The following is a 41,741-nucleotide window of genomic DNA, read 5'->3' on the forward strand; positions in this document are numbered from 1 at the left end:
GGTGGGGGCAGGGCAGGCGACTCCGCGAGCGTGGCGAGGAGCCACGGCACGGCCGAGGTCAACGCGTCCGCCGTGAGGTCCTCGTGCCGCATCAGGCACAGCCCCGCGCACAGCCAGCGCTCCGTGTCCTGAGGGCTTCTCAGCTCCGTGCTCATCCGCGACTCACGAGAGGCCCAGCAGCCGGGGCACCTTCTCCTCCAGCAGGTCGATTTCTTCCCGCGTCTCGCCCAGATACGAGAGGAGCTGGAGGTCCTGCCGCTCCACCGCGCCGCCGTGGAAGATCCACGCCCGCGTCCGGAGCAGGCGGTAGAGCTTCACCAGCTTGCGGTCGCTGATGAACACGCCGTCCTCGCGCGTCAGCGTCTGCACCACGCGGCGGAACTCGCGCAGCAGGTCGTCGCGGAAGAACAGGTCGCGGTCGCGCAGCTCGCGGCCGTCCGGGCCCGTCTCGCGCTTGCCCATCATCAGCGTCAGGTATCGGTGGGCCTTGAGCACGTCGTCCAGCGTGGCGTGTCCTTCCGCCCAGGGCTTCTGGTTCATCTCCCGGTGCGTCTGCGAATCCAGGCCGGAGTCCAGCAGCTCCAGGAAGTAGCGGTCCTGCACCGGACGGCACGCGGCCTTGAGGCAGAAGCGGTCCTTGAGTGCGCCCAGCTCGGCGTGTTCGGGCAGCTCGTTGGTGGCGGCGAAGAGCACCTTCAGCTTCACCGGCTGCGGCGCGCCGTCCTGGTAGAACTTGCGCTCGTTGATGACGGTGAGCAACGCGTTGAGGATGGCGGAGCTGGCCTTGAAGACCTCGTCGAGGAAGACGAGCCGCGCCGTGGGCAGCTTGCCGCCCTCGCGCCGGATGTAGCGGCCCTGGCGCAGCAGGTTGATGTCGATGGGGCCCAGCACCTCCGACGGCTCGGTGAAGCGCGTCAGGAGGTACTCGAAGTAATCCTCATTGGGGATGCGCAGCGCGTCCCGGAACTTGAGGACGAGGTCCGACTTGGCCGTGCCGGGTGGGCCCACCAGCAGCAGCGGCTCCTGCGCCACCGCCGCCACCGTCATCAGGTCCACCAGCGTTTGCTTGCCCACGAAGTGACGGCCCAGCGCCAGGCGGAAGCGGTTGAGGCGCTCGCGAAGGCCGTGGGCCTCGCTCGAGAGCGCGTCGAACGTCAGCTCGGAGATGGCGGGAAGACTGCTCATGTGCGCTCCTCCAGCTCCCGATGGATGCGCCGTCGCACCAGGAATTCGTCTTCGTCGAGCCAGCTTCGTGCACGCTCTCCGGTGCCTTGCGCCACTTCCACGTGGCCCTGCACCAGTGCGTCCGCCAGTTCCACCACGGAGAGGCAGAAGTGGCTGTTGGTGTTGTAGCTGTCCGTGATGATCGGCAGCCCTTCCGAGATGCGCGCCAGCCCCGGAAGCGCCAGCTCCACGGGGGCATGTGCCAGTGCGCTCGCGAGGCTGCGCATCAGGGCCAGCCGCTCTGGGAGTCCGCCCTTCGCCGCGCCCAGTGACTCGAAGGCGGCGTCGAACACGTCGACGGCCTCGGCCGTGCGCCCCTGCATGGACAGGCCCGCCGCGACGCCGAGCCGCGCCGTCAGCGGTGTCTTGGGTCCCGTCAGGCGTTCTTGCGCCGCGTCCACCAGCTCGGCGGCTTCGCGAGACAGGCCGACTCGGCGCAGGCCGCGCAGGCTCACACCCAGGATGCCCTGACCCCATGCGGGCGACGTGGGAGCCAGCGCCGTGAGCACCTTGCGCAGCCGTGCCGCCAGCGTCATCGCGTGGTCCGCGCGGCCGAAGAGGGCCGCCAGCGTCAGGGCATCCCCGAGCATCACGGCCTGGCTTTCACCGGGAAGCGCCTCCATCGATGAGACGAGCCGGTTCAGGAGTGGAAGCGCACGCGCCGGAGCGACGCGGGGCAGCGTGTCCAGCAGTCCTCCGATGAGCCGCTGCCGTTCCTCGGCGGGCAGCGTCGCATCGGTGGCCCGGCCCGTCAGGGCCTCCACTTGCGCCGCCACCTGCGCCGGGTCCTTCAAGTCGCGGAGGGCGGCGAACTCCTCTCCGCGCAAGTCCCGCGCTCCGCGCCCGAAGGCCCTCGCGGGGTCGAGCCGCTCGCTGGGCTCCAACAGCGCCGAGGCCTGCCGCAGCCGATCCACCTTGTATCGTTGGAAGGTACTCAGGGCATTCAGTTCGGCGGCAATGTCGGAGGGCAGCGGTGTCTCGGGCGGCTGGCCCTCCAGGGCCTGGGCCACGCGCGCGCCGTACGCTCGGGAAAGGAAGCCGTGGATGGCTTCCTTCGCATCGACTGCCTCTGCCGCCGCGGACGCCAGGGTGCGGGCACGGTCCGCCTGCCCGAGCCGCGCGAGTCCCACGGCGAAGACATAGCGGACATAGGCCAGCGTGAGGGCGGGCGCCGCTTCGATGGACGAGCGGCGACGGGGCGTGTGCTCGAACCGCTCCAGCAGGGCCTCTAGCTGTGCCAGCACCCGGGGCGCATGGGCCGAATCGGTGCCACCTCGCAGGAAGCGCGGCACATCTCTCGCGAGGGAAAGGCCTCGCTGAAGCATCTCCAGCAGCCGGTCGCCCGCTCGCGCGAGTCCGAGCGCATCGCCACCCGCCAGCGTGTCGAGCGCCGTCCGCGTGAGCCAGAGCGCCCGGACGTCGAGCTCCGCGTCATGCCTGTCCAGCCACCGCTGCAGTGCCGCCACGTCGACAGGCGCGGGCGCACCTGGGACGCACACCGCGCGCACGAGGCTGCTGGCGACGCTGCGCACGTCATCGCCCGTGGGCGCGGGTGACGCCATCCGTTCGGCGGGGGTGGTGTCCTCGTCGGTTTCAGCATCGGACCAGCGCCGAGCAAGCTCGGTGGCCTCGGTGTCGGACGCGGACCACAGCGCGCGCGTCCAGCACAGGCTCGCGTCGCGCTTGCGGCCCAGCCGTCCGTTCAGCTCCGCCATGCGAGTCCAGAGCTCCTGCCGCTGCGGCGAATCGGCGGGCACCTCCAGGGCCAGGAACGACTTCTCGAGTGAACTCAGCTCCTCTTCCACCGCGCTGGATTGCGCGGGCGTGAGCGGCGCCAGGCGGACCCCGGTGGGCACGGGTTGGGCGACGCGGACCGCGACAATGGGGGGCGGGCTCGCGGGCGTCACGGGTGGCGCTGGCACTTCACGGCGGCTACGGCGCGTGCCTCGCGGGCCCCGGTCCTCCTCTTCGTCCGATTGCATCGCGCGGGCCGCGCTCTGCCACTCACCCTCCGCGGCCTCGAAGGCGGCGAAGTCGAAGCTTGCGCTCCGGACCCACGGCATGAGCGCGTCGGCGTTGGTATCCACGACGTAGTCCACCCACGTGTCGAGCGGCTGGAACGCGGATTCCGGCAGCCGTTCCGCGCGGAAGCCACCACCCCCGGTGGGGTGGAGCCACGTCACGGTATCGGCCTGGGGCACGAGCAGCGCGCGCAGGCGGTCCCTTCGCACGGGGGGCTCCAGCAGTCCGTCACACGGCAGGAAGAGGTCCGCGAGCTGAGGCAGCGGCGCGTACGCCATGCCCGACAGGCCCAGCTCCGGGGGCCGCTCCCGGCCCGCTCGGGCACGGAGCACGATGCACGGCGCCTCCGGTGGCCCCGTGACGGCGAAGCGAAGCTGCGCGAGCAGCGGCTCCGGCACCGTGTGGACCAGGGACTCCACCTGGGCGAGCGCATTCTCGCGCAGCACCCAGAGGCTCGCAGGTTCCGTGCGTGCGGCTCGCGTGAGGCGCAGCGGCACTGTCAGCCGGCCTGGGGCGGGCGCGGGCGTCCAGTCCTCGCCCGGGGCTGGGAGCCGCAGGTCGGTGTGCTGGTACAGGTCCGTCCACGGGCCGTCCGGCGCGGTCAGCCAGGGGCCTTCGCCGCGGACGAGCAGCAACGTCCCCGCGGGCGCTTGCAGCGTGCGCGCGAGTGGATGCGTGTAGCCCACCTCGACCCAGACGGAGTGTTGCCCTGGGACAGCGGGAACGAAGGCACGCAGCGGGCCCGAGGCGTCCAGCGCGCTGGTGAGGGTGAAGTAGGGCGGTGCCATCGCGCGCAGCAAGGCGCGCTGTCCGCTTCCCCCCGAGGCTTGGGCGAAGCACACCTCCTGCCGGTCGCACCCCAGGCGCAGCATCTCGCCCGCCAAGGGGAGGAGTGCATCGGCGCTCGGGGGCAGGAACAGCACCGGGCCGTTCGGTGCGCTCTCCAGCGGCACGCGCCGCGCCGTCACCAGCTCCGCCCAGCAGAGGACCGGCGTGGCCTCCTTCGCGCGGTTCCGCGTCACCTGCACGCCGAGGGACGCGAGATGCGCGAGCACATCCTTCGCGGGCATCACCTCCGGCAGGACGTGAAGCGCGCCGTCGGGCGTCCGATGATAGCGGGCGGGTGCGGCCTGGACTTCGGCGGGGACGAGTCCGGAGGTCAGCGCCAGGTGGAGCGCTTCCTCACTGGTGAAGACGAGCATGGACATCAGGCCTTCTGGCTGACCTTTTCGGAGGCGTCCTCGGCGGTGGAGGTGGGCTCGGCCGCCTTGCCCGACGGCGTGTCGCGCTGGACGATGACGCGGCCCAGTTCGGAGGCTTTCAGCGTGCCGCCCTGGATGAGCGAGTCCACGAGCCGCCGGTGCTCGTCCTCGTGCTCCATGGGCAGCGCGTCCGCGTCGCTCTCGTACTGGATGATGACGTCCTTGCGGCCCGTCGCCGGGTCCACCTGGAGGCGGAGGATGAGGCTAGCCAAGCGCGGGCTCCTTCTTCGGCGCCACGGGCGCGGGCACCAGATGGGTGAAGGCCTCGCGGTCCAACACCTTGCGTTCGATGAGCAAATCTCTCAGGGCCACGACCCGCTCCTTCTCGCGCTGGAGGATATCGCGGGCCCGGGCCCGTTGGACGGCCAGGACTTCCTGTATCGCGGCCTCCAGCGTGCTTCGCGTCGCGTCGGACAGGGCATGCCGGTCCGCCTGCCGTCCCGGTGCATCAAAGCGCCGCACGGGCACGCCGTCTCCGCCCATGCCCAGGTCCTCCACCAGCTCGCGCGCAATCTCCGTGGCGCGCTCCAGGTCGTGTGCGCTGCCCAGGGAGAGGTCATCCAGGAGCAGCGCCTCCGCCTCCCGGCCGCCGAAGAGCATGCAGATGCTGTCCAGCAGCTGGCCTCGCGTGACGACGTACCGGTGCGCCGGGTCCGCGTACTGCACGTGCCCCAGCGAGCCCGCCAGGTCACCCCGGATGCTGATGCGGTCGATGGCGGGCGCGTGCTCACAGAAGAGCGCGCACACCGCGTGCCCCGCCTCGTGTGTGGCCACGACGCGCTCCTCCATGGGCGTGAGCTCCGGCCGGTCCAGGAACTCCGTGAGGGCGCGCTCCACGTCCACCGCCTCGGTGGGGCCCTGGGCGCCTTCGCGCAACCGCCGACGTGCGAGTGCCCGGCACAGGGCCTGGATGTGGTCGCCGGAGAAGCGCGTGCCGGTGCCTTCCACGCGGTCCCCCGTACGCTTCACCGCGTAGTCCAGTGCGCGCTCCGTCATCTCCAGGCCCAGCTTCTGGTTGTAGATGGACAGGATGGCGCGCCGGTCCGCGCTGTTGGGGTAGGGGATGCAGAGCTGGAACTCGAAGCGGCCCGGGCGCAGCAGCGCGGGGTCCAGGGACTCCACGAAGTTGGTGGTGCCCACCACGAACACCAGCTCCTCCTTGCGGAAGCCGTCCATCTCCGTGAGGAGTTGGTTCACCATGGAGTGCTCCACGCCCGAGCCCGTGTACGTGCCACGCGCCGACGCGAAGGAGTCCAATTCGTCGAAGACGATGATGCTGGGCGCCGCCTGCCGTGCGCGGACGAAGATCTGCCGGAGGTTCTCCTCGCTCTCGCCCACCCAGCGGCTCTTGAGCTCGGGGCCGCTCACCACCTGGACTGCCGCGCCCAGCGATGAGGCCATGGCCTTGGCGAAGAGCGTCTTGCCGGTGCCGGGAGGGCCCCAGAAAATCATTCCGCGCGGCAGCAGCGCCTCCACGCGCTTCACCGCCTCCGGGTCGCTCAGCGTGTCCTTGTGCGCCAGGACGTCCAGAATCTCCTGTTGGAGCCGCTGCTTCACCTTGGCGTAGCCGCCGATGTCCGCGTGCAGCTCCAGCTCCGGCACGCTGAGCGAACCGGTGAGCGTGGCCGAGCGCAGCTGCGCATACGCGGGCTTCGGGTTGGCGGGGTAGTCCTCGCCGGTGATGGCGCCCAGCAGGCGACGCAGCCGCACGGCGTTGACGCCGGAGACGTGCTTGTAGAGCGCGTAGGGCTGCAGGCCCCTTCCGAACTTGCGGCACTCGCGCTGGGTGATGAGGTAGCGGAGCCGGTCGCGCCCTACGCCGAGGATGCTCTCCTTGTGGGGGAAGAGGTTCTCGATGACGCGCGGCACGGCGAAGGACGGGTCCTTGAAGCCGACCCAGACCATCTCCGGGTTTTCGTACAGCAGGGGGATGACCTCACGCGCCTCGCTGGTGAGCCCGCCGCTGCTGGTGGTGAGCAGGTCCAGGTGGGGCAGCACGACGATGCGCTCGCGCACCGCGCCACGCACCGCGTCCCGGAGCTGCGCGATGAGCGTGGCCATCATGCTGGGTGCGGGCATGCCCGGTGGGGGCTCCTGCGCGGTGCGGCCGTCCAGGTAGAGGAACTGCTTGCCGTCCTTCTTCAGCCTGTCCCGCAGGCACTTGTAGAAGTAGGGCGTCAGCTCCTTGTCCGCTTCCACCATGACGGGCAGCCCGCGCAGCAGCGCCTCGCAGACGCGGTTCAGCTCGGCGGGGTAGGCGGCCTCGACGGCGGCGAAGGGTGACAGCTCCGTGGGCAGTGACTCCTCGGGGATGCGCTGACTCATACGCGCACCTTGATGGTGAGTGAGCCCGTCGCCGCGTCCTCGTGGACCTCCTCGATGGTGCCGAGCTGCCCGGCGCGCACCTTGAGCGCTTCCGCCGTCACCTTGTTGGAGATGGAGTCCAGCTCCGACTTGAGGTCTTTCAGCCGGCCTTCGAGCTTCTGGGTGACCTGCTGTCGCAGCTTGTCCGTGGCGACGTCCGCCGCATCCTCCAACCGCGCGCGCGCCAGGTCCTGGGCCCGCAGCTTCGCCTGCTCCACCTCGTGAGGGCTCTCCACGGCCAGCTCGCCGCGCGCCTTCAGCTCCACCTCCTGCTCACCGCTGAGGGTGACGCTGACGTCGCCGGTGGTGACGTCGATGGCGATGCGGACACCATCCGCCTCGGTGCGCAGCGCCACGTCGCCCTCTTGCGTGAAGCCCCGGTTCGCCAGCTCGGCCGCGAGCAGCCCGGCCAGCTCCTCGCGCGACAGGAGGGGGAGCAGCTCCAGCTTGGAGCAGAGGCCGTCCTCGGCCTGGACCACGCGGTTGAGGGACTCGGAGACGGAGACTCGGTAGGCGCGGCTCATGAAGCGCTCCCGGCGGAGGAAGGTGGAGGTGTGGCGGAAGCGCCGCTGGCGCTGGTGAGGGCGGTGGCCAGCTGCCGGGCGTGGTCCTCGGCGCGGCGGAAGCCTGCTTCACCGAAGGCGTTCCATTCGGACAGCAGGTGCTGGGCGGCGTCGTAGTCGTCGTCGAAGAAGCGCACGGCGCGGTGCTCCGCGTCCCAGCGCGACAGCCGTCCCAGCGCGCGCAGGAAGGCGGCGGCGGCACGAGCCGCCGCGGCCCGCGATGACAACGTCGCCGAGGAAGACAGCCCCTCCACCCAGCGCGTGGCGGGCTGCTCCAGCAACGGGCGCGCCGCTTCGAGGAGGAAGCCCGCGAGGTCCCTTCGGCCCGCGCCATCCACCGCGTCGAGGAACGCGGCGAGCACGGCCTCCTGCGCGGTGCCCAGGGCCAGGGCCTCCTCGGGAGACGCGATGTGACGCTTGGACTCTTCCAACCCACGCCAACGCCGCACGAGCTCCAGCCGCAGCGCCTCCAGCAGCCACGCGCCGTCCGCCAGCAGTGGCGCGAAGGCGGTGGCGTCGAACTCCGGACGGTGCGTCCCGAACTGCTCCGGGAAACCCAGCCAGCAGAGGGCGGAGCGGCGGAAGAGGTGCTGTGCGCCCAGGGCCGGCGCGCAGGGGGTGTCCGCCACCAGACGGCAGCAGAGATAGAGGAAGAGTTCGTCGGCGAGCGTGGGTGTTCCGTCCACCTCCAGCGGCATGGCCCCGTGTTTCGTCAGGGGTTGTTCCAGAAGCCACTTCAGGACGTGGAAGGTGAGGGGGGAGAAACGCAGGGGGGGCGGAGCATGCCGCTCCCAGAGCCGGCCGGCGCGTGCCTGCCCGTCGCGCACCGTGAGCTGCTGGCGCCAGCCGCCGCATCGGGCGAGCGCCATCACACTGCCCTTGGCGAGCGTGTCCCGCAGGACCTGCATCGCGCCGGGACTGAACTTCGCTGGGACGGCGTGCCGGTTGCGGAGCAGGTCCTCCACGGGGGCGTACTGCCCCAGGCCGACGATGGCGCGGGCGAGCGTGAGCAGCTCGAGCTCGGACGGAGCGACGCGAATCATGGACGGAGCCGGTCGGCGAGCGCGGGCCAGCCGTTGATGACGAGCTTGCCGCCGACGAAGTGCACCTCCGCCGTGTTCGGGGCGGTGAAACACGCGTCGTGCTGAGCGTAGCGGCCGGTGAGGAAGTGCATCACCTGGTTGCGCGAGCCAATCCACCGCCGTCCCGTCTCCGGCTGGTCCTTCTCGAAGCGGCCGTCCACCAGCAGGTCCGCCGTCGCGAGGAGCCGGTCCACGTCGTCCCGCGCCTGGGCCCGCAGCTCCGCGAGCGTGTGGCCGGTGAAGAGCATGATGCTCAGCCCGGCGGCGCGGACGCGCTCGCACAGCGCCGCGGCGGGACCAGGCTGGGAGAAGGGCTCGCCGCCCAGCAGGGTGAGTCCTTCGATACCGGGCGTGGCCAGGATCTCCTGGGCAAGTGCCTCCACCGTCTCCTCGGTGCCGCGCTCGGTCGCGAACATCTCCGGGTTGCAGCACCCCGGGCAGCGCAGGGGGCAGCCCTGGACCCAGAGGGCGTAGCGCACACCGGGGCCCTCCGCTTCCGTGCGGGGGACTCGCTGGGCAATCCGGAGCGTCGGGCCGGAGCTGGAGGTGCCTGCTGCGATGGCCATGAAGACGGCTCCAGCATGCCAGCAGCGGCGGCGCAGGGGGAGCGCGAGGACGTGTCTCATGCCGCGAGACGGGCTTGTTTGCTTGTTGATACCTTCCGCCGCCCGGTCGTTCATGACCTGTACCTACATCCAGGTCGAGTGATGGCTGGTGAATCTTCTCGTGTCGCAAATTGTCAACGTCGCTTCATCCCTCAAGTAGAATGTGGTGGTCATGACGCGGCCTGTGTCCGCCTACGCCCCTCGAAGCGAACGCAAGCCGTTGTACGTGAAGGTGGTGACGCAGCCCGCGCTCCATGGGTGCTGGGCCGTCAACATCAGTGAGACGGGCATCGGGCTCATCGCCACGCCGCACACGCCGTCCGAAGGGCCGCGTGAGGGCGAGGACGTGGAGCTGTCGTTCTCCCTTCCGGACTCCGGTGAGCACATCCGCGTGCGCGGCGTGGTGCGCTGGCGTCACGACGCGTCCGGCGCGGTGGCGGCCATGGGCGTGAGCTTCCGCGCCTTCGAGGAAGCGGACGGCGTGAAGCTGGCGCGCTACCTCGCCTCGTCGCACCTCCAGGTGGTGGTGGCCTTCGCCACCGAGCAGGAGGCGCGCGCGGTGACGACCGCGCTGGAAGGGGTGGCCAAGCTCCACTTCGCCGCCAGCCCGTCGGACGCCCACGCGCTGGTGACGCGCGGGGACGCGGCGTGCTTGGTGGTGTGCGGTCAGGACGAGGAGCAGGCCCTGGCCCTGGTGGAGTCCCTGGCCTCCCGCCGCGCGGACGCGGACCCTTCCGGCGCGGGGCCGCCCAGTGACCTGGCATCGCGAATCGTCTACTGCGCGCCGGCCGCGCCGGAGCGGCTGGTGGCCCTCTTCAACGCCGGACGCATCTTCCGCGCGCTCGGGCCTTCACCCACGCGGGAGGCCCTGCACCAGGCGGTGCTTCAAGCGGGGCGCGAGCACGGCGTGCGCACCGAGCAGTGGCGCATGGCGCTGGAACTGGAGCGCAGCTTGCTGCGCGAGCGCGCCCTGTCGCAGAAGCTGCCGCCGGCCCCCGGTGGGCGCGGCGGGGATGAGGTGGGCTTCCGCAGCGCCGCCATGCAGCGGGTGATGGAGCTGGTGCGCCTGGTGGCGCCCCACCGCGTGGCCGTGCTGCTCCAGGGCGAGACGGGCACGGGCAAGGAGGTGCTGGCGCGCATCCTCCACCGGCTCAGTGGCCGGGGGGACGTGCCACTCGTGGTGCAGGACTGCGGCGCGCTGACGGAGACGCTGCTGGAGAGCGAGCTCTTCGGCCACGTGAAGGGCTCCTTCACGGGAGCGGTGGCGGACCACCCCGGGCTCTTCGTGCTCGCCAACGGCGGCACCATCTTCCTGGACGAAATCGAGAACACCACCGCCAACCTCCAGGCCAAGCTCCTCCGCGTGCTGGAGACGGGGGACGTGCGTCCGGTAGGCGGCACCCAGGTGCGCCACGTGGACGTGCGCGTGGTGGCCGCCAGCAACAAGGACCTGGGCGAGGAAGTGCGCGCCGGCCGCTTCCGCGCGGACCTCTTCTACCGGCTCAACAGCTTCACCGTGGACATCCCCCCGCTGCGGGACAGGCCGGAGGACGTTCCGGAGCTGGCGCTCTACTTCCTGGAGTTGTTCAACCGCACCTTGCGCCGCTCAGCCAGTGGCATCGCGCCGGACGCGGTGGACGCGCTGCGGGCCTACGCCTGGCCGGGCAACGTGCGCGAGCTGCGCAACGTCATGGAGCGCTCGGTGTTGCTCTCCCGCCCGGGCGAGGTGGTGTCGCGGCGGCTGCTGCCGCCGGTGCTGGGCTCCACCCTGGCCCTGCGCAACGAGCCGGGTGGGGATGGCTCGCTGCGCGCGCGGCTGGAGCGGGTGGAGCGGGAGTTCATCCGCGAGGCCCTGGAGCGCCACGGCGGGGTGCTGCGGCGCGCGGCCGTGGCGCTGGGGATGGACCCGGTGACGCTGGGCCGGCGAGTCCGGCGCCACGGCTTGTGGAAGGGAGACAGCTAGCCCTTGCGCCTTAGTGGGTGCGAATCCACTGGAGCATGGGCTTCCAGACGCGCACGCGCGCGTCGTCCGCCAGGAACAGGTCCGCGTGCCCGTAGTCCAGGGCGCGCGCGGTCTCCGGCAGCGTGCTGATGTTGAGCAGGGTGACGTCCCGGCTGCCCAGCAGCGTGACGCTGTGCTCGCCGTAGCGGCCCACGCCGCCCGCGGCGCCCACGTACAGAACCGGCACCTTCACGTCGCGCAGGCGGTCGCTGTAGGGCACGTGCTTCCCGCAGGCCCACGCCTCCGTCTCCACCACCTCGTTGATGCTCTGGTACGGGGCGGCGCGCTGGCCGAACTCGAAGAGGTAGCCCTCGCGGGTGAAGGACAGCTGCCCCGGCAGGCCCATGGCGTCCGGCACGCTGCCCATCAGGTGGTAGGCCGGGACAACCGGCTGCAGCGGCGCGAAGAGCACGCTCGTCGCGCCCGCCGCGACCAGGGCCAGCTTGCGGTTCGAGGGCCGGCCCGTGCCCGGCCCGAAGATGTCGTCCTGCACCAGCGGCGACGGCGCGGCCGGCTGCACCGCGGCGAGCTGGCCAATGGCCTGCAGCATGATGCCCGGCGCCGGCCCGAGCAGACCACCCTCCAGCTGGCCCTCCTGGCGGGCATTGCTCAGCGCATCGTAGCGCTCACACGCCCACGCCTGCTGCTGCGCGTCCCGCGGAGAAAAGCGCACGGCCATGTCCATGGGGATGAAGCCGTCCACCTGGCGCAGCGCGCGCGGCAGCCGGGCCTCGCGGTTGAGGTACGCGTAGCCCACCACCGCGCCCCGGCTCCAGCCCAGCAGGTGCATGGTGCCCAGGAAGTTGCCGCCCGCCAGCCGCAGCAGTTTCGCCACGCCCAGCGCCACGCCCACGTCGGCCGCGTGCGTTTCCAGCGTCCAGTTCTTCATGAAGCGAAAATCCTGCGTGTTCTGCGGCACGCCCGCCCACCGCAGGTCGATGCCCCACACGTCCACGCCCTCCTTCGCCAGGTACGCGGCGATGGACTGCTCCGGCGGCACGAACGCGGAGCCGATGCTGGAGAGGAACGCGGCCTCGAAACCCCACCCGTCGCCGTGCACCATGAACACCGCGCGCGTCGCACGCGCCGGCCGCCACGCCCAGTCCTCCCGCACCACCCGGTGCAGGGTGACGACGTCCTGCTGCGACGGCCCCACCTGCAGGCGGTAGCGGTAGTGGGCCACGTCGCCGAACAGCGCCACCCGCTCACTGCCTCCCAGATTGCTGGAGCCCAGGAGCGCGGCGCTGACCGGCGCGCCATCCGCCAGCGCCACGCCCTGGAGCGCCGCGGCCTGTGAGACAGCGTGTCGCATGTCATCAGAAGGGGCCGCTTCGGCGGTTCGAGCCAACGACAGACATGCCAACGAGACGCAGAGGAAGAACACGGAACGCATACAGACCTCGGATCGGCTGAAGAGGTTCGGGGGAGTCGAGTCACCGCCGGCCCATGACGCCCCTGACGTGTCGCCCCCCCGAGCAGAATTCACGCCAATCATTAAACCCCTGTAACTCCTGGAGTGTTATCCAGGCAGGGACTTCATGGGTGAATGCCACTGTGGATCGAACCTCTGACATCCCCTGCCAGGTGGGGTACTTCGGCGCGTGCTTCACCGCTGAAGCCCGCGCATCACCGGTGCGGCTTCCGGGGCGTCCCGAGGAACCCGGCGGGGATTGAGAGGCGTGGGTGACGAGCGCGCGCAAATGACCACAGGCGACCAGAACGGGCAAGAACCGATTAGCTCTCCAGTACGGGCGGACTGACGGGGTCCGAACGGCACCAGGTGACGTGGGAGGGCTGCTGAACACACGCGCCCGTGGGGCCCTCGCCACCCTCCTGGGTGGGGGGCACATGAAAGCCAGACTTCAACGTGAGGCGGCCCATGTTCGAGCAGCGGTTCCAGCGCAATCTGGGCGTGGTGGATGCGGAGACGCTGGACAAACTGTCACGCACGCATGTGTTGGTGGCGGGCGTGGGCGGCGCGGGAGGCCAGTGCGCGGTGGACCTGGCGCGGCTGGGGTTCGGCGGCGTGACGCTGGCGGACTTCGACGTCTACGAGCGCCACAACATGAACCGGCAGGTGGGCTGCTTCGAAAGCACGTTGGGCCGCTCCAAGGTGGAGGTGGTGGGGCGGATGTGCCGGGACATCCACCCGGCCCTGCGGCTGCGGGAAGTGCCGGAGGGCATCACCGAGGCCAACGTGGAGGACGTGCTTGGCGGGAGCGGTGTGCTGGGCCCGGTGGATTACGTGGTGGAGGTCATCGACATCGCGGGGGCGCATGAGAAGCAGGTGCTCCACCGCGCCTGCCGCCAGCGTGGCGTGCCGGTGATGACGGGGCTGATGTTGGGCTTCGGCGCGGCGCTGCACGTCTTCCAGCCGGACGCGCCGCTGTACGAAGCGCTCTACATCCTGCCGGATGGGCGCATCGACCTGCCGGCCATCATCCCCCACCTGGGAAGCTACATGCTCCGCGAGTACATGGACGCGTGCTACCAGGGCCGGGGCCACGCACCCACCTGCGTGGTGGGCGCGACGAGCGCGGCGGGGATGATGGTGACGGAGTTGACGCGCGCGGTGATGCGGGGCCCCCGGTCCATGGTGTCGTGGCCGGAGTACCTCTATGTGGACTTCTTCGACCACAGCTTCGTCCGGGGCACCGCCGCGCCGGCCCTGTCGCGGCGGGTGGACCTGGCGTCGCGGGCCGGAGGTACCCCGGCCGCAGGCTGACGTCGTTATACGGAAGGACGGGCCGCGCTCACACCACGCCGCGCGCCCGGGCCTCCTCGATGACCTTCACGCCGTCCACGCCCAGGCTCTTGCCCAGGTAGGGGGCGACGAGGTCGGCGTGCTTGTGCACGCGGTGGAAGGCCTCGTCGAAGGTGCGCGTCACCAGGTTGATGCCGGAGATGATGACCCGCTGCAGGTTGTATTGCAGGTCATTGCCTTCGACGATGGCGTGAATCTCCGTGAAGAGCGGGCGCGCGTCCGAATGGAAGGTGGACAGGTTGCGCCGCTGCTCCGAATTGGGCACGGAGGACTTCGGTGAAAGGCTGGCGACGAGGACGAGCGGGTGCTGAAGCTGCTCGTGCGCGCCCTTCATCTGCTGGAAGACGGTGTGGATTTCTTCCTGACTGGGTGGTGCCTCCCAGCGGAGGAAGAACACTCTGCCGATGATGGCGGTCTTGTAGACGGATGTGGCCATGATGTCCCCCTGCTGCTGCCGCGGTGATTCCACCGGGAAATCCCGGTACCCCTTCGCCAGGAACGAACGGCGGCGCCTGGCGGTCTGCGCACCCATTGGCGCGCGTCCCTGACGCAGACGGAATCAGACTGGAGGGCGGACATCCGCGGCCCGACGTTGCCCTGCCGGGCCGCGAGGTGTCCGGCCCCCGACGAATCGGGGGCCGGCGGGGACGTCAGTCGCCGGTGAGGGTGATCTGCTCGGCCGGCGCGGCGGCGATTTCCTCGGCGGTGAAGAGGATGGGCCGCCACTGCTTCTGGGAGAACAGCCGCGTCTGGTCCGCGTAGTACGGCGAGGCCGGGTTGCTGGACTCGCTGTAGGTCAGCAGGGCGCTGGCCTGCACGCCGGTGGGCGTGAACTCCATGGCCATGATGAAGCTGCTGCCGTTGTTGATGACGTAGCCGCCGTTGGCCAGGGCCGTGCGTCCGTTGACGACGGTCCGCGTGGCGCTGCCCACCTCGGCGTTGGGCGTGGTGGACTTCAGCGTGCCGAAGCTGACGATGTTCGCCGCGCCATCGTAGTTGCCGCCGCCGTGGATGGGGATGCGCTCGCCGCTCACGCGGGGGGTGAACTGCGCCTCGCCCAGCGGGAGGTCCAGCGCCAGGCCCGCGCGCGTCAGCGTGGTCACGGCCTGGGCCAGCTTGGTCAGGACGGGGTCGGTGCCCTGGGCGGGCGCGGGCGCCAGCGTGTGGGGCGTGGCGATGGGGTTGGCCGGGTCGAAGGGCGTGGCGTACAGCGACGGGCTCGCCTGCAGCTCGCTCATGGTGAACGTGCCCGCGAACTCGCGCCACACGATGGCGCCCACGCTGTCCACGTCATAGCGACGGTCCCACTGGGCAATCAGCGAGCACGCCTGGCTGATGTCCACGGTGCCCGTGCCGTAGGGCACCATCGTCTGGCCGGTGCAGCGGGCCACCACGTCGTCGATGAGCAGCTCGGCGATCATGCCGCGGTTGTTGAGGATGGCGTCCTGCAGCTCGGTGCGGGTGAAGAGGCCGTCCGCGCCGGACGCGCCACCTTCGACCTGCTCGGTGAGCATGACGGCGTTGAGGCGCGTGCGCGGCGACTGGGGCACGTTCTCCAGGCCGTGCAGGGGCGAGAAGCCCTTGAGCGGCTCGGCGGGGTTGGTCAGCCAGTAGCTGTCATTGGCGTTGAAGACGAAGTCGGTGCGGTCCAGCTTGGGCACCTTGCTGAAGGGGACCAGGCCCGGGCTGCGGGCGCCGGCCTCGTCCTGCCACTCGTTCTGGCTGTTGCTGCCGTCGAGCAGCACCAGGCCCATCTGCTGCCAGATGGCGGTGGTAGCCAGGTCCGCGCCCTGGCGGGCGGCGTTCCAGGTGGCCAGGGCCACGGGCGACAGGTTCGGCGTGGGCGTGGCATCCGTGTACCAGGTGTTGCCCGCGCGGTCGGCCGCCATGGTGTTGACCCAGGGGATGCCCTGCTCGCGCGCGTAGACGGCCTTGAACTCATCCATGCTGCGGGCCTGGTTCATGCCCAGGAACTGCGCCAGCAGGGTGTCGTTCTCCAGGTTGGCGTCGCGGTAGGTGAGCACGGACTGCTCGGTCCACTCCGCGGTGCCGGGGATGGAGATGATGGGGCCGTAGTGGCTGCTGTACATGCGGCGGGTGACGTTGACGAGCGTGCCGTTGTCGAGCCGGACCAGGATGGTGATGTCCTTCCAGGTCATCTCCCGCTCTTGGTTGTCGTAGTAGTACGAGGTCGGCTTGCCCGGCACCAGGCGCAGCCCGTACAGCGTCATGCGCTGGCCGGAGGAGAAGGTGTGTGTCCAGGCCACGTCGTTGTTGAAGCCGATGAGGACCGCGGGCACGCCCAGCAGGCCCACGCCGTAGATGTCCAGCTCACCGGGGACGGTGAGGTGGCTCTCCCACAGCTTGAGCTCGCCTTCCCAGGGGAAGTGCGGGTTGGCCACCACCATGCCGTGGCCGGTGGCGGAGCGGTCGCGGCCAATGGCCCAGCCGTTGCTGCCCACCTGGTGCAGTTCGGGCCGCTGGACCTTGACGTGGTCGCGGTCCGGCGTGCCCAGGGTGGTCGCCGTCACGTCGGGCGGCGTGGCCGCGGCGAGGGCGAGAGCGACCTGGTAGCTGCTGCCCGTCAGCGCCACGCTGTAGGCGTAGGCCAGCAGGTCCACCTCGGAGATGGGCCGCACCCACTTGGCGCCGGTGCAGGGCGCGGGGAGCTGCTCCTTGGGCGTCTCCTCGATGTAGCGGTTGAAGCCGGCCGCGTAGCCCTTGAGCATGGCCTGGAGGGTGGCGGGCTGAGTGCTGAAGCGCTCCGTGGCGCGCGCGTGGAGGCCCAGCGAGCGGTAGGCGAAGTCGCTGCCCGCGTAGGTGCTGCCGGGGCCCATGCCCAGGAAGCGGGCGCGCTCACCGCGCACCTTGAGGATCTGATCCGCGAGGATACAGACGTGGTCCTGGGCGAAGGCATAGCCATTGCCGTACGCCACGCTGCCCATGTCCTTTCCGGTGATGTGGGGGACGCCGTGGGCGGTGCGGCGGATGGTGGCTTCGTAGGTGGGCGTCGGGGCCGGAGGCGTGCCTTCGTCGTCGTCACCACATGCGGAACTGAACAGCAGGCTCATGCCTGCGAGAAGAGAGAACTGCCAGCGGGTGCTCCGCGTACGCCGGAGCACACCGCGCCGGAGGGGCGAGGGAGGTTTGGGGTGCATGACAGTCGTCGAGCGTAGGGAGTGGCTGATCACACCGTCAAAATGTTTCTGGAACTGGAATGATTTCTCACACCGCCGGGCACAACGCGCTGTGCCAAGAACGAGCTACCAGCCGAGCGGGAGGGGTGTGGTAGGAAATCGCGCATATGTCGACCGAGCCGTCCCGTGCCCGCCGCCCGCGCCGTCACTTCTCGATGATTCGCACGTTCGTGCTCGCTGACTTCGTGACGCTGGGCAACGGCTTCGCGGGCGCGGGCGCCATCCTCTCCTCCATGCAGTACCTGGCTTCCGGGGACGTGGGCTGGCTGTGGGTGGCCTTCGGCCTGATGCCGGTGGCGCTGGTGATGGACGTCATGGACGGGCGCATCGCGCGCTGGCGCTTCAAGAAGTCGCCTCTGGGCGCGGACCTGGACTCACTGGCGGACGTCATCTCCTTCGGCATGGCGCCGGCGGCGCTGGCCTTCGCGGTGGGGATGCGCGGCTCCCTGGACGTGGCGGCGCTCCTCTACTTCGTGGCGTGTGGCATCAGCCGGCTGGCGCGCTTCAACGTCACGTCGGCGGACCTGTCGGACGAGACAGGGAAGGTGAAGTACTTCGAGGGCACCCCCATTCCCACCAGCCTGGCCCTGGTGATGGTGATGGCCGCGGCGACGTGGGCGGGGCGCATCGGTCCGGACCTGTGGGGGGGGGAGTGGCGCCTGGGACCGTTGGTGCTGCACCCGTTGGTGCTGATGTACGTGGCCAGCGGAAGCGCGATGATCAGCAAGACATTGCGCATTCCGAAGATTTGATACCGGACACCCACCCACCCCTGGGCGCGGGGTTACCCACGCATGGCTGGTTGCCCACCCTGAAGCGGGTGCCTAGCTTCGCCACCGTTCCTTCCGCCGTCCTCCATGTGGGGCGCGCGGCGGCCAGGGTTGACGGTAGTGGGGAAGGGGTGGGCCATGACAGGGCGCTTGGGCTGGGTGGCCCTCGCGGTGGTGGGGTTGCTGGTCGGTTGTGCGGATCGCGAGCGCCCGGCGCTGGCGGACGGGCGGCTGACGGCGACGCCGGGTGGCGTCGACTTCGAGCGGGTGGCCATCTTCGATGCGCGCGAAGCGGAGATTTCGCTGCGCAACGTGGGCCGCGCGCCCGTCGATGTGAATGAGGTCTGGGTGGAGGGCCCCGAGGGGGCCTACCGCGCCGAGTTCACCCATGAGGGGCCGCACAGCTTGCAACCCGGGAGCGCGTGCTCGCTGCGCGTGCGTTTCGCGCCGCCCGCCGAAGGTTCGCAGCCGGCGGTGCTGGTGGTGCGCTCGGATACGCGCATCGAGCCCCTGCTCCGCATCCCCCTGACGGGCAGCGGCGTGGACGCCTGGGCCCGCGTGTCGCCGCGTCGGCTGGACTTCGGCCGCATTGAAGCGGACGCCACGAAGACGCTGCCGCTGCGGCTGGAGAACCCCACGGATTTACCCGTGGAGGTGACGCCGCGGCTGGTGGGCGCGGACCGCGACGAATTCAGCGTGGGGCCGATGACGCTGGCGCCCGGTGAGAGCCGCGAGCTCATGGTGACGTTCCACCCGGTGCGGGTGGGTCGCAAGCAGGTGGCGCTGGCGGTGTCGCCCTGCCGCGGCTGCGCTGACGTGACGGTGCAAGTGGCCGCCGAGGCGCTGGAGCGCGCGGTGGTGGCCGAACCGGAGGTCCTGGACTTCGGCGCGGTGCCCGTGGACCGGGACGCGGTGCGCGAGTCGAGCATCCGCAACATCAGCACCGAGCCGGTGACGGTGACGCAGCTGATGCTAGAGGGCCGTGACGCGTCCTTCACCCAGAACAACGCTGGCTTCCCTTTCGTGCTCCAGCCGGGCGAGGTGCGGACCTTCACGTTCCGCTACAGCCCGGACCACCAGGGCGCGGCGCAGGACACCGCGCTGTACCACGTGGAGAGCCGCCGCCATCCGACGACGCCCGTGCAGCTGCGCGGCTACGGCGGCGCGCCGGAGCTGTGTGTGTCCCCGTCGTTCTACGACTTCGGCACGCAGCCGCTCGGCGCGAAGGTGCGCGTCATCATCAACGTGAAGAACTGCGGCGCGTCCAATGAGGGCGGGCTCACCATCAACACGCTGGACTGGCTGCCGCGGCAGGGTGGGGCGCCTCAGTTCAACCACACGCCGCTGGCGCTGCCGGTGACGCTGCCGCCCGGCGGCGAGGTGAACCTGGAGGTCTTCTACGAGCCCACCGAGCTGCGCGCGGCGGAGGGCTCGCTGGTGATGACGACCAACGCCTTCTCAGCGGCCATGGTCCAGATGGACTTCCGCGGCAACCCGAAGGCGCACGCGCCCTGCGAACTCACCCTCACGCCGCAGGCCCTGGACTTCGGCACCATTCCGCCCGGCCAGGGCGCGGTGCTGGGACTCAAGCTGGAGAACCGCGGCACCGACTTGTGCCCGGTGAAGAACCTCCGCCTGCGAGATGACGGTGGCGGCGTCTTCACGTTGCCGGGCGGCGACCTCTACGGCGGCATCATGTACCCCGGCGACTGGTTCAGCTTCCAGGTGGCCTTCATGGCGCCCGTGGCGGGCGGCCACTTCACCGGCACCGTGCAGATTGAACAGATGCAGCCGGCCAACCCAGTGCTGCTGGTTCCGCTGGTGGCCAACACGCAGGCGGTGTGCCTGGTGGCCTCGCGCCGCTACATGGACTGGGGCGTGGCCCGGCCGGACTGCCCCGCCGAGCCCATGGAAGTGAACTTCCTCAATGCCTGCGCGGCGCCGGTGACGGTGAACGACGTGTGGATTGGGCCGGGCACCACGGATTCGGAGTTCGGGTTTTCGGTGGTGCCGGACCCCATCCCCTTCGTGCTGCCGCCCAACGAGGCCTTCACGGTGGGCGTGGAGTACTTCGGCCTGGTGTCGGGCATGAACCTGTCGCCGCTGTACGTGGGCTCCAGTGACTTGCCGGCGCCGCTGATGGTTCCGCTGGTGGGCGAGTCGTCGATGCGCGTGGAGAAAACGGACAACTTCATCCAGCAGGACGTCAGCAAGGTGGACGTGCTGCTGGTGGTGGACAACACCGCCTCCATGGCGGTGGAACATCCGCGACTGGTGGAGGCCATTCCGACCTTCGTGCAGACGGCGCTGGACCGGGGCGTGAGCCTCAACGTGGCGGTGACGACGACGGGCATCCATCCGGTGACGCCGACGGACCCGGTCAACGCGTGCCCGGGCGGCGCGGAGGGTGGCGAGGCGGGCCGCTTCTTCCCGGTGGACAACTCGCTGCCGCGCATCCTCACGAGCGCGACGCCGAACCTGGCCCAGCAGCTCCAGCAGAACGTGCAGGTGGGGCGGTGCGCGGAGGTGGAACAGGGCTTCGAGGCGATGCGCCGCGCGCTGTCCCGGCCGCTGGTGAACAGCGCGGATGACCCGCGCACGCCGCTGCCCAACGACGGCAACGTGGGCTTCCTGCGCGAGGAGGCCGCGCTGGTGGTGCTGTTCGTCAGCGACGAGGACGACCACTCGCCCGACGCGGTGGACACCTACGTGGACTGGGCCCAGCAGCTCAAGGGGCAGAACCAGCCGCAACGCGCGACCTTCTACGCCATCGCTCCGCCGGCTGAGGGCTGCGCGACGGCGGGCGGCGCCGGTACCCGCTACGCGCAGGCCACCTCACGCACAGGAGGCGAGGTGGTGAGCGTCTGCGCGGAAGACTACCGGCCGCTGCTGCAGGCGGTGGGTGACAAGGCCTTCTCCGCGCAGGAGCGCTTCCCGCTGAGCGACATGCCGGAGCCCGGCACCGTGACGGTGACGGTGAATGGCACGCCATCCACGTCCGGCTGGACCTACGACGCGGCCACCAACAGCGTGGTGTTCGACGTCGTGCCGCCGGCGGGCACCCGCATCTCCGTCAACTACCGCCGTTCGTGCGACGCGATGTAACGCACCCGGAGGGCCGGACTTCCGGCCCTCCACAGTGGTGTCAGTCCCCGGTGCTACAGGTCTGCTTCCGCCTGTGCGGATGACCAGAAAATTGGAGGTCACCTCGCGGTGTGTACCCTGAGGTCGTACCTGCAGCTGCCGAGGAGGCACCCGGTGAACTCCCAGGATTTTGAAGGAACGATGACGAGCGCGGCCCGCCCCTCTGGACGGGCTCCAGGACTGCGCGTCATCAAGGGAGAAGGGCAGCGGAGGGAGGAGCCGCTCGCCTCCCGGGACGCCGTGGCCCGGGTGCTGATGGAGGCCGGGGCGGACATGCTGCTGCGGCGAATCAGCCCGGCGCGAGCGGGGGAGATTGAGCGGAAGGTGGACCGGGTCCTGGACCTGTTCGACCGGGTGGACGTGGCGCCGGTGCTGATGCCGGTGCTGAAGCGGCACCTGGACGAGTTGGAGGCCCTGATGCGAGAGACTCGCGAGGTGCGGGCCGCCCGGAGATAGCCACAAAGGCCGTTTCCGGAGCAGTTGGGGGTTTGACCCTCCTTCCCGGTGCGCTTACGCTCGGGTCCATCCCGCGCCCGGAACTCGGGGCCACTCCAAGGGTGGTTGTCCAGGGGCCGGTCAGGTCGCCGTGTCCATCGAAACCTATGGCAGGTATCAGCTCCTGAAGCGTCTCGCCACGGGCGGGATGGCGCAGATCTATCTTGCGCGGCCACAGGGCGCGGAGCCTGACAAGCGGGTGGTGGTCAAGCGGATCCTTCCGCACCTTGCGGAGAATGACGACTTCGTCAAGATGTTCCTGGACGAGGCGCGCATCGCCGCCCGGCTGAACCACCCCAACGTGGTGCAGATTTTCGACCTGGGCGCTCAGGACGACTCCTTCTTCATCGCCATGGAGTACATCCACGGCGACGACCTGCGCCGGTTGTGGAGGCAGTCGGAGCTGATGGGCCAGCCGCTGCCGGTGCCGCTGGTGTGCCGCATCCTCATCGAGGCCTGCGCCGGCCTGGACTACGCGCACAAGCGCACGGACCCGACGACGGGCCGGCCGCTGGGCATCGTCCACCGTGACGTGTCCCCCCAGAACATCCTGGTGACGTTCGAGGGCGGGGTGAAGGTGGTGGACTTCGGTATCGCCAAGGCGGCGGACCAGGCCACGGTGACTCGCTCCGGCGTGCTGAAGGGGAAGTATTCGTACATGTCCCCGGAGCAGGCGGCGGGCATGCGGGTGGACTGCCGCGCGGACATCTTCGCGCTGGGCATCGTCCTGTACGAGCTGCTCACCAGCACGCGCCTGTTCAAGCGCCCCAACGACATCCAGACGCTGACGGCGGTGTCGGAGTGCCGGGTGTTGCCGCCCTCGCACGTGACGTCGCGCGTGCCGGCGGATTTGGACGCCATCGTCCTCAAGGCGCTCGCGAAGGAGTTGCCGGACCGGTACCAGGAAGCGGCGCACCTCCAGCACGCGCTGGAGGAGTGGCTGCGCGCGCACCAGGCGCCCGCCACGTCCGCGCACCTGTCCGCCTTCATGAAGGAGGTCTTCGCGGAGCGGCTGGCCGAGGAGGCCCGAGCGGGCGACGTGCTGGGCGAGGACTTGGATTCGGGTGCGTCGAGGCAGGAGTCTCCGCCGCGCCGCACTGGCCTGCGGCCCGCGTTGCCGCCGCGTCCACCGCCGATGTTTCCAGAGGACGACGCGACCGCGGCGCTGCGTCCGCGACCGGCGTCCCGCACGGGCCGCTTCGAACTGGAGCCGGAGAAGCCCGCGCCGCGGCTGACGGGACAGCGCCGGGCGGTGGAGCCCGAGCGGCCCTCGCGCTCTGGCATGAACGTGGCGCCCCCGCTGCCGCCGCCTCCGCCCGTGGAGGAGGACGCGCCCACGGTGGATTCGCGTGCGTCCGCGTCGGTGACCCGGACGGACGTGAAGCTGGGCGGGGCCGCTGCTGCCGCGCCGACGGAGCCTCGCGGCGCTCCACGGCCTTTCGGCGGCACGGGCCGCTTCGACCTGGGGGCGCCGGTCCTCCCCGTGGATGACGAGGACGCCCCCACGGTGGACGCCCGCGCTGGCGCGCGCTCGCAGGCGCGAGGCGGGTTCGTCGTGGAGGAGGACGCGCCCACCATCGCCATGATGGATACGGGCCGGCCCGCGCGGGTGGTGATTCCGCTGCGGGACGGGGAGTCGCTCGAGGAGGACGCCCCCACGCTGTCGCTGGGCATGTCGCGCGCGGCGAAGCGCCCCGTGGCTGCCGCGGGCAGCAAGACGTGGCTGTACGTGGGGCTGGTATTGTTGGTCGTCGTGGCGGTGGGCGTGATGCTCTGGTCGATGCGGTCGCTGGAGCCCGTGCCGGTGTCGTTGGACCCGGAGGCCGCGGTGCCCGCGCCCGTGCCCATGCAGGCCGAGGCGCCGGTCCAGGCTCCGACAGAGCTGCGGCCCCCTCCCGTGGTGCCCCAGCCTCCCGTGGAGGCCGCGCCCGCGCCGGTGCGGCTGCGCATCGAGACGCAGCCCGCGGACGCGGTGGTGCTGGTGGACGGCCAACGCCACGACGCGCGGCCAGTGATGCTCGAAACAGCGGTGGGCCGGCAGGTCGCCGTGCGGGTGGAGGCCGACCGGCACCAGGCGCAGACGCGCACGGTGACGGTGGGGGAGGACGCGGAGCAGGTGGCGCGCTTCACGCTGGAGCCCGAGCCCCGCGTGGTGGCCGCTGCTCCCGTGGCGGCGGTGGTACGCGAGCGTCCAGCCCGGCCGGAGCCCCGGCAGGAGGGGCGACTGGCCCGGGTGCGCTTCGTCGTACACCCTTGGGCGGAGGTGACGTGCGGTGGCAAGCGGCTGGGCGAAACGCCCTTCGAGGCCGTGGAGCTGCGCGTGGGCAGCTATGACTGCCGCTTCGTCAACCCCGACCTCAAGAAGACGCTCAGTCGACGTATCGAGGTGAAGCCCATCGGCCTCAACGTCGTGAGCGTGAAGTTCGAATAGCACATGCCTTGGATGCTCCCGTGACGCTCGAAGCCGGCACTCACATCGGCAAGTACGTCGTCCGCCGCAAGCTCGCCGAGGGCGGCATGGCGGAAATCTACCTGTGCACGGCGCGCGGCGCGGAGGGCTTCGAGAAGGAAGTCGTCATCAAGCGGGTACGCGCCTTCCTCGCCAGCGACCCGGAGTTCGTGGGGATGTTCATCGCCGAGGCCCGGCTGGCCTCGCGGCTGAACCACGCGAACGTGGTGCAGATATTCGACTTCGACAAGCATGAGGACACGTACTACCTGGCCATGGAGTACGTGCGCGGCTGCTCGTTGTGGGAGCTGCGCAAGCGCGGCAAGGAGCTGATGGAGCCGGTGCCGCCCATGCTGGTGGCGCACATCGGCGCGGAGGTCGCCCGGGGCCTGCACTACGCGCACCGCGTCCGCGTGAATGGCCAGCCGCTGGACCTGGTGCACCGGGACGTCACGCCGCACAACGTGCTGCTGTCCTTCGATGGCGCGGTGAAGCTGACGGACTTTGGAATCGCCAAGGCGGGCAACAAGCTGACGCAGCCGGGCGTGCTGAAGGGCAAGTTCGCGTACATGTCGCCCGAGCAGGCCCGGGGCGAGGCCGTGGATGCACGCACGGACATCTTCGCGCTGGGCGTGGTGCTGTGGGAGATGCTCACCGGCGGCCGCCTGTTTGACGGGGACTCCGAGGTGGCGGTGCTGCGCGCGGTGCAGCAGAGCACCATTCCGCCTCCGGCCCGGCTGAATCCGGACGTGCCCGCGGACCTGGATGCCGCCGTGGTGCGAGCTCTGGATAGAGACCCCGCGCTCCGCTTCCAGACGGCCGCAGAGTTCGAGCGCGCCCTGGCCCAGTGCGTGCTGACGCATGCGAGGTCATTGGACGACACGGACCTGCGCGCCTTCATGCGCCGCTTGTTCCCCACCAGCCTCACCCAGGCGATTCCCACCGTGCAGGAGCGCACACACGTCGTGGAAGGGGAGCCGGCACCTGGGGCAGGGGCGTCGCCCGTGCCGCGCGAGCCCACCGCGGTGATGGTGTCTGCTGGCCGCAGCGGCCTGGCGTTGCCGACGTCTCCGGATGAAGACGTCAATGCGCCGACCTTCGTGTTGCCGCGTAGGGGCGAGGAGGCCGCGCTGGATGCGGCGCCACTGCCGCCCATGGCCACGCCGATGATGCCGCTGCCGGCGGTGGCGTCGTCGCCGGTGCCTCGCGGCGCTTCTTTCGAAGTCGCGCCTTCCACTCCGGGCCGGCAGAGCCGTCCGGAGGGCGCGGTCGCGGTGTCGGGGCCGCGCTCCGGTGGGGCCGAGGATGCTCGCGGTGCCGCCTCCAGCGAGGATGCACGGGCCGAGAAGACGCCGAGCAGGGGCTCAGGTGTCCCGGCTGTGTCCGGGAGCGCGCGGACGCCGAGTCGTCCGGAAGGGATCGCCGCCGTCGCGTCACCGTCAGGGCCATCCGGGAGTTTGAGGCTGGCCAGCGCCTGGGACGAAGAGGACGACGATGAGGAAGGTACCCCGTCGAATACGGAGCCTGAGGCGCATCCCGGGATGTGGGCAGCCGTGCCTGGAGCTTCCGAGGTGCCTGCGGCGGGTGCCCATGTGTCCGGCCCCGAGGGCCCTGCGGCGAGTGCCCGTGCGTCCGGAGCCGAGGTGCCTGAGGCGGGTGCCCATACGTCCGGATCCGGGGTTCTCGGGGCGAGTGCCCGGGGCTCCGGAGCCGAGGTGCCTGCGGCGGATGCCCATGCGTCCGGCCCCGAGGCTCTCGAGGCGGGTGCCCGTGCGTCCGGCCCCGTGGCCTCGGTGGCCGTGCCGGCGGCGCGCCGTCAATGGGCGCTGAGACTCGCCGTGGCGTTGGGGCTCGCCGTCGTCGGAGGCGGCGTCGCTGTGATGCGGGGGACCGAAGCGGCTCCTCCGGTGGTGCCGGCAGAGCCCATGGTGGCCGCACCCGTTGTTGATGAACCCGTGCCGACCGCGCAGCCCGCGCCTTCAGAGGTACCTGGGAACGCCGAGGGCGGGGAGACGGGGCCCGCCGAAACCGCCGACACTGAATCCGAGGTGGACGGGCTGATGCGCGAGGAGGTGCTCGCCGCTGCCGCCACCAACCCGGCTTCCGACCCCGCGCCGAGTGCGGCCGGCACCCACCAGGAGCCGGAGCGCGCGCGCGCGGCGCCGGCCAGCGGAACGCTCCAGGTCCAGGCCGCGCCCTATGCCACCGTGTTCATCAACGGCAAGCGCATGGGCGAAGTAACGGGGCGGGCGTCGTACCGGTTGCCCGTCGGCAACCACAAGCTCGTCTTCCAGCACCCGTCCGGCGAGCGCCGCTACGACGTCGCCGTCACCGCGGGCGGCACCGTCAGCCGCGAGTTCCGCGCCCCCAGGGCTCGCTGAACCAGGCCGGCTCCCGGCACGGCGGCCTCACCAGCAGCCGTGCCGCAACCTGAGCCCAGGTCCGAAGTCACCCGCCGTACCCGTGCTCGCTTCCGCTTGAGCACCCCCAACGTCCACTCCTGAACGCTGCTGCCTCGCACCCAGCGGGCCGCCTTCGGGCTGTCACACCTACCTCGTCCCACCTGCCGCTCCGCCTGTTCAAAGGCGCGCGATTCGTCCGTCGCCGCTTGCCTGCCTGGTGGTCTGCCTTGACACCCAACCGCCCGTTCTGGCACTCAGTGGCCCCCACTCAGTGGATTATATTCAATGGAATCCATGGACCTGCTGGCTCCTGAGGAGATTGCTCGGATTGAGCGCGAGAACGCGGGCGGCCTGCCCGCGAGCGCCATCCTGAAAATCTTCCGGCCACGGGGCGTGCGCCTCTCGGAGGCGACGTTCCGGAAGTACGTGCAGGCGGGCTTGCTACCCAGGAGTCGCCGGGTGGGCCGGAAGGGGAAGCACCAGGGGAGCGTCGGGCTCTACCCGGTGGAGGCGGTGCGCCGCATCAATGTCATCAAGAAGATGATGGCGGAGGGGCACACCCTGGAGGACATCAAGCGGTCCTATGTCTTCCACAGCAACTACATCGACCAGTTGGAGCGGGACCTGGCGGGGCTCCTGAATGGGTTCCAGGAGGAGCTGGGGGACCGCGCCTTTGGGGGGGAGCATCGGCGTACGCTTGAGGCACAGCTAGCAACCTTGCGGCAAAGAGCGCAGGATCTGGTCCGGGATGTCGCCCGGCTGGGTAGTGCCGTGACCGCACGCGCAGACGAAACCATCCGTTCGCAATAGAATACCCGGGAACCGGGTAGACTGGCCTCACGTGGAGGGGACATGTCGGAAGTGAAGCAGCTACAGGAGGAGGGGGGGGACCAGGAATCGGACCAGGCGCAGGAGCGCCGCCGTTCCAAGACCATGTCGCGCAAGGAGATGGCGCGCGACCTGCGGAGGCGTCGCCTCACGGGTCAGGTGGACCCCGAAGAGGCCGACCTGCTGAAGCAGATGGACGACACGCGGCCGCGTACGCGCGCGGACTGCATCAACGGTCCCCGGCCGTGCAACTTCGTCTCCTGCAAGCACAACCTCTACCTGGACGTGAATCCGGAGACGGGGTCCATCAAGCTCAACTTCCCGGACAAGGAAATCTGGGAGCTGGAGCACACCTGCGCCCTGGACGTGGCGGAGAAGGGCGGCATCACGCTCGAGGAAGTGGGGGAGATCATGAACCTCACCCGTGAGCGCATCCGCCAGGTGGAGACGCGCGGGCTGATGAAGCTGCGCGAAGCCACCGAAGCCGAGCCGCCGGTTTCGGCTCGCAAGCCCTGATGTTCGCGGGTGGTTTCCACCCGCAAACGGAGGGCCAACGTGTTGCGTTGACACCCCAGGGGGTGGTTGCTACTACCGCCGCTTCCCGCACACCGAGGCCCACACGTGCTGGCTCTCCTGAGCGTTTCTGATAAGCGAGGTCTGGTTCCCTTCGCCCAGGGGCTCGTCCGCCTGGGCTTCCGGTTGTTGTCCACCGGGGGCACGCTGGAGGCGCTCAAGGGCGCGGGGGTGCCCGTCAAAAAGGTGTCAGAGCACACGCAGAGCCCCGAGATTCTGGGTGGCCGCGTGAAGACGCTCCACCCCCGCATCCACGGCGGCATCCTGGGACGGCTGGAGCTGGAGGTCGACCGGGAGGAGATGAAGGCGCACGGCATCGAGCCCATCTCCCTGGTCGCGGTGAACCTGTATCCATTCCGGCAGACGGTGGCCTCGGGCGCCGCGGAGCCGGAGGTCATCGAGCAGATTGACATCGGCGGGCCCGCGATGGTGCGCGCCTCCGCGAAGAACTTCCGGCACGTCTCGGTGGTGGTGGACCCGGACGACTATCCGGCGGTGCTGGCGGAGTTGGAGCAGCAGAAGGCGGTGAGCGAGGACACGCGGCGCCGGCTGATGCGCAAGGCCTTCGCGCACACGGCGGCCTACGACGCCTCCATCTCCGCGTGGCTGTCCGCGCAGGCGGGCGAGCCGTTCCCGGGGGAGCTGTCGCTGGCGTTCCAGAAGTCGCAGGACCTGCGCTACGGGGAGAACCCGCATCAGCGCGGCGCCTTCTACCGCGAGCACGCCGCGCCCCAGGAGCCGACGGTCGCCTTCGCCAAGGTGCTGCAGGGCAAGGAGCTTTCGTACAACAACATCCTGGACCTGGACGCGGCACTGGGCCTGCTGCTGGAGTTCCCGGAGGCCCCCACGGCCGTCATCATCAAGCACAACACGCCGTGCGGCGTGGCGGTGGATGCCGCCCTGGTGAAGGCCTACCGCACGGCCCGCGCGGTGGACGAGGTCTCCGCCTTCGGGGGCATCGTCGCGCTCAACCGCGAGGTGGACGCGGCCACGGCCCAGGCCATGGCGGAGACGTTCCTGGAGGCGGTCATCGCGCCGTCGTACTCCCCGGAGGCGCTGCAGGTGCTGGCGGCGAAGAAGAACCTGCGGCTCCTGGAGGCGGGCCCCGCGCTGGCCAGTCCCCAGGCCCGGCCGCGTGCCCAACTGGACGCTCGCAGCGTGTCCGGTGGCATGCTGCTGATGGACCGGGACTCGGTGGAGCCGCCGCTGTCGTGGAAGGTGGTCTCCAAGCGGGCCCCCACGCCGGAGGAGGAGCGGGCCATGCGCTTCGCCTGGAAGGTGTGCAAACACGTCAAGAGCAACGCCATCGTCTTCGCCTCCGGTGACCAGCTCCTGGCGCAGGGTGGGGGGCAGACGAACCGGGTGGACTCGGTCCGCATCGCGATGCAGCGCGGCGGAGCGGCCCTCAGGGGCAGCGCGGTGGCCTCGGACGCCTTCTTCCCGTTCCGGGATGGGCTGGACGAGGCCGCCCGGGCGGGGGCCACCTGTGTCGTACAACCCGGCGGTTCGGTCCGTGACGCGGAGTTGATTGCCGCCGCGGATGAACATGGGATGGCCATGGTGCTGACGGGAGTGCGACACTTCCGGCACTGAGCCATGCGCATCGTCTGTCAGAAATGTGCGGCCGCCTACGCGATTGATGACAAGCTCATCACCGCCAAGGGCGTTCGCGCGCAGTGTCCTCGCTGCCGGAACCTGCAGTTGGTCCGGCGCGATTCCTCCGCCGTGCCCGCTGCTGGCGCGCCGGTTCCGGCGTCACAGCCCGCGGTGCCCGTCACGCTGACGCCTGTCTCCGGCGCCGCGCCCGCGGCGAATCCCGCGGACGACCTCTTCGGCGACTTCGGTGCGCCGCCGCCCGCCGCGCCCGCACCTGGCGCTGCTCCGCCTCCCAAGCCAGCCCGGGGCGAGGGCCGTTCGGGCTCGGACCTGTTTGGCGACTTCGGGGCGATGCCCTCGCCTGCTCCCGCGTCCGCGCCGCCCGTGGACCCCTTCGCGAGCGTGGGGACGCCGGCTTCGAGAGGCGGTGGGGCCGGTGCGGAGGACCCGCTGCTCGACTTCCTGGGACCGCCGCCCTCCGCGCCGCAGGGCCTGGAGTCCCAGCCTTCGCTTCCGGCGAAGCCCGCCGCCGCGAAGCCCGCGACCTCTGGCTGCCGCGTCTGCCAGAAGCCGCTGACGGATTCCTTCGACCAGGCGCTCGGCATCTGTGATGACTGCCGCCAGCCTGGTTCCGCTCGGGCGCCGGCCGCCACGAGCCGTCCGGCCGCTCCGGCGGGGAACTCGGACTTCCTGCCGCCCATGGCGGACCTGGGTGGGGGCTCCGCATCGGAGGCGCAGGGCGGCCTGGAGCCAGCGCCCGGTGCCGAGTCCCGTGGTGGCGCGCGCGTGCCCATCAGCACCGACATCATTCCGGACATGGGGCCGGAGCCTCGCAGTGGCATCCGGGCCTCCTCGCCGCAGCTGGGCGCGGAGCCTCGCAGCGGCTCGCGCTCCGCGCCGGTGCGCGTCACGGATGGGCGCTCTGGTGGGGGCAAGGGCGGACTGGTGGCGGGCCTCGTGGGGCTCGTCGTCGTGGGCGGAGGCGTGGGCGGTTACTTCCTGTACCAACAGCAGCAGGAGGCGTCGCGCCGCCAGGCCGGTCCTCCGCCCGCGGCCGCCATCCCGGACGCGGTGCAGGCGGTGCTGCCTCGCTGGAAGTTGAAGTACCTGGAGATTCCGGGCACCAGCGCGGAACGGCTCGCGCAGGGGCAGCAGCAGCTCGCCCGTGACGAGCGCTTCGCGTACGCGGAGGCCGAGGAGTCCTTCCAGCAGGCGCTGGTGTTGGACCCGACCAGCGATGCCGCCATCGCGGGCTACGTCCAGGCGCTGGCCCTGGGACGCGGCGCGCGCATGGACGACGTGACGTTCCAGGAGGCCCGCGCGCTGCTGTCGGCGGCGGAGTCGCGGTCCGGCCGCACGGCGCCGTTGCTGTTGGCGCACGCGAACCTCCTGCTGGCCCGCTCCGGTCAGCCCGAGCAGGCGCGCCCGCTCGCGGAGGAGTTGCTGGCCCGCGCGGAGCTCCCCGACGCGCAGAAGGCCGAAGCGCACCTGGTGCTGGGCCGCACGTGGCTGTCGTCGTCCCGCGAGCTGGCTCGCAGCCACTTCGACTCCGCGCAGAAGCTGTCGCCGGACATCAAGCGGCTGCACTACTACCGCGCGCTCGCGCATGCGTCGGGCGGTGAGTACTCCGCCGCGCTGGACACGCTGCGCAAGCGGCTGGAGACGAGCCCGAAGGACTGGGAGAGCCTGGCGCTCACCGCCCGCATCTACCAGGAGGTGGGTGAGCCCTCGGAGGCGCGCAAGTTGTACGAGGCCCGGGTGAAGGCGGAGCCCGGCGAGCTGCGCGCGCTGTTGCCGCTGGCGATGCTGCGCTACCAGGCGGAAGGCAACGCCGCGGGCGCGGTGCGGGACTTGCGCGCGCTGATGAAGAACCGGGCGCGCTACGACGAGCCCGAGGTGGCCGAGGTGCTGGTGCACCTGGCGGCCGCGGAGCGCACCGCGGGAAGTCAGGACGCGGCGGTGAAGTCGGCGGAAGAGGCCTTGCAGCTCGTGAAGGGATTGCCGGAGGCGCACCTCCAGCTCTTCCTGGTGGCCCTGGGCCGCCGCGACGCGGAGAAGGCACGGACCCACCTGCCGGGCTTCCGCGGGCAGTTGGAGGACGGCGCGCTGGAGAAGGTGCTCGAAGGCCGGCTGCTGCTCCTGGAGAAGAAGCCGCTGGAGGCGCTGGAGGCATTCCAGGAAGCGGTGAAGCTGGACGCGCGGCGGCTGGACGCGCAGCTGCTGGCGGGCGTCGCCGCGGCGAGCGCGAAGCGACGGGACGATGCCTTCCGCGCGCTGCACCAGGCGCTGCAGTCGGACCCGCTCCGGCTGGAGCCGCGGCCCGCGACGTCCGCCTACTGGCTGCGCCCGCGCGAGACGGTGGAGGGCGTGGAGGGTGCCATCCTCGCGCTGTCCGAGGGACCGGAGGACCCGTCCCCACTGTTGTACGAGGGCCTGCTGCGTTTCCACCAGCACCAGTTCGACGCGGCCGAGCGTCACCTACGCAGTGTGTTGGAGGTGGACGCGAACAACGCGGGGGCGCTGGCCTACCGCTCGCTCATCGCGCTGCAGCGAGGTGCCACCGCGGACGCCCGGCGCCTGGGCGAACGCTCCGCGGCGGCGGGGCGGCAGATGCCGGTGTCGCATCTGGCGCACGGCCTGGCGTTGGCGGAGGCCCGGCAGGTGGAACCGGCCAAGCGCGCGCTGCGGGACGCGCTGGCCCTGGCGCCCACGCTGCTATCGGCGCAGGCGCAACTGGCGCAGTTGGAGTCGGCCCGGGGTAAGGACGTGGCGCGAGACACCCTGGTGAAGGTGGTGGGGTTGGATCCGGCATACCTCCCCGCGAAGCGGATGCTCTACCTGTTGGAACGGTGAGGTGGATGTGAAGGTCCTGCTGCTCGGTTCCGGTGGCCGTGAGCACGCGCTCGCGTGGAAGCTGTCGCAGAGCCCCTTGTTGACCCAGCTCTTGTGCGGTCCGGGCAACCCGGGCACGGCGAAGCTGGGCACCAACGTGGCCCTGCGCGCGGACGCACCAGAGGAAGTCGCCGCGTTCGCGAAGCGCGAGGCGGTGGACCTGGTGGTGGTGGGGCCAGAGGCGCCGCTGGTCGCGGGGGTCGCTGACGCGCTGGCCGACGCGGGCATCGCCTGCTTCGGGCCCGTGGCGGCGGGCGCGCGCATCGAAGGGTCCAAGGCCTTCGCGAAGGAGATCATGGCCGAGGCCGGCGTGCCCACCGCCGCCTTCCAGACCTTCACCGACGTGGCGGCGGCGGAAGCCTACGCGGTGGAGCAGGGCCGCATCGTCGTCAAGGCGGATGGCCTGGCGGCGGGCAAGGGCGTCATCGTCGCCCATGACGTGGAGGCCGCGCGCGCGGCGGTGCGCGCCGTGGGGGCCATGGGCGCGGCGGGCCAGACGATGGTCCTGGAGGAGCTGCTGGAGGGAGAAGAGGTGTCCGCGATGGCGCTGTGTGATGGTGAGCGCTACGCCATGCTTCCCTTGTCCCAGGACCACAAGCGCGTGGGCGAAGGCGACACCGGGCCGAACACCGGCGGCATGGGCGCGTACAGCCCCGCGCCTTTCCTGTCCGCCGCGCAGCTCGCCGAGGTGGGCGAGCGCGTGGTTGCCCCGACGCTGGCCGTGCTGCGCCGGCGCGGAATTCCCTTCCGAGGCGTGCTGTATGCGGGGCTGATGCTCACGCGCGGTGGCCCGAAGGTGCTGGAGTTCAACGCTCGCTTCGGTGACCCGGAGACGCAGGTGTTGATGATGCAGTTGGGTGAGGACCTGCTGCCGTTGCTGGACGCGTGTGCCCGAGGCACGCTCACGCCGCGGACGCTGGTGTCCGCGCCCGGTGCCTCGGTGGGCGTGGTGCTGGCGGCGCGGGGCTATCCGGACGCGCCGGAGAAGGGCCAGCGGATTGAAGGGCTGGACGCGGTGCCACCCGACGCCACGGTGTTCCTGGCGGGCACGGAGGCGCGCGACGGCGGCGTCGTGACGGCCGGAGGCCGGGTGCTGACGGTGTGCGCGCGGGGCGAGGACCTGGCGCAGGCACGTGAGCGGGCCTACGCGGCGGTGGCGGCCGTGCGCTTCGAGGGCATGCACTTCCGCCGGGACATCGGCGCGCGAGGGATGAAGGCCGCCCCGTGAACCGCCTTTCGCGCTACCTGCTCGGGGAGCTGCTGGTCCCGCTCGGCGTGTGGGTGGCGTTCATGTTCCTGCTGCTCTTCGTCATGCAGTTCCTGCGGGGCACCGACGTGCTGCTGGGCTCGTCGGTGACGGCGGTGGACATGGCGCGGCTGCTTGCGTACCTGGCGCCGCACTTCCTGATGATGGCGCTGCCCATCGCCTTCCTGCTGGCCATCCTCCTGGGGCTGGGGCGGCTGGGCGAGGACCGGGAGCTGGTCGCGCTCCAGGCGCTGGGCATCGGGCCGGTGCGCCTGCTGGCCGCGCCGATGGGCATCGCGGTGGCGCTCAGCGTGCTGATGCTGGTCATCACCTCCACGGCGCAGCCCTGGGGCCTGACGGGCTTGAAGGTGCTGGTGAGCGAGGTCATCCGGAAGAACGCCGTGGGCGACGTGAAGTCCGGCGTCTTCTACGAGGACCTCAGCAACTTGACGCTGTACGCGGAGCAGGTGTCCGCGGACGGGAAGTGGACCAACGTGCTCCTGCATGACGACCGGGAGGCGAATTCGCCGCTGCTGGTGCTGGCGCAGCGGGGGCAGGTGGGCACGTCCACCAGCGGCGAGGTGCTGCGCTTCGCGCTGGAGGCAGGGGAGGTGCACCGCTCCGCGGGCCGCGAGACGGAGGAGTACAGCATCATCCGGTTCGACCAGGCCGAAATCAGCGTGGGCGTGGGCGCTTCCATGGGCAAGCGCAGCCGCTTCTCCTTCTCCCGCGAGGAGCTGACGCCCGGCGAGCTGCTGGAGGCGGCGCGCGAGGCGGAAGCGCAGGGCGAGGATGCGCGCATGTACCGGATGGCGCTGCACAGCCGGTTGGGGAGCGCGCTGGCGCCCATCGCCTTCGCGCTGCTGGGCACGCCGCTGGCCATGGGCCGGCGTCAGTCGGGCCGGGCGTGGGGCTACCTGCTGACGCTGGGGGGCTACGTCCTCTACTACCTGCTGAGCCGCGTCTTCGAGCAGATGGGGCAGAAGGGCCAGCTGCCCGTGGGCCTGGCGGGGCAGATGGCCAATCTGGTGTTCGTCGCGGTGGGGCTGGTGGCCCTGTACCGGGTGAGCCGCTCGGGGACGGTCAAGTGAGGGGGACGCTCTTCATCTACGTGCTGCGCACGTACCTGCGCTTCGCCCTGGGCATCCTCGGGGGCCTGGTGCTGGTGTTCGTGGTGGTGGACTTCGTGGACCGCGCGAAGATGTACACGGGCCCGGGCTGGGTGTGGGACGCGGCGGAGCTCTACTTCTACAAGGCGATGATGTCGGTGCAGCAGCTGGGGCCGGCGGCGCTGCTGCTGGCCGCGGGCACCACGGTGTCCGCGCTGCGCAAGCAGGGCGAGGTGACGGCCATCCGGGCGCTGACTTTCGGCCCGTCCGCGCTGTACCTGCCCATCCTCGTGGCGTCGTTCGTGGCCTGCGTGGGCCTGGTGGCCTTCGACGAGCGGGTGGCGACGTACTCTGGCCGGCGCGTGGACGAAATCACCACCCAGCGCTTCAACAAGTGGGGCGACTGGCGCTTCTACTACACGCCGAAGCAGTGGTTCCGGCGTGGGGACAACATCTTCTTCCTCCGGGGTGGCAGCGCGCAGGAGGGCTTCCAGGACGTGTCCGTCTTCACGGTGACGGAGTCCTTCAACCTCCAGCGGCGCCTGGACGCATCCGGCATGTTCCCGGTGGAGGGCATGCGCTGGCGCCTGACGGACGTGGTGGAGCGCACCTTCGACGGCGAGGGGAAGACGTCCGTACGGCAGCTCCCGGAAGCGGAGTATGAGCTGGGCGTGGCCGTCACCGCGTTCCGCATCCGGCCGGGGCGTCCGGAGCAGATGCGGGCGTCCGAGCTGCGCGAGCAGATTGTCGCGCGCCGCGACGTGGGCCTGGCGACGAAGCAGTTCGAGCTGGCCCTGCACAACCGCTTCGCCTACCCGATGGCGGCGTTCCCCGCGGCGCTGCTGGGGGTGGGGCTGGCCCTGCGCGCCAACCGGCGAGGGCACCTCACGGCCGCCATCATCGAGGGCCTGCTGACGGCGGTGGCGATGTGGGGCTTGATGATGGTGTGCCGGACCCTGGTGCTCACGGAGCGGTTGTCTCCTGGCGTCGCCGCGTGGACGCCCACCGTGCTGCTGGGCCTCATCGCGGGCGCTGTGTGGTTGCAGCGTGAGGGCCGGTTGCATCTGCCGCGGCGATCGCTGCTGGTGAGATAGCGTGTCCGCGCTCATGGGAACCGCGTCCGAGCTTCCGCTGGACCTGCGCTGGCGCCGCGCCATCAACGCCGTGCTCGTGCTGTGGACCGTGGGCCTGGTGCTGGCGGAGGTCGTCCTCCAGGTGGCGACGGGCGCAGCGGTGCTGCTGGCGGCGATTCTGTTGGTGCGAGGGCGGCTCCGCCTGGCGCCGGACGTGCGCGCCTATGTCGGGACCAGTGGGGTGCTGTGCCTGTGGCAGGCGGCGTCGCCCGCGGTGGCGCTGCTGACGGGCGCGGCGGAGTCGTGGCCGCGCGGCGCGCGGTACGGCCAGGTACTGGACTCGGTGGCGGGCGCCGCGGCTGCGTGCATTGGCGCCGTGGGCGTGCCGTGGCTGCTGCTGGCGGGCGTCCTCGCGGGAGGGTGGCTGCTGGCCGCGCTGCTGGGCGTGTTCCAGAACCGGGTGCGCTGGTCCGTGGAGCTGCCCTCCTTCCTCAAGCTCAACCTGGGGCGACTGCACGAGAACTTCGGCACCGAGGAGTCTCCGCGCTACGCGGCGGGTGGCTTCTTCTCCCACCGGCTTCGCTTCGCGCATGGCGCCATCGCGGCGCTAGGGCCCGCGCTGTCGGTGCTGGGCAGTGCGGACCAGGCGCGGCGGCGCATCCTGGCGGGGGCGGTGGTGATGGGGATGCTCATCTCCATCTACAACGCCTTCGCGCGAGCGGCGCTGGGCGCGGCGTTGCTCGTGAGCGTGGTGGCGTTGCTGCTGCTGGTCCAGGGCTCCGCGCGGAAGATGGGGTTGGCGCTCCTGTTCGCGCTGGTGGCCGTCGTCTCCATGAGCCCGGCCTGGCGCACGCGAATGGAGAAGGCGCTGGGCAACATCTACGGCGGAGAGCGCGAGCACGCCATGGCCGTGGGCTGGAGCCTGGTCCGTGAATACCCACTGACGGGCGTGGGCTTCGGGAACCACAAGCCGGCGGCCCTGGCCACGCAGGACGAGACGGGCATCACCGACCTGCTGGCCACCGATTCGCACAACCTCTGGCTGACGGTGTGGGCGGAGACGGGCCTGGTGGGGCTGCTGCTGATGCTGGCGATGCACGGATTGCTGGGGCGCGCGCTCATCCGGCGCTACCGCGAGGGCTCCATCGCGGCCACGGGCGCGCTGCTGTCCTGGGTGGGCTTCCACATCCTCGCGCTGGTGCACTACCTGCCGTTCCACTCCAGCGTGTACCTGTCCTTCTCGCTCATCTGGGGACTGGGGCTGTGCGAGGGCAGTGAGCGCCTGCGCGGCCGGGAGGCCCGTCAGGGGCTCCTGGAGATGGACGGCGCGCCCAGGCCCACTCCCTAGCGGCGCGGCGTCCCGCGCGAGCCTCCGGGCGCCGGGGCCTCCAGCACGCGGCGGTAGACGGCCAGGGTGCGCCGGGCACAGTCGTCCCAGGTGAAGCGCGCCACGCGCTCCCGGCCCAGCTCCACCAGCTCCCGGCGCAGCACGTCGTCGCGAAGCACGAGCAGCGTCGCATCACGCCACGCCGCCGCGTCGTCCGGGGAGAGTCTCAACGCCGCGTTGCCCACGACCTCGGGCAGGGCCGTCGTATCCGACGCCAGCACCGGGCAGCCCGCGCCCATGGCCTCCAAGGCCGGCAGCCCGAAGCCTTCGTAGCGCGAGGGCAGCAGCAGCGCCGACGCCGCGCCGTAGAACAGCGGCATCTGGTCCTCGGGCAGTTCCTCCAAATCGACCACGTTCTCGTGAAGCCCCAGCTCGTGCGCCACCGCGCCCTTGCCCGCCAGCAGCACCACGGGCACCGGCAACTCCCCGGCGAAATCCTTCAGCAGCGCCAGGTTCTTGAATCGCTTGGCGTTGCCCACCGCCGCCACGTAGCGCGCTGGCAGCTCGTACCGTTCGCGGAATGCGGTGGCCTCGGCCTGGGTCGGCGGCTGGAAGCGGGCATCCACCCCGTTGTGAATCACCTGGAGGCGGTAGGGCGACAGCTTGAGGTGCTTCGCGAGCTCGTCGCGCGAGAACTCGGACACCGTCACCAGCGCGGAGGCCCGCTTCGCGCGAGGGCCCACCACCACGCGGTAGTAGATGGACTGGGCCGGCGTGTACTGGTCCGCCAGCGCCAGGTGATTGGCGTCGTGGAGCGTGGCCACCAGCCGCCCGTTCCAGAAGAGGGGCAGCGAGAAGGACGTGGCGTGGAACGCATCCGGCGCCAGCTTCACCAGGTCCGCCGCCAGCGCCGGCTGCTCGAGGGGCGAAAGAAACCCGGCCAGCGCGCGATGCAGCGGCATGCGCGGCGTCAGCTCACCCAGGTCGGGCGCGAGCCCTTCGGGGGGCACCAACGCGGAGAAGCGCAGGTCGGGCGCGAGCACGGGCATCCGCCGCGCCAGCTCCAGGGCGTAACGGGCAATCCCATGCAGCCGGCCGCGCACCATGCGCAGGTCGAGGAGGACGTGGTCCACGGCCTCCGCGTACCACACGCGCGGCCTCCATGGGGGGCGGGCGGGCACGCGGGGCCCCTTCGACGCTTGCCGCGCCGCGCGCGCCCGGTGCTAGAAGCCGTGCCGTGAAGGTCGCCCTGGTCCACGATTGGCTCGTTACCCACCGAGGTGGGGAGCGCGTCCTTGATGCCCTCTGCGAAGTCCTGCCAGACGCGGACATCTACACGCTCATCCACAAGCCGGGCTCCCAGTCGCCGGCCATCGAATCTCGCCGCATCTTCACGTCCTTCCTTCAGCACATCCCCGGCATCCACGCGCGCTACCGGCACTTCCTGCCGCTGATGCCGAAGGCCATCGAGTCCCTCCAGCTCCAGGGGAAGTACGACCTGGTCCTTTCCTCCAGTCACTGCGTGGCCAAGGGCCTGCGCACGCCGCGGGGCACGCCGCACCTGAGCTACGTGCACGCGCCCATGCGGTACATGTGGGACTTGTTCGACGACTATTTCGGACCCGGACGCACGGGCCTCCCGGTGCGCGCGGCGGCCCATGCCGTCCGGCCCTGGCTGCGCCGATGGGACCGCCGGACGGCGGCGGGGGTCGATCGTTTCATCGCCAACAGTCGACACATCGCCACCAAGGTGCAGCGCTTCTGGGGCCGCGAGGCGTCGGTCATCCACCCGCCCGTCTCCCTGGAGCGCTTCGCCCAGGTCCCTCTAGAGGGCGGGGGCCAGGGCGGCTACTTCCTCTGGCTGGGGGCCTTCGCGCCGTACAAGCGATTGGACGTGGCGTTGGAGGCGTTCCGAAGCCTGGATGCACAGCTCTGGGTGGTGGGAGCGGGTCAGGAGGCCGCGCGCCTGGGCGCCGGAAGCCTGCCCGAAAATATCCGGTTCCTTGGCAATGTCTTGGATGCGTCTCTTCCGGCGCTGTACCGAGACGCTCGCGCGCTCATCTTCACGCCCGAGGAGGACTTCGGCATCACCCCGCTGGAATCCCAGGCGGCGGGCCGGCCCGTCATCGCCTACGGGAAGGGCGGCGCGCTCGAGACGGTGACGGCGCGGACGGGAATGTTCTTCCCAGAACAGACGCCGGAATCGCTCGCCGCCGCCGTGCGCCGGTTCGACGAATGGGAAGCAGGCTTTCGGCCTGAAGCCGCTCGCGCGCAGGCAGAGCGCTTCGGTCGCGCGCATTTCCAAAGTGCCATTCTTCGAGAGATTCACGCGGTGCTGGGGGAGGTGTTGCCAGATTCCCCAGGCCCCGCAGCGGGACTGTGACTTCGCTGTCGCTCCTGTCTTGGTCTTTTGTGGGCAACAGGTGGACACCGCCCCTGGCTGGGGGGGCGGGGCCGCCGCAACCCATTGTTTTCACAAATTTTTTCGTGCTAGCAAGCGCGGCTATCAAACGGTGATGGGCAAAACGCGCGTCCGGATGAAGAGGGCGCGAGTCTTGCACCGGGGTGGCCACCCGTTGATTACGCCACAGGAGTACTTCGGTGTTCAGCCGTCTCCAGCGTTTCTACACGTCGATCAAAGTCGTCGCCGACATGGTGATGCTCGCGCTGGCATTCGTCCTCGCGTACGCCACGCGTTTCTCCGGCATCGTGCCCGTCACGGAGGGGATACCTCCCTGGACGGACTCGTTCTTTTCGCTGCTGATGGTGCTCGTCATCTTCCCGGTGACGTTCCACCAGTCACGCCTGTACGGCACCAATCGTTCCCGGACGAATACGGGCGAGGTGTTCGAGGTATTCAAGTCGACCATCACGGCGGCGCTCATCCTCGTGGCGGTGACGTACTTCGTTCGCGAGCGCTACTCGCGCCTCACGCTGGTCATCTTCATCGTCTATGCGTTCGCGCTGGTGACATGCAGCCGGCTGGTGACTCGCTATCTGGTGAGTGAAATCCGGCGCCGGGGCCACAACCTCAAGTCCATCCTCGTCATCGGAGCGGGGGACCTGGGACAGCGGGTCATCGAGACGGTGGAGCACCACCGCGAGCTGGGCTTCCGGGTGATGGGCGTGCTGACGCTGCACCCGGAGAAGGTGGGCCAGTACGTGAATGACGTGCGCGTCATCGGGGTCGTGGACCAGGTGAACGAGGTGCTGGATTCGCACCCGGTGGACCAGGTCATCCTCGCGCTGCCGTTGGAGGGCCACGCCCACGTCAAGGCGCTGATGGACAAGCTGGCCCTGCGCACCGTGGATGTGCGCGTGGTGCCGGACCTGTACCAGTACATCACCCTCTATGGTGGCCTGGAGGAGTTCGGCGGGTTGCCCATCATCCGTCTCCAGGGCGACCCGATGGAGGGCTGGAGCCGGGTGGCCAAGCGGGCCTTCGACATCCTCTTCTCGTTGCTGGCCATCCTCATCACCGCGCCGCTCATGGCCGCCACCGCGCTGGCGGTGCGACTCACCAGCCGTGGGCCCATGCTCTACCGTCAGGAGCGCATGGGCATGGATGGGCGCACCTTCCCCATCCTCAAGTTCCGCACCATGAGCATCGACGCCGAGCACGGCGGCGCGATGATGACCTGCCCGGACGACCCGCGGCGCACGGTGATTGGCACGTTCCTGCGGAAGTACTCCCTGGACGAGCTCCCTCAGTTTTTCAACGTCCTGCGCGGTGACATGAGCCTGGTGGGGCCGCGCCCGGAGCGCCCCGTCTTCATCGAGGAGTTCAAGCGGCAGATTCCGCGCTACCACCTGCGGCACAAGGTGAAGGCGGGCATCACCGGCTGGGCGCAAATCAACGGCCTGCGCGGCCAGACGTGCATCGAGAAGCGCATCGAGTACGACCTGTACTACATCGAGAACTGGTCGCTGCTGATGGACCTGAAGATTCTCGTGCGCACGGCGCTGGGCGGCTTCCTGTCGAAGAACGCCTACTGACGCCGCGAGCCCGGGCGGTGGCGCTCGCCACGGCCCGGGCCCGGGTGTTCAACGCCGCTGCGTGGTGACTACTGGATGTTCCACACGACGGTGCCGGTGCAGCTCCCGCTGGAGTAGCAGCCCGCGCGAATCTGCAGGGTGGTGGCCGTGGGCGAGGTGTACGTCAGGCTGGAGCCGGCGCCGCTGCACGCGTCGTCGTTGACCGCCGCCTGCGTGGCGCCGTTGAAGAGGCGCAGGTAGGTGTCGCCCGTGAAGGTCGCGCCCGTCGCGCCGCAGGTGGCCACGGTGATGCTCTTGCCCGCGGCGATGGCGACGTCGCGGTTGGTGGTGTTCTGCTGCGCGCTGTTGGTGTTGCTGCCGCTGAAGTTGAAGCTCCCGCTGGTGGGGCCGCCGGAGCCGCCGGAGATTTCCCAGACGACGCGGCCGGTGCAGCTCCCGGTGGAGTAGCAGCCGGCGCGGACCTCGTGGTTGCCGGCGGTGGTGGCGGTGAAGGTGATGCTGGAGCCACGGCCGCCGCAGGAGTCGTCGTTGGTGGCCACCTCGGTGCCGGCGGGGTTGCGCAGGCGCAGCCACGTGTCACCGGTGAACTGCGTCCCCGTGAGGCCACACGTCGCGACGGTGAGCGTCTGGCCCGCCGTCAGCGCGATGGTGTGATTGGTGGTGTTCTGCTGTGCGCTGTTGGTGTTGCTGGCGCTGTAGTCGAACGAGTTCTCCGGCGGCGGGGGCGGCGGCGGAGAACTCGTTCGACTACAGCGC

The 41,741-nt window shown here is 70.4% G+C and carries 29 protein-coding genes; 17 read left to right on the forward strand and 12 right to left on the reverse strand.

The window, feature by feature from the left end; translation table 11 throughout:
- Nucleotides 1-162: 162 nt before the first annotated feature.
- The 7 genes from F8M74_RS29855 to F8M74_RS29885 are packed head-to-tail and all read right to left on the reverse strand — an operon-like array spanning nucleotide 163 to nucleotide 9,083.
- Entirely contained in the window at nucleotides 163-1,185 is a 1,023-nt protein-coding gene (locus F8M74_RS29855) for an AAA family ATPase (protein ID WP_011552956.1), read from the reverse strand.
- A complete protein-coding gene (locus F8M74_RS29860; protein ID WP_141255299.1) occupies nucleotides 1,182-4,454 on the reverse strand; it encodes a hypothetical protein in 3,273 nt (1,090 codons plus the stop codon). Before F8M74_RS29860 ends, F8M74_RS29855 begins: the two co-directional genes overlap by 4 nt.
- Nucleotides 4,454-4,720, reverse strand: coding sequence for a hypothetical protein (locus tag F8M74_RS29865; protein ID WP_011552958.1), 267 nt, complete (start codon nucleotides 4,718-4,720; stop codon nucleotides 4,454-4,456). Before F8M74_RS29865 ends, F8M74_RS29860 begins: the two co-directional genes overlap by 1 nt.
- Complete coding sequence (locus F8M74_RS29870) at nucleotides 4,713-6,833, reverse strand: AAA family ATPase (RefSeq protein WP_141255298.1); 2,121 nt, start codon at nucleotides 6,831-6,833, stop codon at nucleotides 4,713-4,715. Before F8M74_RS29870 ends, F8M74_RS29865 begins: the two co-directional genes overlap by 8 nt.
- On the reverse strand, nucleotides 6,830-7,396 hold the full coding sequence (locus F8M74_RS29875; RefSeq protein ID WP_011552960.1) for a hypothetical protein: 567 nt from the start codon (nucleotides 7,394-7,396) through the stop codon (nucleotides 6,830-6,832). The genes F8M74_RS29870 and F8M74_RS29875 overlap by 4 nt, the downstream gene beginning before the upstream one ends.
- Complete coding sequence (locus F8M74_RS29880) at nucleotides 7,393-8,478, reverse strand: hypothetical protein (protein WP_141255297.1); 1,086 nt, start codon at nucleotides 8,476-8,478, stop codon at nucleotides 7,393-7,395. Before F8M74_RS29880 ends, F8M74_RS29875 begins: the two co-directional genes overlap by 4 nt.
- Nucleotides 8,475-9,083: a 4Fe-4S single cluster domain-containing protein gene (locus tag F8M74_RS29885; RefSeq protein ID WP_228559534.1), complete on the reverse strand. Its 609-nt coding sequence runs from the start codon at nucleotides 9,081-9,083 to the stop codon at nucleotides 8,475-8,477. The genes F8M74_RS29880 and F8M74_RS29885 overlap by 4 nt, the downstream gene beginning before the upstream one ends.
- A 211-nt stretch (nucleotides 9,084-9,294) precedes the next feature.
- Here F8M74_RS29885 and F8M74_RS29890 point away from each other — a divergent pair, with 211 nt between their 5' ends.
- Complete coding sequence (locus F8M74_RS29890; RefSeq protein ID WP_171410302.1) at nucleotides 9,295-11,085, forward strand: sigma 54-interacting transcriptional regulator; 1,791 nt, start codon at nucleotides 9,295-9,297, stop codon at nucleotides 11,083-11,085.
- A 10-nt stretch (nucleotides 11,086-11,095) separates the two neighbouring features.
- Here F8M74_RS29890 and F8M74_RS29895 read toward each other — a convergent pair whose 3' ends face one another.
- Complete coding sequence (locus F8M74_RS29895; RefSeq protein WP_228559536.1) at nucleotides 11,096-12,436, reverse strand: hypothetical protein; 1,341 nt, start codon at nucleotides 12,434-12,436, stop codon at nucleotides 11,096-11,098.
- 567 nt (nucleotides 12,437-13,003) lie between these two features.
- On the opposite strand from F8M74_RS29895, the gene F8M74_RS29900 reads away from it, so the two are divergent.
- Entirely contained in the window at nucleotides 13,004-13,849 is an 846-nt protein-coding gene (locus F8M74_RS29900; protein WP_141255295.1) for a ThiF family adenylyltransferase, read from the forward strand.
- A 28-nt stretch (nucleotides 13,850-13,877) separates the two neighbouring features.
- Here F8M74_RS29900 and F8M74_RS29905 read toward each other — a convergent pair whose 3' ends face one another.
- The gene (locus F8M74_RS29905) at nucleotides 13,878-14,324 is read right to left on the reverse strand and encodes a hypothetical protein (RefSeq protein WP_011552966.1); all 447 of its coding nucleotides are present in this window, start codon (nucleotides 14,322-14,324) and stop codon (nucleotides 13,878-13,880) included.
- A gap of 214 nt (nucleotides 14,325-14,538) precedes the next feature.
- The gene (locus F8M74_RS29910) at nucleotides 14,539-16,959 is read right to left on the reverse strand and encodes a penicillin acylase family protein (RefSeq protein WP_301340603.1); all 2,421 of its coding nucleotides are present in this window, start codon (nucleotides 16,957-16,959) and stop codon (nucleotides 14,539-14,541) included.
- A 233-nt stretch (nucleotides 16,960-17,192) separates the two neighbouring features.
- On the opposite strand from F8M74_RS29910, the gene F8M74_RS29915 reads away from it, so the two are divergent.
- The 13 genes from F8M74_RS29915 to waaL all read left to right on the forward strand — a co-directional run bounded on the left by F8M74_RS29915 (nucleotide 17,193) and on the right by waaL (nucleotide 37,010).
- Nucleotides 17,193-17,837 carry a phosphatidylcholine/phosphatidylserine synthase gene (locus F8M74_RS29915; protein ID WP_141279774.1) on the forward strand — a complete coding sequence of 215 codons (645 nt, stop codon included), beginning with the start codon at nucleotides 17,193-17,195 and terminating at the stop codon, nucleotides 17,835-17,837.
- 156 nt (nucleotides 17,838-17,993) lie between these two features.
- The gene (locus F8M74_RS29920; protein ID WP_141279881.1) at nucleotides 17,994-20,960 is read left to right on the forward strand and encodes a choice-of-anchor D domain-containing protein; all 2,967 of its coding nucleotides are present in this window, start codon (nucleotides 17,994-17,996) and stop codon (nucleotides 20,958-20,960) included.
- Between the two features lie 108 nt (nucleotides 20,961-21,068).
- Nucleotides 21,069-21,455, forward strand: coding sequence for a hypothetical protein (locus F8M74_RS29925; RefSeq protein WP_141257821.1), 387 nt, complete (start codon nucleotides 21,069-21,071; stop codon nucleotides 21,453-21,455).
- Between the two features lie 130 nt (nucleotides 21,456-21,585).
- A complete protein-coding gene (locus F8M74_RS29930) occupies nucleotides 21,586-23,925 on the forward strand; it encodes a serine/threonine-protein kinase (RefSeq protein WP_141257820.1) in 2,340 nt (779 codons plus the stop codon).
- A gap of 20 nt (nucleotides 23,926-23,945) precedes the next feature.
- On the forward strand, nucleotides 23,946-26,324 hold the full coding sequence (locus F8M74_RS29935) for a serine/threonine-protein kinase (RefSeq protein WP_141257819.1): 2,379 nt from the start codon (nucleotides 23,946-23,948) through the stop codon (nucleotides 26,322-26,324).
- A 306-nt stretch (nucleotides 26,325-26,630) separates the two neighbouring features.
- Nucleotides 26,631-27,155, forward strand: coding sequence for a MerR family transcriptional regulator (locus tag F8M74_RS29940; RefSeq protein WP_140790518.1), 525 nt, complete (start codon nucleotides 26,631-26,633; stop codon nucleotides 27,153-27,155).
- Nucleotides 27,156-27,197: 42 nt separating this feature from the next.
- Entirely contained in the window at nucleotides 27,198-27,689 is a 492-nt protein-coding gene (locus F8M74_RS29945; RefSeq protein WP_002635080.1) for a sigma factor-like helix-turn-helix DNA-binding protein, read from the forward strand.
- Nucleotides 27,690-27,794: 105 nt separating this feature from the next.
- Entirely contained in the window at nucleotides 27,795-29,339 is a 1,545-nt protein-coding gene (gene purH, locus F8M74_RS29950; protein ID WP_141257818.1) for a bifunctional phosphoribosylaminoimidazolecarboxamide formyltransferase/IMP cyclohydrolase, read from the forward strand.
- 3 nt (nucleotides 29,340-29,342) lie between these two features.
- The gene (locus tag F8M74_RS29955) at nucleotides 29,343-32,195 is read left to right on the forward strand and encodes a zinc-ribbon domain-containing protein (protein ID WP_141257817.1); all 2,853 of its coding nucleotides are present in this window, start codon (nucleotides 29,343-29,345) and stop codon (nucleotides 32,193-32,195) included.
- 1 nt (nucleotide 32,196) lies between these two features.
- Nucleotides 32,197-33,462 carry a phosphoribosylamine--glycine ligase gene (gene purD, locus F8M74_RS29960; RefSeq protein WP_141257816.1) on the forward strand — a complete coding sequence of 422 codons (1,266 nt, stop codon included), beginning with the start codon at nucleotides 32,197-32,199 and terminating at the stop codon, nucleotides 33,460-33,462.
- Nucleotides 33,459-34,571: an LptF/LptG family permease gene (locus F8M74_RS29965; RefSeq protein ID WP_141257815.1), complete on the forward strand. Its 1,113-nt coding sequence runs from the start codon at nucleotides 33,459-33,461 to the stop codon at nucleotides 34,569-34,571. Before purD ends, F8M74_RS29965 begins: the two co-directional genes overlap by 4 nt.
- Complete coding sequence (locus F8M74_RS29970; RefSeq protein ID WP_141257814.1) at nucleotides 34,568-35,683, forward strand: LptF/LptG family permease; 1,116 nt, start codon at nucleotides 34,568-34,570, stop codon at nucleotides 35,681-35,683. Before F8M74_RS29965 ends, F8M74_RS29970 begins: the two co-directional genes overlap by 4 nt.
- Nucleotide 35,684: 1 nt before the next feature.
- Nucleotides 35,685-37,010 carry an O-antigen ligase WaaL gene (waaL, locus tag F8M74_RS29975; protein ID WP_141257813.1) on the forward strand — a complete coding sequence of 442 codons (1,326 nt, stop codon included), beginning with the start codon at nucleotides 35,685-35,687 and terminating at the stop codon, nucleotides 37,008-37,010.
- Here waaL and F8M74_RS29980 read toward each other — a convergent pair.
- Nucleotides 37,007-38,140 carry a glycosyltransferase family 1 protein gene (locus F8M74_RS29980; RefSeq protein WP_141279879.1) on the reverse strand — a complete coding sequence of 378 codons (1,134 nt, stop codon included), beginning with the start codon at nucleotides 38,138-38,140 and terminating at the stop codon, nucleotides 37,007-37,009. The genes waaL and F8M74_RS29980 overlap by 4 nt on opposite strands.
- Before the next feature lie 86 nt (nucleotides 38,141-38,226).
- Here F8M74_RS29980 and F8M74_RS29985 point away from each other — a divergent pair, with 86 nt between their 5' ends.
- Together F8M74_RS29985 and wbaP are read left to right on the forward strand one after the other, a co-directional pair.
- Nucleotides 38,227-39,372: a glycosyltransferase gene (locus tag F8M74_RS29985; protein WP_141257811.1), complete on the forward strand. Its 1,146-nt coding sequence runs from the start codon at nucleotides 38,227-38,229 to the stop codon at nucleotides 39,370-39,372.
- 218 nt (nucleotides 39,373-39,590) lie between these two features.
- On the forward strand, nucleotides 39,591-40,985 hold the full coding sequence (wbaP, locus tag F8M74_RS29990; protein ID WP_141257810.1) for an undecaprenyl-phosphate galactose phosphotransferase WbaP: 1,395 nt from the start codon (nucleotides 39,591-39,593) through the stop codon (nucleotides 40,983-40,985).
- Nucleotides 40,986-41,053: 68 nt separating this feature from the next.
- On the opposite strand, the gene F8M74_RS29995 is transcribed toward wbaP, so the two are convergent.
- Nucleotides 41,054-41,741, reverse strand: a 688-nt coding sequence (locus F8M74_RS29995; RefSeq protein WP_205604103.1) for a PPC domain-containing protein, incomplete at its 5' end; no start/stop codon positions are given.

This window comes from Myxococcus sp. CA023 (assembly GCF_010998615.1).
GTDB lineage: Bacteria > Myxococcota > Myxococcia > Myxococcales > Myxococcaceae > Myxococcus.

Excerpts from the sequence above, each read along its gene's own strand:
- F8M74_RS29900 (WP_141255295.1), top strand. The coding sequence starts at position 13,004 with ATGTTCGAGCAGCGGTTCCAGCGCAATCTGGGCGTGGTGGATGCGGAG.
- F8M74_RS29895 (WP_228559536.1), bottom strand. The coding sequence starts at position 12,436 with ATGCGACACGCTGTCTCACAGGCCGCGGCGCTCCAGGGCGTGGCGCTG.
- F8M74_RS29920 (WP_141279881.1), top strand. The coding sequence starts at position 17,994 with ATGACAGGGCGCTTGGGCTGGGTGGCCCTCGCGGTGGTGGGGTTGCTG.
- F8M74_RS29905 (WP_011552966.1), bottom strand. The coding sequence starts at position 14,324 with ATGGCCACATCCGTCTACAAGACCGCCATCATCGGCAGAGTGTTCTTC.
- F8M74_RS29910 (WP_301340603.1), bottom strand. The coding sequence starts at position 16,959 with ATGAGCCTGCTGTTCAGTTCCGCATGTGGTGACGACGACGAAGGCACG.
- F8M74_RS29955 (WP_141257817.1), top strand. The coding sequence starts at position 29,343 with ATGCGCATCGTCTGTCAGAAATGTGCGGCCGCCTACGCGATTGATGAC.
- F8M74_RS29890 (WP_171410302.1), top strand. The coding sequence starts at position 9,295 with ATGACGCGGCCTGTGTCCGCCTACGCCCCTCGAAGCGAACGCAAGCCG.
- F8M74_RS29915 (WP_141279774.1), top strand. The coding sequence starts at position 17,193 with ATGTCGACCGAGCCGTCCCGTGCCCGCCGCCCGCGCCGTCACTTCTCG.
- F8M74_RS29875 (WP_011552960.1), bottom strand. The coding sequence starts at position 7,396 with ATGAGCCGCGCCTACCGAGTCTCCGTCTCCGAGTCCCTCAACCGCGTG.
- F8M74_RS29855 (WP_011552956.1), bottom strand. The coding sequence starts at position 1,185 with ATGAGCAGTCTTCCCGCCATCTCCGAGCTGACGTTCGACGCGCTCTCG.
- F8M74_RS29870 (WP_141255298.1), bottom strand. The coding sequence starts at position 6,833 with ATGAGTCAGCGCATCCCCGAGGAGTCACTGCCCACGGAGCTGTCACCC.
- F8M74_RS29885 (WP_228559534.1), bottom strand. The coding sequence starts at position 9,083 with ATGGCCATCGCAGCAGGCACCTCCAGCTCCGGCCCGACGCTCCGGATT.
- F8M74_RS29880 (WP_141255297.1), bottom strand. The coding sequence starts at position 8,478 with ATGATTCGCGTCGCTCCGTCCGAGCTCGAGCTGCTCACGCTCGCCCGC.
- F8M74_RS29940 (WP_140790518.1), top strand. The coding sequence starts at position 26,631 with ATGGAATCCATGGACCTGCTGGCTCCTGAGGAGATTGCTCGGATTGAG.
- F8M74_RS29860 (WP_141255299.1), bottom strand. The coding sequence starts at position 4,454 with ATGTCCATGCTCGTCTTCACCAGTGAGGAAGCGCTCCACCTGGCGCTG.
- F8M74_RS29945 (WP_002635080.1), top strand. The coding sequence starts at position 27,198 with ATGTCGGAAGTGAAGCAGCTACAGGAGGAGGGGGGGGACCAGGAATCG.